Source organism: Alteribacter salitolerans, assembly GCF_016901055.1.
Classification (GTDB): Bacteria; Bacillota; Bacilli; order Bacillales; family Salisediminibacteriaceae; genus Alteribacter; species Alteribacter keqinensis.
The window spans coordinates 458689-514367 of the sequence record NZ_JAFEUX010000002.1 but is presented as its reverse complement, the minus strand read 5'-3'; the positions used below and the strand labels follow the sequence as shown (position 1 = coordinate 514367).

The following is a 55679-nucleotide window of genomic DNA, read 5'->3' as shown; positions in this document are numbered from 1 at the left end:
CTGACTTTTCATAAAGACCCCTCCTGTTGAAAATGAACACTCTTCTATACATAGTTCGGCAGAGGCGAAAAAATCCCCTTTATAAAATAGCCGACAAAGGCATACACGTTTCACCCTCCGGCTTCGTCCTTTGGTCCTATAAACATCGCCCAGATAAATCCAGATGCATGTATTCCTGTTTTACCAGTTCATACACGTCATGAATGAGAGCTTCCATTTCATTTATCGCATCTTCAGGGCTGCCAAGAAGAACGGAGTTAAACCGCTCCACTGCCCTCTCAGGCTTCAGGGCCATTCCCCTAAGTGTTTGGTGCTGCCATTTGAATGCAGGGTGATGAACATACTGCCGGTTCAGTGCAAACAAGATGCCCATCAATTTCGTCTGTACAGACACCATTACGCTAAAAAGCATAAGCCAGTCCTGCCGGTAAAGAAGGGCTTCACGATTATTCCAGCGGCTGCCCAGGTCACTATTTTCCCGGAGCATGGCTTCCCTCAGTTCCGGAGGATAAACCGCTGCTTTTTCTTTCAAGACCGCAATCACACCATCCTCTTCCCTGAGTGTAATCCCATCCCGAACCGTTGCCACCACACACTGCTTATCCAGGCCAGTATCAAACGACAGCGTCACATCCCGGATGAAAGATGATACCGTTTTGGTCAAAAAATTGCTGATCTCCAGCTTAACTCCCTTGGTAATATACGTTTCCGACCATTCTTCATCTTCGTAGGGATAGAAGTCCAGCAGCTGCCCGTCCACGGCTTTGACAGGAGCCATCCGCTCTTCATCCGTCGGACCTTCCTTCCAGAGGACAAATAGTTCAATATCCGAAAATTCATCATGCCAGTTTCGTGCAACAGACCCCCCGAGTAATACTGACTCCACTTTAGGGTTTTTCTTATAGTGTCTCGAGATCTCCTGAGCCCGTAGTCTAAGGTTCTTCATTTCTTTTCCTCCGTCGATCGTTGAATCACTTCTCTGACCGCCGCGACCACCACTTCCGGTTCGTCACGGTGGATATAGTGGCCGCTGTTTTCGGCCATGATGAACCGGCTGTCTGAAGAAATCGTGAGCATCTCATGCTGCAGGGTGTTCCACAGCTTTTGTGCCCCGGCGGAGTAATGATCTTTTTTTCCGGCAGCCAGGACAGTCAGGGAAATGTCCAATTTGACTTCTGTTTTCTTCACCTGGTTCAGGCTCTCCATAAATTCTTCGTAATTTCCTTCGATCACAAACTGCTTTTTGTATGCTATTTGAAACTCCTCCGGCATTACGAAGGCACTGAAAAAGTTCGATCTTTAACTTTTTTCAGTGCCTTCTTAGCAATGAGCGGAACGGTTGCATGTTTTAAAGCCTGTTATGAGTGGGCTTCTCGTAACAGGCGAGCAACCGAGTGGAGCCATTGCCACTTAAATAAAAGCCATTAAAAAAGTTGGTTTGTACTTTTTCAGTGGCCTCCACTACCGGCAGGAAGCGTTCTCGGTAATCAACCGGTGTCGCATCCACGAGGACGAGGCCGCAGACGTTTTCCGGATAGACCGAAGCATACAGACGCGCGTTCACTCCCCCAAAGGAATGGCCCACAAGGATATAGGGAGGCTCTATTCCAGCAGCCTTTAGAAGATCATACAGTTCTTTTACCATCTCACGGCTCGTTCTCGGGTTCTCGCTTTTCCCGCTCCGGCCAAGGCCTGCCCGGTCATACCGGAACACCTCTCCCAGCTCGGAAAGGCGGTCTACCACAGGCTCCCACGTGTCTGAGTCTTCCCCGTACCCTGCCTCCAGCACGATTGTTGGCGTGCCTGTGCCTTCTCCCTGGATTTCTGCAGAAAAGGTGACGCTCCTCACCTGTAGGTTTATTTCCATACTATCTGTCCTTTCCTATCAGGCTGTGTTAAGTCAGAAACCCCAAACACGTTAATCAATGTTCAGGGCTATTGTTTAGTGAATATCGCTGATAAGGTCTTCGATCATCTGTATTTTCTCGTCTTCTGAATATCTGAACTCAGGATCCCAGAAGGCGATATGAAAATCAAAGATGTCGTCGTACCTGCCTCTCGCTGAAAAAACAATATCATTCTCCTCTTCGCTTCTTTCGGCCGTATCTACTGCCTTATAAATCATGTGACCGTTTACTTTCTTCACTTCTTCCTTAAAGGAGCCGGCTGACACTGTAGTAGCAGAGGGATGGATGGAAAGCTGTATTCCTACTTCAAAATTCTCTTCAAGTATTTCACGATAATGAAATGATTGGTCAGATGAAAACGTCGTAACGCTAACGTTTGATTCCTCTTCAAATCTGGGGTCAAAGCAAGGTTTTGGATGGGGAGTATACGTATCCTCATCTTCATTGAGATGGATTTCTGTTTCTTTCCCCTTCCCCCAGCACTCCTCTTGTACGGCTTCTTCTAAACATCCCGCCACTACACCCGTCAGCAACATTACCGTCAGGAAAGCAAACAATCTTTTCAAATGAATCCCTCCCAAAGAGATCTTACTTCTTCTATACGGTAATTTTGGAAAAAAGATTCAACACCAATAAGAGTAATCTCTATATAAAACGAAATCATGCTATGCTTTTTGCACTACGCTGACATTTTCAAATATACCGGAAGCGCATTATTAAAACCCAAGCTTTGACGCCTCCGTACTCATCCCTATGAAAACTTCCATAATATTGTAATAACTCACATAATGTAAGTGTCTGCAAATCCATGCTTTTTTTGACAATATTCCGCGGGAAAAAGAAGGGGTTTATCAGCCCAGAAGAGAAATGTGGTAAATATATCTAATTATACAGGAAAGAAGTGATTAAGTTGGGAAAAGTCATAGGATTTGAGATCAGCTGTCAGGATCCGGAGAAGGCTTCGCATTTCTACAATGAGGTTTTTGGCTGGGAGATCGGGGAACCGGTGTGGGAGTACCGTCCTGTCTCAACAGGAAAAGGAGCCTGAATCGGAGAGCTTCACGGAGGGATCAGCAAAGGTCCAAGTGATTACCCTCACGGCACACGGATTTTAATCGAAGTCGATTCGATTGATGAAACGATGGCCAGAGCAAAGAACTGTGGCGCGCAGGTTGTAAGAGAGAAAATGACGTTTGAGAATTTTTATCTTGCCTATCTGGTGGATCCTGGAGGGATTGGATTTGGAATCAGGGAGAAAAAGTAGAATGATGGAGGAACTGCGGTGAATAAGAATATTTTAGTGTCAGGATACGTCCTGTTTCTGTCGGGACTTGTGTTGTTCGGACTCATGCATGTGGCGATTGCTCTCTACGTCCCTCACTTAGGAGGCTGGGGCGACCCTCCGGGTAAGTTTGTGACAGTATTAAATGACATAATGGGATGGGTGCCTTATGTACTCAGCGTTATTCTCATGATCGCCGGGGCTGGTATTCTTCTGGATCATCTGAATAAAAGGATCGAACAAAAAGAGAATCAGCAATAGTCAGATAAAAACGCATGTGGTTTCACATGCGCCATTCACATTCAATTACTGGTCCAGCATGTAGGTGAAGCCCCCGATTAGCGCACCGATAACAATTGCAGCCCCTGCCACAATCATAAGTGTTTTGCCCTGTTTAGGGTCGTGTTTTTTATACAGGTACCCGAATAAAATGCCCAGTCCTCCGAAAAGGATCGGGACGAGTAGGAGTGCTATTAAGGCATTGATATACCCCACTACCAGCATCCACGTTGGTTTGTTTTTTGTTCCTGCTTCGCTCATCTGCTTCTCCTCCTGTATGTAAGTGATTTTTCAGTACATGTCCATTGCTTCATGTCATTCTTCATTTCACATGAATTCGAGTGTAGTACTGAATCAATTATCCTCCTTATTTCCCTAAATCAGGAAGTCAAAACAAGTTAACAGTTTTTTAATAACACTGTTTTCGTATGAATCTTTAGGAACACCCTGTAAAAAAGACCCCAGGGGCATCGATACCCCTGCGGTGCTTCATCAATTACGGTTTTTGACCCTCGTTCAAATCCAGGTCCAATGTGTCACGTTCTTTTCCACCTACTAACAGCTTCCCGTCTTTAATTTCAAATTCGAGGTCAAACTCAGCATACCCTGAATCCCAACTGTCCACCGCAAGGACTCGGTAGTCACCATCGCTCAACCGGAAGCGGTAAGCCCCTCCTTCGATCCAACTGTCGTACCAGTCTTCTTCATTCGCAGAAGCCACCGATACATAGCCCTCTTGAACCGGGGTATCTCCTTTATAGACGGATCCACTGAGTGTTACGGGCTGGACTATTATTTCCAGGTGCTCGGCAGGCTCACCATCGATCACTAACTGACCGTCTTTAACAGAGAAAGGCTGGTGGGTTCTAAATGATGTTCCGTCTTCCAGGTACACGTTTTGCACTTCAAAGTCCCCATCGGACAGACGTAACGAGAACATGTTGTTTTCGTTCGTATAGGACCAAATGGAGTTATATTCGTCATCAACAGGCGTAATCATTACTTCTCCCGGTACAGACTCTCCGTCTTCAAGAAGGTAGCCTGTCACGGATACCGGCGGAACATGGATCTCAAGTCTGTCTGTTTCTTTTCCATCGACGATTGTCTTTCCATTCACAATGTCGAACGGTACCATCAAAAATGCGGAGGTGCCGTCTTCAAACAAATACACTTCTCTTACACTGTACTTTCCGTCGGATAACCGCATAGAGAAGGTACCGTCATCGTTCAGCCATTTCCACACGTAATCTCCATCTTCTGATACAACGACAATCTCCCCGTCTCCTACAGGGACCCCATCATTCAGAACAATGCCGTGCAAAGAGACCGGCGGTACATCGATATCCAGCATTTTTTGTTTTTCCCCGTTCACATAAAGCTGTCCGTCTTTCATTTCAAAAGAAGTCCGGGCATAAAATTCTTCATGTTCGTCAAGCAGATACACCCACGATACTTCATAGAATCCGTCTTTCAACCGTAACGAAAAGACTCCTTTTTTATCTGTTTTTCCCCCGTACCACGAAAACACCCCGTCCTCTGTTTCCCCTTCCACATTGACATACCCGTTCAGCGCTTTTCCATCATCAAGAAGCCTGCCGGAAAACGTGATGGGAGGCAGGGGAATGTCCAATGTTTCACGTACGGATCCATCATAAATAATCTTTCCGTCTTTAATTTCAAAAGGCAGGTCAACAGAGGTGCTCCGATAACGCTCTTCCACGAAGGTTACCGTGTAGCTGCCATCGGCCAGGCGGTATGAAAAGTCTCCCTTTTTATCCACCGGCACTGAAAAATAATCGTACCAGTGTCCGTCCTCTTCGTGCCTCTCAATCTCCACGTAACCATGTCCGGCCTTTTTCCCATTATCAAACAGTGTGCCTTTCAGGGTCATATCCGGAACGGCAACGTCCAACCGGGAGACCTCTTCCCCGTCAATATAAAGGGCGCCGTCTGCTACGTCAAACAGGTACGTTTCCCACGCATAGTAGGTATCGTGGAACACACTCAGGCTGTAAGTACCGTCTTCCAGGGCTCTTATGTCATATTCACCTTTACGGTTTGTGTACGTGAATTCGATAAATTCATAGCCGTAATCGTAACCGTAGTCTTCATCATAGTCCTCTTCATCGTAACTGTACCCTGCTCCAACCCTTTCGATAATGATCCCTGCTTTTTCCAGAGGGGTTTTACTGTCTTTTACTACACCGCTGTAGCTCCGTTCGGGAATTGCCACCGTCAAGGATGTCTGCTTTTCCCCGTCTACATAGAGGTTGTTTCCCTCTACGGTAAGCATTCGCTCATATTTATAAAGCCCGCCATTGACTGACACACCGAAAATAAAGTATTCCCCGTCCGCAAGAGAGGCAGAAAACTGACCTTTCTTATTCGTCGAGAGTGTCACAATCTCTTCTTCCGTCTCAGAGATCGTTCCAATCAGAAGGTCTCCCTGAAGTCCTGATGTGCCCTCCAACAGCTGGCCGTTCACGTTCTTTTTCCCCTTATAAGCGGGGCCTTTCACCTGATGGTTTTTCGTAAGGCTGCTCTCACGCCCTTTTGAATCACCAATCATGCCTTCCTCGATCGTAAATACCTGTTCAGTCGTATACCAGTGACTGCCGTGATGCAATCCTTTTAATTTGTACTGCCCGTCAGGAAGGTCTGCATAAAGGTTTCCCATCTGATCCGTCATCCGCTGATGAATCACAGATGGATTTGTCTGTGACTGAATGAGCACAGCCGTATGCTTTAAATCCTGCATCCCATCTTTTAGCCGGCCTTCCTCAAACTGCACCCCGGTAAGATCATCATTGGAGAGACCCTCCGCATGTACACCGGCGATCACGCTTCCCATCATCACAAATACAAAAACAAATAATAAACCCTTTTTCATCCAACCATTCATCAACATCTTCCTCCTGATTATTCAACTTGGCAAAGCCGGATAAAAAAGCACGCTCCTCCCCGCAACAACTGAAATAGAAACATCTGGATAATTCTACTAATTTCAAAATTTTCCCTTCCTACTAAAGACTTAAAACCTACAAAATTCTTCATGAAGGTTAAATATTTGTAATTTGAAGGAATTCCGAAGAAAAATAGAGAAATATGGAAATGGAGTCTATTAATGAGGATTGAAGGAGAAAAAACATGGAGATAACCATTACAAAAACAGAAGACAAAGAAGACATTAAACATGTGAATGATCAGCTTTTTTACTATAACCTGGCCCACTTCCCAAAGGATTTAAGAGACCGGTATGAGCAGATCAACCTGGTGCTTAAAGACGAATACGGGAATGTAAAGGGCGGGATTTTAGCAGCCGTGTGCTGGAACTGGCTGGAGATCGATACACTCATTGTGGACACTGAACTGCGAAAATCCGGATACGGGACGCAGCTTTTGCAGGAAATGGAGCAGATCGCTTTGGAGAGAAGCTGTGATTTCATCAAAGTGGATACGCTCAGCTTCCAGGCACTCGGCTTTTATGAAAAACACGGCTACCGCGTGTTTGGAAAGATCGACGGCGTGGGCCGGGACTTTACGCACTATTATTTGAAAAAAGAGCTGTAGAAAAAGGGGCGGTTTTCATTGAAAAAGCCAATGTTTCTTTTATTTGCTCTGCTCCTGTCTGCCTGCTCTGCCAATGTGGTTGAAGTCACCCTTTACGAGATGAACAGCTTCAGCGATGTGAATGAAGATTCCGCCCTGGTGGTTACAGATGATGACGACATCGCCATCTTCACGAAGGCGGTGAACGGGGCTAAAAAACAGAGGGGGGTTGTGGATATGGATGATCCTCATTTTAAGGTGGAGATTGGGGAGGAGGCCTATTTCCTGTGGACGGGTACGGAGCATGGGACGGTTATGAACACGGATGAGACCCATACGATTTACTCACTATCGCCTCGTGCAGCGGGCCAGGTGAACGACTGGATCCGCGTTCACAGGGATTGAGCGGGCTGTCTGCGGGGAGCTCCTCTGTCAGAAGACCTTTCCGTGTGGTAGGATGGGAGGTAGTATTTTTACTGAACAGGAGAGGATTCATTTGGAACCCCGCATCACGCTGGCCCTTTTATCGTTCGCTTTTCTCGTACTGGGCGGACTGCAGTTTTTCTGGCTTAACAAGCAGTATCAAAACATGGACACCGACAACGAGACACAGCACAAACTTGCCCGTAAATCTGTGAACAGAATTAAAATCGGCATTGCTTCCATCGGCTTCGGCACCCTTTTTGCGGCCATGGCGATTTTACTGTAAGGTTACGTCCCCGTCCGCAGGCGGCGGGGGGTGGATATCGACCACATTATAGGGGTTTTTTTTGCGCTTAGCTGTAGCTTTTTACACTTTCACACGGAGTTTTTACGCTTAGAAGCCGCCTTTTTACACTTTGACGTGCGGTTTTTACGCTTAGCCGATGCCTTTTTACACTTAGCTGTGTTTTTACGCTTCGTTTCCCTTCTATCAACCAACAAGGATAAAAATGGGTATTTATGTTAAACTGGTAAATAGAATCCAAGGCCCGGAAAAGACGCTGGCCTGGACAATAAACTCAATTCATTCGGAGGCGGTCATTTATGAAAATAGGCATCCGAAAACCTAGTATCAAGAAGTCTCTCAAGGCCCGCACGACCGGAAGAGCAAAACGGGCCGTGAAGAGCACAGTCTCACCCGGCTACGGCAAAAAGGGCATGGGATGGGTAAAGAGCCCGAAGAAAGCCGCTTACAACAAAGTTTACAAGAAGACGTCGTTCAGTCTTTTTAACCTGTTTAAGAAGTGGAAATAAGAGAGATCCAGATGGAGTGTGTGAATTGGGAAAATTGGCAGTAAAAACGACTGTCTATTCTTTTATACTTTCATTTGCACTGTTACTGGTATTTACAGACCGCTACTCCACAACCCCAGATGCAATGGGGGTATACTCGACATCCGTCCAACCGTATCCGGACTATTTTTTAACGATTGTAAGAAATGCTATGAAGATTTCATTTATTACTGTGCTCGCTGTTCTTGCCGCAAGAGTATATTAAGTGAGGAAAAAAAACTGCTCTGTCTTAAAACAGAGCGGGTTTTTTTCTGTTTGAATCCCGATTTTCCGCGGTTATAACTCTTCTGTATCTGAGCCGTCAACTAGTATCTTTTATTTAAAAACCTCCACATCTTCACCCAGCAGACTGTCCATGTCAAACAGCGATTCATCATAGTCCGGATCCAGGTCGAACTCCAGCACTTCAGCTAACACGTACGGATCACTTCCCTTGGTTTCTTCCCGAACAATATAAAACTCGTTCACCTCAAACCAGTAATCGAGGATCTCCTCCTCGTCAGAAAAGGTGAGGCGGTAAGCTTCAAAGCCGTTGACCTCTTCCACACCGGCCAGCTCTGCGCTGTCCGACTCCATCATCCGGCGAATGTCATCACTTCTTGTATGGATCGGTCCCTCTTCCCTTTCATGAATACTGGCCGTATCCGAGCCTTCTCTGTAAAAGAGCACGCCCCCGCTTTCCGTGTCCGTGACATAGTATTCCGTCGGTTCATTATCCTCCGTAATTTCCCTTCTCTCCATCACCTGACCGTCGCTTTGCTCAAACTGCCAGAACCTAAGCTCTCTCATTTCCGTTTCTTCTACACCGTTTACTTCTTCCCTCCGTTCAAGGGTCTGACGGTAATAAATGTCACCCTTGTTCTCATAGGTGGCCAATGCCTGTTCCAGGATATCCTCCGGGCTGAGATTCTCCGGTTCGGTCTCTTCTCCGCAGGCTGCAAGGAACAGGATCGGGGTAAAAAACAATGCTGTTTTCTTCATCGAAAGTCCCCTTTCCATATGGAATACTTTTCCTTATAAAGAGGAAGTACAAACCCATAAATGTACGGAAACGCTGTCCCTCTGGTAAAATAAAGGTATCTTACTTCTTACAGCGGCATGGCCACGGTGGATACAAAGCTCGGGCAGATAACCATGAACGGCTACGAGGCGAAAGGGCACTTTGTTCTTCCGGCGTCTGATTGGACCGGGGAATACTATGAGCCTCTTCAAGCCAGTCTGGAGAAGATGAAAAGGAAGTACGAACACAACACCGGAGCACAGCAGGTGATCGGAATGATTGAGAGTGAGATTAGCCTGTATGACAAGCACGGTGGGGAATACAGCTACGTTTTTTTTGCGATGGAAAGGAAATGGATTTAATTGAAGGTGTCTCCCGGGCTCGGGAGGCACTTCTTTTGTGTTTCAGGGTAAACGGGGTCTGGTACATAGATATGGGACAGACGGAAAAGTCCGCCTGCCCCCTTGTTTATTCAACCTTCACCTTTACTTTATCAACGGCATTATAGCCGTATCCTTTGCGGTTCCATAACGGACTGGACGGCTGGACCTGCTCCGATGCGTCCGTTGATTTACTCAGAATGGTAAATTCGCCGGGATGAGATGCTTCCCATTCGTAAGACCAGCGTATCCAGTGGTAGCCGTTCTCACCGTCATTATCAAGTTCGGCTTCTGCCCACGAAGTTCCATTATCCACGCTGATATCAACTTTTACTATCTCCTCACTTCCGCTCCAGGCGATACCCTCGATAACATGGATTCCTCTTGAAAGGATATCTCTGTCTGTGGGATGGAGGATCGAACTGTTCACATTCATTGCCGTGACCGGGAAGGCACCTGCGTCACTGTCTTTTTCGGGGTAATATACATAATCTTTTGTTTGAAAAGGACCGGTAAATGGTTTGGCTGAAACCTCGATTTGTTTGATCCATTTTACGGAGGCCATGCCATACCAGCCCGGTACGATCAGCCTCAGGGGAAAGCCGTGTTTAAAAGGTATCGGTCTGTCGTTGTATGCATAGGCAACAAGGGTGTCGGGGTGCATCGCTTTTTCCAGGGGGAGGCTTCTCGTATACGAAACCTCCTGGGCTGAATCATTTCTTTTTCCTCTGTCACAGCCTTCCACCACGACTTCAACCGACCCTTCCTGAATGCCTGCCATCTCAAGAAGTATCCGCAGTTGAACGCCCCGCCAGTTTCCCTGGCTCATTGCTCCTTTTTCCCACTGCTCGCCAAAGACTTTCGGCTCAAACAGGCTGCGTTTATTTCCGGCGCACTCCAATAAGGCAGGTACAGTGACAGAAGGCAGATCGTATAATTCCTTTAAAGAAATCCACATCGGTCTTTCCACGTTACCCCGGATTGGAATCCAGTAGTTGAAAGACAAAAGATTGGGATAGGGAAAATGATTTCTTCTGAAATGATAACGGGCAGATGTGATCCCAGGTTCGATAAAGTGAATCGGACTTTCCTGATTTTCAGGGACAAGCCCGCGGGTCGTGAGGTAAGGCCTTGCAAATGGATAGGGCATAATGACCTCCTGATAAATGAAGTAGCCTATCAAAAGATTATGTAGCGTAAGCCCGTCAGAATACCTCTTCATCCGTGTTGCTTGTGTTTATCAGGTTGGCGTGGCTCCGATTATGGGCGTCTCCCTTCCCTTTATAAGCTATGGCGGGAGCATACTGTTCTTTTATTCTGCCATTCTTGGGCTGACCCTGAATGTCTACAGGAGAAAGGATATCGTGGAGCCGACAATTGGAACGGAAGTTAAGGTGTAGAAAAAGGGATGACTTCCCCGGTTTTTAAGGATCAACGTAAAAAGGCACGGAGATTTCCGTGCCTTTAACTTTGTACTTTTGGCCTGTTTGAGATCGGGTGCTTTTTTTATTGCAGGGGATACGCTCTTTTTGTCGAATAGGAGGTAGAAGGGGGGAATGAGTGACCTTTAATGTAAACCTGCGCGGTAAAAATTCGCAATATTTTTACATGTGCAGATTAGGCCTGCAGGAACCCGTGGGACTCATTTTTTTAACAGAAAGGTTGTGACATAAAATGAATGCGCTTACAAATTTTACGACCCGGATGATGCAGCGGTATCTTCCGGACCCGTTTTTATTCGTGATAGTATTGACCTTCGTTGTTTTCGGACTGGGGCTGATTCTGACACCGAGTACGCCTATGGATATGGTGGCTCACTGGGGCGGGGGATTCTGGGATCTGCTTGAATTTGCCATGCAGATGGTGCTGATCCTCGTCACCGGGTATGTTCTTGCATCGAGTCCGTTCTTTAAGCGGATCCTTCAAAAGCTGGCGGGGCTTGCAAAGTCTCCCGGCCAGGCGATTGTCATCGTCACCCTCGTTTCACTGATGGCAAGCTGGATCAACTGGGGCTTCGGTCTTGTGATCGGGGCGCTGTTTGCAAAGGAGCTGGCCAAAAAGGTCACTACCGTGGACTACCGTCTTCTGATCGCCAGTGCGTACAGCGGATTTATTGTCTGGCACGGGGGACTTGCGGGTTCTGTTCCGCTTACGGTTGCCACAAGCGGGAACTTTACGGAGGATCTGATCGGGCTGATCCCGACAACCGAAACGATCTTTGCCCCCTTTAACCTTGCTATTGTAGCGGCCCTGTTTATTACCGTGCCGATTCTCAACAGGCTGATGATGGATCAGAAAAAAGCGGTAAACGTGGATCCGGCACTTTTGGAAGACGACGAAACAGCCGCGACGGTCGACGGTGACCTGCTTGGTTCCGATGAGCTGACACCGGCGAAACGTCTGGAGCGAAGCCGGCTCGTTTCTCTTGTGACGGGGATCTTGGGAATTATCTTCCTCATTTATTACCTGGTGCAAAACGGATTTGACCTGAACCTGAATATCGTCAACTTCCTGTTTCTCTTCCTCGGTATTCTGCTGCACGGAACACCGCAGAATTTCCTGAACAGTGTGGCCAGCGCCGTTAAAAATGCTGGCGGCATCATTATTCAGTTTCCGTTCTACGCAGGCATCATGGGGATGATGGTGGCATCAGGGCTTGCGGCAGATGTCTCACAGTGGTTTGTGAGCATTTCCAACGAGACCACTTTTCCTCTGTTTGCGTTTATGAGTGCGGGGATTGTAAACTTCTTCGTCCCTTCAGGTGGAGGCCAGTGGGCAGTCCAGGGACCGATTATGCTTACAGCCGGTGGTGAACTCGGCGTCGACGCTGCGAAAACAGCGATGGCCGTTGCGTGGGGAGATGCATGGACGAACATGATTCAGCCGTTCTGGGCGCTTCCAGCACTTGCTATTGCCGGTCTGAAAGCCCGGGACATCATGGGCTTTTGTGTGATCGTTCTTTTCCTGAGCGGCATCATTATCGGCCTCGGGCTTGTATTGCTGTAAATGACGGAGGAGGACTAATTAAGCAATTGAATAGAATAAAAATAACCCAGTCAGCTTTGACTGGGTTATTTTCGGATAAAATTCCTGCGCTTTTTCCACGTCAACAATCCGAAAGACCGGCGTGATCATCCTCTCGCAATCCTCGGCTTGCTTAAGAAAGCGGCGAGAAAGAGGAACACCAGGCCTGCTTTAAAAAACAGTTTCATCCTAAACATCACCTTTCACACAAAGACTTTTTATCACGAGTCCGGGTACGTCTCGCCTTTTTCCAGATCCAGCGTGCGGCCGTTAATGGTAACGGTATGATCATCGAGCCACTCCACGTCCGCTTTGTCCATCCGGTATTCGTTATAGATGGTTTTGTTGAACCAAAGGGGACCGTCATTCTTCCCGATCACCCCAAAGGCCGTCGTTGCTCCCCCGTTTGTGAGGTAAAAATTAATCGTATACTTTTCATCGGGCGAATGCTCGGTCTTCATTAATTCCTCCGATATGAAAAGAAACCGGAGTACCCCCAGGAAAAGAACAATGCACAATAAGGAAGAAAGGGTCACCGTGGTCCAGTTTCTGACTTTTGCCACGTGGTCGGGTTTATAGTTGAAGCCAAATATTCCGAGAACCAGGGAAGCAGCCGCAAAAAGCCAGAGAACAATCGCCGGCGGGGAGATGGTCCACGTGTGATTCGTCATGGCATAAATAAGCTGAAGGGTGAAAAGGAAACAGATCATGCACACGTAAAATCCCCCGAAATGATAGTATCTCGTCATACCTGCAATCCCTTTTTCGTTACGAGAGCACCCCAGCGGGCAAGCCCCTGCACGGCGAAGTAAAAGGAAGCTGAGAGAAAAATCGTCCAGGTCGGGCCAAACGGTTTAAACCAGTAGGCATGCTCCTCGGCAACCAGCCCCTGGGCCAAAAGGACATGACTCAAAAGCAGGGAGAGGTTCACAATTAGAAACAAGCGTAGTGAAACCCTGGCGGAAACAATGCCGATCACGACCGCAACACCGATATGAATCACAAACGGCGCACCGCCGAGCGACAAGGGCAGTTCTCCGTAGAAACGGTTGTAATACTCTATGTAACTGATCAGAAACGGCACATGTAAAAGAGACAAAACAACAAACAGTGTACGCATAAAACCTCCATCATTTTTTGACACTTACAGTCCGGCACAGGTGGAAGATTTGGATAACAACTATTCTATCACTTCCGCTTCTTCCGCTCCCTCGAACAGAATATCGTGATTTTTGTGATGCTCTGTTCATAGGAGAACTCTCTTTGCCCTACAATGTAGCCCCAGCCATCCACGAGAAGTGTGTCCCCCTCAGCCGGCACAAACATAAAGCCGGCGGACTTTACAGGCTCAGGGAAAATCTCCTTTTTTTCTCCAAGATCATAGTATCGTAATTCCGTCATTTATCCTCACCTCTGGTAATGAATACGAGGGAGTCGGAACAAAGGTTTCACACATAGCAGGGGTTTCCCAGTTATTTGGATGAGGATCTGGTTATCTTTACACAAATCCGGCATATATTCATATTCATCCGCATTAAATCCACCCAAAATCCGCATAACTTTACACAAAGCCTCAAAAACAGCCAGCTGCCCTCATCCTCCCGGGAAAAAGTTGATTACAATATGTTAAAATTAACCACAAATACCCGTAAGGGAGAGGATGCCCGTGTTCCTGGAATCATCGAGATTAAAACTGAGAAAAATGACATTAGAGGATACAGAACGTTACCACAGCTGGCGAAATGACCTGGAAGTGATGCGCTCCACCAGCCCCAGCCTTGATACATATACGCTTGAAGAAACGAGAGACTTCATCCAGTTTGTTATTCTTGGAACTCCCAGTTCCAAGAGTTATATTATTGTAGAAAAAGAGTCGGACACCCCGATCGGTGTGACCTCTCTTATCAATATTGATTACAAAAACCGCAATGCCGAGTGCATTATCGACCTGGGAGAAAAACGTTCCTGGGGAAAGGGCTACGGTAAGCCTCCTGATGGAATACGCGTTCCTTAAAATGAACCTGCATCGGCTGTCCCTGAAGGTATATTCCTTCAACACGAAGGCGATCAACCTGTACAATAATCTGGGCTTTTACCAGGAGGGGGTATCGCGCCAGGCGCTTTACAGAAATGGCGCGTGGCATGACGTGATCCATATGGGGATTTTGCAGAATGAATACCGGGCGGACGATACGACCCAACTCTCAGCGTCATGGGGTGAAAAGAAATGACCTTTGGTATCGTGCTCACCGGCGCCTTAGGTGTACTCCTGTTTGTCTGTGGGATAATCAAAAAATCACAAATGACTGCCTTTTTCAGTAGCAACGCAGCGTTACTGGCCGTCCTGTACTTAAGCGGTCTCTCTTTCTGGATGACACTCCTGCCCCTCGTCCCGGCAGTTGCCGTATCTTTATCCTTTCTGGCAAAAAAGAAGGCTGCTCACGGCTGAAAAAAAGACCCCGCAGAGGGTCTTTTTTCAGTATGTCTATTTACTCCCCTTCATCTGCCTTAAGGATGGATTCTGTGTAACTTTGAAAATCCTGCAGGTGATTTTCGAGGATTTTTTGGAGGATCACGAGGTTCAGTTCCTGATAATCGTGGACGGCAATATTTCTAAAGCCGACCATTGCCTTCATCTGATTACTTAATGAAGGAGCAAGAAAACCATCCTTCTCCAGTATGGAAAAAGCGTCTCTGCTCGTCTGGGGAAGACCTAATTTCTTTTCCGAAACCATGTGCATGGCCAGGTCAATACTCGCTTCACAAGCCCTCTGGAGATTAAGCACAATGGAGTCCTGCTTTGTGAAATTCTTCAGATTATCCGGTTTTTGATCGTATTCTTCCTTAATACGTTTTAAGCACCGCTCAATCAGACTGATTTTATTTAACACCACATCACTTCTCATAAACAGTCCCCCTTTCCCTAACCCCCTTTAGAATTACGGCTCTCTCTTCATTCAGCTTTGCGTACATTTTAAGAGCGAGAAGTTCGAATCGGTGCTTTTTATCTTTATCCACACAATAGATCACCTTGCCTGTATGCACAACCTGTGCCTGAAAGACAGTGCTTGCTTTTTTCAAATTTACGAGGTCCACTTCCTGATTAAGAACAGACGCCAGCTTCTGTCCGGTCATAAAGACCTTGTATTCATCCAGGTCCGTAACGTCACTCACATACGCAACGTCAAGGTCACTCCCTTTATGCGCCGTTCCTTTGGCATTGGAGCCGAACAAATAAATAATAAATGGAGATACGTCTTCTTTTAGTATATTAATAACTGTCTCTTCCACAGGTTTGCTCACACTAAAAACCTCCATCCATTTCCTCTTATTCGTTATTTACGTAGTATGGCCTTATTATACTACAGTTCTTTACCCTCTCCGGCCTGCTCCTTCTTCCTTCTGCAGCAGAAAGCATGTCTCTTAGCCTCTCCCTTCAACGGTTCTTTCTCTATGAAATAAACAATTGGAAATTATTGAAAAACCAACCGCTTGGTGGAGATTGTGATCAATCCTGAAGAATAAAGCGGAAAGAAATGATACGGCGAATATTCCTGGGATGCTTCTGAGCTGCAAAACAGGAAAACACAACTGCATTTAAAAAAGGGACGAAGAATGTGCTCTTCGTCCCTTTTATTACTATTTGCTTTTACACAATTTATTGACCTACCAATGGGTAAGTAATGATTTCTTCCTTTGTATCATTGATTAAACGGACTTCCGAAGCATGAAAATCAAGTGCAGCGAGCTGCATCGCTCTCTCAAACACAATCAGATCCGCTTCCGTTACGACTTCTTCCTCCACCGTGTATTGAACTGCAGCAATCCCGTTCTCCATCGATGAGTTGACGATTTCCATTCCCTCTGCAATTACAGAAGAATAAAACGCGTCTTCACGATTTACCGAATGCATCGCCTCCACCGTCTCCGGAAAGGATAAAGGCTCACCCATATCATCCTCCACTTGTTCCTCCAACTCTCCGCCCGCCAGAAACAAAGTCTCCTCTAACTCTTTATCGTAGAATCCATAATAGCCGCGGGTCAGCCCTCTTTCGTTTTGAACACTGACAGGCTCATCAATGCCCCGTTCAGCCACAATGATGTCATTTTCTCCCTCTGGATTAAAAAATAACACTTCTTCAATCCCATACAAATCACTAATGCCAAACAGCGAGTCGTAAAACAAGACCGATTGGGCGGAAGTGGCTGATAATTCATTTCCGTCTTCCTTGAAATGTAAATGAAGTTCCGGCCACTCTACAGCAATATCAGCGTATGAGCTAAGAATGTCTTGTTCAGAAAGATCACCATCGATAAGAGACCTCTCTATACTATCTACATGAGACAGTTGTTGATCTTCATCACGTTTAATTGAAAACGCAGTATAAAATTGAACGATGTCATCAACTTCTGCTTCTATATATTGCGAACCAATCAAGTAAGCAGGAGTCTCTTGCGTTCCAGCATAAGTATCAGAATCATTCTCGTCAGCTTCATCCATAGAATTTTCTTCTGTATTTTCTTTGTTGCCACTCTCATCAGAGTCAGTTAAAGACTCTTCTCCCGTATTATCATTACTGCCATTTTCATCATCATTATCTTCAGTTTCTACTTCTTCATCTTCATCCAGCTCATTCCCATCTGCAGGGCTTGCTTCCGCCGGCTCTGAATCATTCCCGGAATTTTGGCATCCAACGATGAGTAAAGCTGCAGAAATAATTCCACCTATTTCAGTGACTTTCTTCATTCGTAAAGCCTCCTTTTCTATTAATTTGTATACCCTTCCTGAATGAAGTCAAAAGATCAACGTTTTACTCCTATTTTATTTTCTTCTTGAACTGACTCAACACCCCATATATGTATGGTTCATAAAAAAAGACGCCTCTCTATAATGAAAAGCGTCCTTAGTCTCCTGGATTTTCTTTTAACATTGAATACTTTCCATAAGCTTTATAGAAACTTATACCGAAAAAAGTTAGTGAAACAGTTATTATTTTTTGCTTTTCACAAGCTGAATGAGCCATATAAAGCTATCCAAGGTAATATAGTTGACCACTCAATCGTATATACCATAATACCAAAAGCATTGTAACCCATTGAATATAAGATAATATATAGTACTACTAATCCAATTAATCCAGATACATAAAGCAAAATCTCTCCTCCTTATGTTGCTAACCCCACCTTTAGTTTAACAATTTTTTCCGGTTTGCAGGTGTAAAAAAAGAACTGCAATCATTGCAACTCGAGATATTTCTAACGCTCCCCTAAAATGCAATAAGAATAATGCTGAAGAAGTAGTATGTAAATTGAATTTTTCACATCTTCTTTGAGTGATTATTACCTTCATTTCCCCTTTTAAAATTTCCTGTTATCTTTGCCATTATTAATTGTCTATCCTTTTCGTTTTCAGCAGCGTTCATTTTTCTTATAAATTTGTCTGCATCCTTCCCTTTTAGAATTTTCACCTGTTTACCTTCATAATCCAGAAAGACTGTATTGTCTTTATTGACTCGATAATTAAAAGGAGTTTGTCTTAAACGATTTCTTTTATCAATACTGCCCATTGATTTCCCCCTGTTATTTTCTTGTATTTTACTGCACTGTTGGTTGATTTCGAAAAGGGATTCCGTTACTGGACGATTCTCCCCTTGAATAAACTATTTCTCCAATTCTTTAAATAAATCATAAGGTTCTAATTCTAATCCAATTAACTTGACATTCCAGTTAACCCCAACTAACAAACCATCTTGATTCATTCCGTATAGCCAATTATTCATGAATTCTTCTAACGATAAGGATGTAGGCTTATAATGTGACCATTCTTCAGCTGCACATTGCCGTGCATATGCTTCATCTGACCAAAAAAGCATAACCTCTGTATCTTGATATTCGTGGGATTCACACACACACCATCCATCTTCACCCTTTAATCCCCAAACCGTTTTACTTTCTAATACTCTTCTTATAAAGCTTTCATATCTTCTTTTAGAATTTATAGTTAAGTCAAATTCCTTCATTAATAAACCTCCCCAATAAACCTCCCCGTTTGTTTAGCAGCAAGAGCTTATTGAGCTATCGCTCCCGTTAGCATAAGTACAACTCCTCACATACTTAGGGATGTTTCATTTTTTACAAATTATTTATTGGTACGACCCTAGTTTTTTTCTGTAAAACAAATCCTTGAAGGGAACCAATCCATTGGTACTTAGAGACACCCCCATTAAATTTTGATCATATAACGCTTTTTGGAAAGTCCAATACAAGGGAACAGCAATACAGCTTTTACATAATAATGCATCAATCTTAGTAAATACTTCTATTCTTTGTTGTATTTCTTCTTGTTGGAAAGCATTATTCAAAGTTCTTTGTATGGTCACTTTATTTTGTTGGTCAATAAGGTTATTTATGACTCCTGTTTGAGATTCGACCAAATTATAAAGCGATATTTCTTCTGATTCTTCGGTGACAAATTCTGAAAGAACTAGGTCAGCATTTTTAACATTATTTATAAAGGTGGAAAATGGAAAATGCTTGGTCTCAATTGTAATCCCATGTTTTTCACACTCTTTTTGTATCCATTTTACATCCTCTGAATGTGGTGAAAGATCATATGTCATTAGGGTTAATGGTTCTTTTATTTTATAATCATAGGGTTCACGATCATACTCTTCATCCTGAGAAGAAGAATGTTGTTTGATGAAGGAACTGGCAGGTTCATACCTTGGATAACCTAGATTCTTTACCATTTTCATTTTGTTTAGTATTGCTGACAGTTTTCTTCTCATGCCCTCATTCGTTCGTATTTTTTCTTTATTCATATTCCACATGAGATACTTTACAGATAATCTTCTTCTTTCAATATATTCTAGTTCATTATTATCTTTCATGGTTGTAAAAGGAATGTAAAAAATCGAATCCCGATTAATATCATCATTTATTTTAAGATACTTTTCGATAGATGGCAGTATAAAAATATCAATCTCATCAATGTGTGCTCGTTCTTGAAAATAGTCATGATGGACTGAGAGTTTAAGAAAATTTGATTCGTGTTCTTTAATTCTGTAAGGACCTGTCCCTATGGGGAGTTTAGAAAACTCATCAATGGACTTGTTAGCATAATTATTAGGTACAATTGAACATTTCGGTGAAGTTATAAGGAAGAGCCAGTGAAACAAACTCTTGGTAAAAGAAAACTGTACCACGTACTTCCCTATACATTTAATCGTGTCCAAATCTTTTACAATCCATTTAGATGGTGTTTTCTTTAACCTTTCAAAAGAAAACTTAATATCCTCTGCTGCAAGATGTTTTGAATGATGAAACGAAACCCCTTTTCTTAAATAGAATGTATATGTCTTTCCATCAGGATCTATCTCCCAATAATGAGAGAGACACGGTTCTATTTCCTTTTTTTCTTCGTTATATGTAACTAATGTATTAAATATTTGTTTTACTATATGTCTTTCTGTTTGCCTTTCCACTTGTGAGGGGTCTAAAGAATAAAGCGACCGAAAATATGGTATTTTTAAATACTCACTTTCGTCACCGTCATTTGGTGGTAACTTAGGATAAGTACCAAAGAGCTTATTAATAAACGTATTAATCAGTTGATGGCTTTCATTTAATTGGGGATCGTCCTCTAGAATAGAAATGAGTCTTTCAATATCTTCCGTTTTTGGAGAATATTTTTCATACTTCTCAAACATTTCTTCCAGCGATATTAAAAAAGTGATATTGGTTGTATTACCTCTTCCTTTTCCTCTAATAACCTTAATCCATTTTTCATCTTCCATTTTATTTAGGACATGAATAACATTACGCTCCGAACAAGCTAACTCTTTGCTAATTGCATGTCTTGTTACACTCGATTGAACCTCTCTCTTGATTTCTGCAAACGTAATAAAAAGTCTAATATAATATTCAATTAACCTCATTGGCGAACCTCCGATTTAAAAGGTGAAATAACTATTATTAATTTACACTTTTTATTCTCCTTTTATCAAATATAATCAAACATATGTAATCAAAGTATTTAATTTGACCTTTAAATAGCAAAAATGATCGGATGGTGGACATAATGAGTGAAATTAGAAAAGGGCATCTCTTTAATATGCTTTCCGTTTTAATGTTAGCAGTTGGGCCACTATTGTCGAAGTTTGGACTCCTGGAAACTTCGCCTTCTAAAGCTGCCTTAATAAATGTACTAACAATTATAACTGCCTGTGTATTATTAGGATTATTTACGAAAAATTATGTAAAATTTTATTTCGAAAAAAATATTATACTTTTAGCTCTATTTAACTCTTTAGGAATCATCTTTTTATTTCTAAGTATTGAGTTACTTTCACCAGTAGAGATTGGCTTTCTAGGAAGATTCTATACGGTGTTTGCAGTAATTTTATCTATGTTTTTTTTGAAAGAAAAGTTATCCAGAAAGGAATTGTTTTTCATTACTTTTGCTGTTCTTGGAACTTTTCTGTTTGTTGATACAGGTGGTGATTACACTAATAATTTAGTTGGTAGTCTATTTGCTCTTTTATATACATTCTTCTTTGCATTAACAAATATTTTTATTAAAAAAACGCTCTCTAAACAAAAGAGCTCTAACTCGATCATGTTCACTAATAACAGTATTTCATTGCTTATTATCATTATTTACACATTAATCATGGGGGAACTCTTTGATGGGAATTATTCATTTGAAGGAATTGGTTATTTAGTCTTATCAACACTTTTAGGAGGATTCCTTGGGACACTATTATTATACGAAGCATTAAAGTATTTACGATTTTCTATTGCTAATGTTACTAGAGCCTTTAGTCCATTGCTACTTGCAGTTATTTCTTATCCCTTCTTCCCAATTGAGATAACAGTTAGAAATACATTAGGTGCCATAATCTTGATACTCTCCATTCTCTTACTGTCCACAGGAGATAAGAAAGAAAAGGCAAATGAAAAAACCATAGTAACTTCTAATAGTGCAAAATAAAAGACACTTTAAAACAATAATTCTTAAAGGATGACAACCTCCTTGAGACGATTTAGTTTTTGTTAACCCCCCGGTAGTATCATAATGGACGCAACGGCTTCTTTCACTATTCCTCCCCCGCTTGTTTAAGTTTATTACTTCACAACCTCTTGGATGTACTTAATTTGAAAGTGCTCTGTTAATGAGATTATTCTTTCTTCGTATGTCACTGGCAATAGTGTTCAAAAGCAGTCTATAAACCTTCTGTTGCTTTAGCTTCGACCTATTTTTAATAGCTATTTAACTACACCATCACCATTGCGGGCTCAATTTATTGCATGCTGTTATCTAAGTCCGAAAGCAGCATTCCATATATAATGCTATCTGTCCATTCATCCTTATTCCAAAAATCCTGAATGAAATGGGCTTCTTTTCTCATCCCTATACGTTCACACAATTTTTGTGATGATTTATTTCTTGCATCAAGGTTGGCTTGTATACGATGCACATTAAACTCATCAAATAACTTCCTGACTAAACCACCCACTGCTTCTGATGCGTAACCCCTTCCTGAAAATTTGTCAGAAAAGCTATAGCCAATTTCAACAGTATCTTTCATATCTGTATACCACACAGATAAATCACCAATTACTTGAGTTTGGTTTACTACAGCCAAACTTAAAGTTGTATCTTTTGTGAGTACACTGTTTTCTAACTTTTTATTGAATTTTTCCTGCATATTTTCATATGTCCATTTATCATGCAAGAGATATTTACATGTATCCTCGTTATTGTAAATATGGAATACATCTTGCAAGTCGTCACTCCGATACGTCCTAATTGTTAATCTCTCAGTAAAAAATTCCAAAAAAACTCCTCCTTCGATTGCCTGTTAAGCTAAACTCCCCGTTAGTGTAAGAACAACCCTTCACAACCTCTACATTCAACATAAATTTATAATTACCTACCAGGTTTATTAAAATCAACATATTAAATTACATACCAATTAAAACAGCAATTAGAACCCTGATAACCTCTATTGTCATTTCATATGCTAATTCCATTGTAAATATCCAATACTCGTTGATATATAAAAGAGACCAGATTATCTGCGATTTGATCTGATAATTCCAATGTTATTTACTTTTCACCCGTAAACACCACTTCTTTTACAAACAGAAATCAAGTATTCTATACAAAAGATGATCGTGTCACTAAATGAGGAGGTGGAATTGTGCAGTTTTCCGATTCAGATTATACGGTTACGATCGCCGGGGAGACGGTTGCATTCAGGCGAAAGGAATACAATCTCCTCGTCTACCTTCACAGACACGCGGGTCGGACGTTTTCCCGCGACGCCCTCCTCGATGCCGTCTGGCCGATGGAAGCACCGACGGACCGGACAGTGGATGACCATGTATACCGGCTCAGGCAGAAACTGAAGCCCTTCAGCGATACAGTCACGATCCGTACGGTTAAAGGACTCGGCTACTGTCTTGAGCTGAAGGATACTCATTCGGACCCCTTTCCGGAAGAGCTTTCCCTCCAGACCGGCCAGCTGTTTAGCACCTACTATAAATACGGGCAGGGAAAAGCGCTTAAGGAGCTCCTGAACAGCCGGCAGCTTGAATCGGCCTTTACAAAGCAGCACCGGCTGGTGGGGTTCCTGTTAAACAGTGACTTTACGACACTTCTCCAGCAGTCGGATCATGATGAGTTCACGTTCCTCCCTCTTTTTCTTTACAGTCATGTGGAAGAGGATGCGGAGACGGCAATTAAGCTGATCGAGCGTACTCTCGAAAAGAAAGTTGCCCTGAATGAAGTGGAGGCGATGGATCTTCGTTTTTTCACCCTGCCGCTTCTTTATCTGAGGGCCGGAAAACCAGATAAGGGCATGAATCTCATAGAGGAAGGCCTTGAGAAGGCGGACTCGGAGGAGCACAGCTTTTATCCCCTGCTTCGAATCATGAAGGCTGTGATGCTTTTTTATAAAGATGATACGGCTCAGTTTACCGCTGAACTCACCTGCATACGCGACCTGCTAGAAACCCGGCCTTACATGCGGGAAAAAGCAGCACTGACCCTGCTTGAAGGAATCAAAGTAACGGCGGCCGGCAGACCGGAAGAGGGAAAATCACAAATCGATGAATCACTGGAAATGATCCGTCGCTCAGGCCACACCTACTACAACCTGTTTCTGTTTCAGCTTCTTGACCTGCTTCTGCCAAAAGCGGAGTCGTCTCCCGCAACGATCTGTTATTTCCGGAAAAAGAAAGACGAGTACTACGCAGCGGCGCGCCTTAACGAATTAAAAAATGAGATAAAAAAACGAGCGGAATTTTTCCTCTGATACAGCTCTGACATTGACGGTCTACACTTGCTGTAAGGCAGGTGATGACGATGGTTAAGACAAATCCGCCATCCATTTGGACAAATAAAAACTATGTAAAGCTGTTCATTTCGTATTCCATTTCCACCCTTGGTCAGTTTTTTGATATGATCGCCGTTTTCCTCATTTTCAGCTATGTTTGGCAGGCCGAACCGTGGATGATCGCCCTCATCCCGGTCGCCTACGCCCTCCCCCATGCGGCTTTCAGCCAGTTTGCCGGCATTCTCGTGGACCGCTATCAGAAAGTAACGATGATGCTCACGGCTGACCTGGTGACGGCGTGCCTGACCGTGACACTGATCTTCACAGCGAACCCGTGGGCCGCCCTCCTCGTGATTCTCGTGCGGTCCACAGCAACGATTGTCCACTTCCCCGCCCAGCAGGCGATCATACGCCAGGTGGTGGCGCCGGATCACATTTTAAAAGCCGTGACGCTTAACGGTACGGTCAATCAGCTTTCCAAAATCATCGGTCCGTTTCTCGGTGCCTCCCTGGCGGCAGCATTTGCCCCTCAGGTAAGCTTTGCCGTTTATGCGGGAGCTCTCTTGATTTCAGCCGGGATTCTGGTGAGACTCCGCCACCTGGATAGTGCCGGTGCAACGGTTTCCGAAGAGAGCCCTGAGCCGTTCTGGCATACGTGGCGCAGCGGCTGGCAGACCCTTTTCACCTCAAAAGTGATGTTTGTGAGCTTTGCTTTTTCCCTGGCAGCCTTTACGGCGATTCAGCTTGTGGACGCCCAGTTCGGTGTCCTGTTTCGTGACATTTACCCGGCCAGACAGGAAGTTCTCGGCTGGGCTATGGCCGCCTCGGGCCTCGGTGCCGTCGTCATTATTATGGTCATGAACCGGTTCCGGGAACTGAAACGGTACGGCCTGCATCTCGGCACCTCTGTGGCCCTGATCGGGGCTGGTTTTGCAGGCGCAGGGATGCTCACCCCGGGCATCCCCCTTTTCTGGCCTGTGATCGCCTGTTTTGCCATCGGTATGGGAGCCGGGATCTTCAGCGTCATTTACAACTATATTCTGCAAAAAGAGAGCCCGGAGGGTAAAGTAGGGCAGATGTCAGGCCTGTTCAATTCCCTCACAGGCATGATTCTCCTTGCCGCCCCCATTGCCGGCGGGCTCCTCGTTCAATGGTCCAGTGTGTTTGCGGTCTACCAGACAGTCGGGCTGACGGTACTTACGATCGGTGTGTTCGGAATTATTTTTCAGCGGCTTTTATGGGGGAAACCCTCCAATCAGGAGCGCCGGGATCCGGATCATACAGTAGAAATCAGCAGCGGGGCAAAAAAAGAAGAAGCAGGAGTGTCAAGCTGACGGGCTTACTTGTGAGATGGAAAACGGAAAAACAACACTGTATAAACGCATTGAAAGAGGCTGGGACATAAGGAAAGGGTTTAGCTGAAAATCCGAACAATGTACTAACATAGCGGATGAAATATACGTAGACTCCTGCGGAATGAAAAGTAAAGGTGAGACCCCACAGTGCGCAGCACGAGGAGGCTCACCAGCTTTCCGCGGAAAGCGAAGTATATTTCAGGAGCGGTTATCAGCGCCACTATGATTCGTTCGGATTCTTGTTGACGAAAACACTTTTGTCCCAGCTTCCTTTAATATAGTCGCTTGTGATTTTATTGTTTGCGCACCTAAGTAAACCTGTTACTCTAAATGGACAAATTCTGTATCATGACAGCTTTCTACTTGTCTACTCCCAAGTTTCGTCCAGTTTATCCGAATAGAAATCGATGGCTTTTTTATAGCTTAAAATATCAGCGTCCTGGGTTGTATCCAGCAGGCATTTCAGTAACAGCTCCATCGCTTTATGATGTTCATTCAGGTTATATAAAGTCATGGCGTAAAAGGTTTGAAGGGCTTTGTTGCCGGGGAAAAGTCCGATCCCCTTTAAAAACACCGCTTTCGACTTTTCATATTCTCCCAGTGTCCGGTATGTACTTCCCAAGCCAAGCAAGGCTCCTTCCAGCTCCTTCGGGGGCAGCCCAATCTGAATGGCCTTTTCATAAAAAGGGACAGCCTTCGCTTCTTCTCCCAAAAGATCGAAGCTCCAGGCACATTGATAGTTGACCGACGCATCGTCAGGAAACTCACTAACAAGCTTCATAAACAGCTTGTTCGATTCCTTGTGGTGTCCGCTCTTGCGTAACTCAATTGCTTTATCGAACTCTCTTTTCATAACGTTCATCTCCTTTCTAAAAGAAGAAAAACACAAGCCCCAACACCAGGCTGGTCATCAGTAAACCTGCCCAGATGAGCTTCGTGCTCTCCAGCCGGCTTTTCTTTTTTAACAGTAAAACGGTCGTGATCAGGACGACCGGATGAATGCAGAAGACAAAAAAGATAGCTGACAAAAGCCAAAGCGACAAGTCGGGTATGGCAGACATCATGAATAGAATGCATGCGACCATTGCAAGACTGTAAACCGCAAGAATCTTCCAATAATAAGCCGGGAAATAATGCAGCATCATTGAGCCTCCCCCTACTCCTCGAATCAGAACTGAGCTTCTACGATTTCATCAATCACTTCCATCTGGTATTGATGACTCACTTCATGGTCGGCCCTGGTGCCATATTCTTCTTCCAGCAGTGGATACAAGTTCTCACGTATCTCCCTCTGCTCAAAAATAGGCGCTGTAAACTGATAAACATATTCGTCCACACTGTATCCAAGTTCCTCTGCAAGATAAAGCTGTGTATCACGTTCCGGGTTATCCGGAGAAAAGACATCATCTTTTAATGCCGTTGCATCCTTCTCTATAATCTCCTGGAGCCTCTCTTCTTCCACTTGAATTCCATACCTTTCAACAGCGAGATCCTTCCATGTTTCCTCGTACTGAAGCCTTAACTGGCTGTTCTCGTAAACGTCCTCTTTGTCCATTTCTATATCATTCGTTGCATAAATTAAATGATAAAGAACAAACCGGTCCCGGTCTTTTCCCTCAAGCTCCAGTTGAGAGGCTGCACTTACCGCCTCATCGATGTGGGCTTTCCCAATCTCTCCGATCGCCCCTGTCCGATTGACTTCGATCAGCTTCTGCCTCAATTCTTCTTTCTCCTCGGCAGCATTCAGATTCGTACTGCAGGCACTCAAAAACAAAACCGCCATACACAAAAGCAATCCTTTTTTTAACAGCATTTCTACCCCCATCATTTTAGGTGACTTGTCTGCTTATACGGATCAATCCTGGAGAATGTTTCACCTGCATGTCAGGAACAACAACTCTGCGCCTTGTTTACATCCTTTTCCCTGATAAAAATCTGTCCGTCTTTCACCTCGTAATCAATGTTGCTGTATTCCAGCCTTTGTACGGCGGAATCACTGTATTCGCCCCATTGGACGTCATCGTTTTCATCACCGGCGCTGCAGGCTGCCAGGATAACGAAACAAAGAATCACCGCGATTCTTTTCAACCGGCACCCTTCCCCGATGCTTCCTTTTTAAGCCGCTTTCTCACCCTGAATTCAATGCCGAAATAATACACCGCAACGATAAACAGACCGGTGGAAAGCCACAGCGCGATCCCGTTCCATTCCCCGCTGAAGAGCGTCACGTTCACGAGGGTAACCAGATGCATCAAAAAGACAATTGCAAATAAAATCGTGTAAGTTTTCACTAACGTACCTCCTTTACTCCAAACACAAAGTGCACCTGCCTCCTATTGTTTCGGCAGCTTCCGGTCTGGGGCAGGAACCGCCCTCATATAAAGATCACGGCTTTTGTGGCCGTCGGACAGAATCGCCTTCATTTCCTCCCGGCGCTTTTCCCTCGTTTTTTCCTGCTTGGCGCTGTAGACAAACCGGGCCCAGTCTTTTCGGTACCCCGGTGTGAGGGACTGGTAAAACTGAAGAACATCCGGTACCTGCTCGAGATCTTTCTCAATATCAGGAATCTGTTCTATGTAATCATCCACACATTGACTCGCCCTGTTCGCAGACTTCTTTGGTGAGTCGTCTTTGAAGCCCACAACGGTAAACGTTTCATCCAGGCTGACCATGCGGGAAAATGTAATCGTACTCGTGCCAATACGGCCCTTCTCATCAGCTCCGACTCCCTCAAAAAGATCATCCCGGTGGATATACGCAGGATAGCGTTTGTTTCCCTTTTTGGGGTATGCAATGAACAAATAACCGCCCTTTTTTAAATACTGATGCTCGATCACGTCACGGACCATCTTTTGCAGCGATGGCATGTCCAATGTGAAGGCAAAAATAAGGTCATAGGAGCTGCCCGGTGTTAACTCGGTTTCATACGTTTCAAGCCCGTCAAAATATGCTTCCCCATCCGGCAGATGGATGATTGCCGGGGATTTATATTTTTTCAGATTCAGTTTTTCAACAATTGATTTCGCCATCCTTTTCACCTCTCATTTTCATCTCTTGCTCTGTCTCTAGTTTAACATCTTTATCCAGTATCTGGGCGGAGTCTGAGAGCTCCTGCTACCCTGTCTTAAAAAGACCTATGGTTTCGACAAAATCCGGGTGGTGACAGGCACCGAAGACAAGAAGCATTTGGATATTTATGTTAAATTAGAAGAAGATAGATTTTTTTAGGGGGAACTTTAAAGGAGGCAACTGATGAAGATCATTATTTATGTCTACAATGGGATGACAATGCTAGATGCTATTGGTCCATATGAAATTTTAAGACACATGAATGATACTGACGTATTATTTGTTGCAGAAAAACCAGGGAATATAAAGGCGGACTCCGGGTTTATTGACGTTAATGTGAAACATAGTATCGATGATATAAAATCTGCAGATATTCTACTATTACCGGGTTCTACAATCGGTTTTTTGAATGAAATAAAGAAAAAAAACTTAATAGAATGGATAAAAGAAGTAGATAAAAGTACGAAATGGACGACTTCTGTATGCACAGGGTCGATATTACTTGCTTCCACCGGCCTGCTATCAGGGTTAAAAGCAACATCACATTGGAAGCCGATAAATCTATTAAGCGATTTCGGTGCCATACCTACGCGGGAAAGAATAGTGGAACAAGGGAAGTACATAACTGCCGCAGGAGTGTCTGCGGGGATCGATATGGCTTTATATCTATCGAATAAAATTGTCGGAGAAGTGGAAACAAAAGCAATTCAACTCACAATAGAATATGACCCGCAACCACTCTTTCAATCCGGCAATTATTCCAATGCTGATGAAAACATCTTAAAGACGGCGGAAAAAAAGCTAACCAAAGGTGCGAAAAAAGAGCTTGGTCTACTGGGAATGATTAAGAACACAAGAAACATTCTTAACATGATTAAATAGCAGTCAACAATCGTATTCCTCCTCCGGCTGTGAACCAGAGTGACTTCCGGGTCAAATTGGCTGGATTCTTTACCCCTGGAACGGAATGGGAGCAGCCAATCCTCCAACCAGGGTCTTAAGTTTTTCCCTACACTGCTCCCACGAAAAAATGCCTTTTTCCGGTTACACTACATTCATAAACAAAAGTGGAGGAAAGAAAAATGAGATTCAAAGACATTACATTATTTACACACAAATTAACTGAAATGAAAGATTTCTATAAAAAGGTGCTTGAGCTTCACATAAATAGTGAAGACAAAAGCCATTTCTCTGTTCAAATCGGATCCACTACTCTGGTTTTTAAACAGTCAGAGAGCAGTTCGGAGCCGGTGTATCATTTTGCTGTGAATATCCCGGAAAACAAAATGGAAGAAGCAAAATCCTGGATCGCGTCAAAAGTAGAGTTAAATACAGAAAAGGATTCGGATGAAGCCTTTTTTGAAAGCTGGAATGCCCACGCCATCTATTTTGAAGACCGGTCAGGAAACATCGTGGAATTCATCGCCCGCCACAATTTGAACAATGCCGTAGAGCATCGTTTTTCCTCCGGAGATTTCATATGCATCAGTGAACTGGGAATCGTCGTGGAAGACGTTATCCCGTTCGTGAGAAAACTGAATGAATGGGGACTGCCCAACTGGAAAGAGGACAATGAAGGGCTGACGCCTGTCGGAGATGAACATGGTCTTTTTATCACGGTAAAAGAGGGGCGCAGATGGTTTTTCACAAAAAAGGCTGCGGAATTTTATCCATGTGAAGTGACCATTGAAGGGATGGGGCAGTTTTCGGTTGAGAGGAAAGACAGTAAAACCTTTATAACTTCTGTTCAACATGATGGTAAAACAAACCATTAACGTATAAAATATAAGGAAAAAGATGGAGGATCTGCGAACGACAGCTGAAGGGGTGAAGGAATACGAGGAAGCATTCCAAACACTGCAGAATGAATACCATGGTTATATTCTTTTAGTTTCGGGGGGATGGAAATGGAAGTAGAAATGATGTTGTGGATTATTTATGGGTTATTAGTAGTAACAGTCGCCGGATGGATCCTTTTAGGCATCTTTCACCGAAAGTTTGGTATGTACTTTCTCCCGTATTTGATCAGTCTGCTCGGCTTAACACTTTTAATGGTGAGCATTTTTCTCATCGGGGGATGGGAAGGGATGGGTGTCGGCATGATCGCATTTGCAGTTGTTGCCATAGGCCTGTTAGCAGGGCTGACTGTCTACGTGTATTCTTTAGTGAAAAAGAAAAGAACATTCTCCAGCTGAAGGTGAAGAAGAAGTAAAAGCAGTGCTTTGGTTTAGATAAAGGGGGAATCTGTCCTCTATACGTTTTCCCCCTTATTTCATTAAAAACTCTCCTCTGCATCAAGTCCTCGTTACTTTACAGAATTTTATACTTAAATATAAGTTCGCCATTGGGATCTCTTTCATTCATATATTCAAACCCCATGCTTTCGTACAAACGATGCGCTGCTCTATTTTCCTCAATAATACTCAAGTAGATTACGTTCACGCCATATTCTTTGGATACAATATCAATAAGGGTCTTCATCGCCATTCTTCCAAAGCCTTTGCCCGAATATTTTTTCATCAATCATAATCCGGTCAATCCAGGTATCTTTATTGGGACCGAAAGAACCGTACATGGCAAAGCCGACAATTGCACCGTCATAATAGATCGCTACCGGATGCCATTCCTCGCGCTCTTCGGCCTCTTTAAGGCATTCCTCGACTGATTCAATGTATGTCTCCTGCCCGGATTTTAACGTTATATTTCTGACCATACATTCATTTGTCTCATCAATATCTCTAAAATATACGTGACTCATGTTTGGAATCTCCTTTATCATAGCCTTGCTTATCATAAAGAATGTTGTATTCCTTTTTATTAAAATTGAATTCTCCTCTAATGCCCCTTCTGTTCTATTACTCATTCACTTATCATCCAGCGCTTGTTTGCTTAAACAAGGGGCCAGATGCCCGGGACGAACACCATTCTATGCCGTATGCTTCCGGTTTTCCCGGGCAATTGAAGGGCTTGGGAGCTTGATGACGCCTTTGAAGACGAGGACGCCTATGAGGATGACGAAGATGCCTGCCAGCTTTGTGTAGCTGAACGGGATCTGCTCGAGTCCGAACCAGCCGATGGAGTCGGAAAGGAGGGCGGTGCTCAGCTGGGCGGTCAGTACAATAGAGATTGTAAACGTGGGCCCGAGGCGCTTGATGGCTTGGACGAGACAGAACACAACGCCGACGCCGGTGATTCCGGCGAGCCAGTACCACGGCTCGATCCGGGCGAGCTGATACACGTTCAGCTCCCCTGCCATCACGGTGGCAACGAGGGCAAAAAGAAAGCCCATTCCAAGGGCAAGTGCGGTGGTGGTCCACGACCCTGTTTTTTCGTTTACTTTATTGTTAAACACGGTCTGGAGGCTGATGGCCGCCCCGGCACTTGCCGCGAGTATGATTCCAAAGATCATGACTATTCCTTCTTTCTATTCATACAGGACAGGATCAGCAAGCTTCCGGAGGCTTTCCCTGTCCAGAATCGTAATGTATCCCTTCTTCCGTTCGATCCACTTCTCTTTGATCATCGTGTTGATGACCCGGTTCAGGTGGCGGTAGGAGGTGCCGAGGAGGTTGGCTACGTCCACCATGTTTGAGAGCTCCTCAGGGTTGTCTTCGCCTTCCGGGGAAACCGACAGGAGGTAGCTGGCGAGACGGGTTTCCACCGGGTGAAGGAGGTTGAAGTTTGTGAAGTTCGAGTCGGTGTGCAGCTTCTCGGTGATGACCCGGAGCAGAAATTGGAGAAAGGGCACGGATGAAGCGCCGGACTCGTCGATGGCGCGGTACGGCATTTTGAGCACCCGCACCGGGGTGACAGCTTCCACCGTATTAATCACCGCACTTTTTCTCACATACTCCACATCCCCAATGGCCTCGAGTGGCTTCTTGAAGCAGAGGACGAGAATCTTCCCCTCGGCGGAGCTTGTGAAGATCTTAATCTTTCCTTCAACAAGAAGATAGAGGTGGTCAATGGCTTCCCCCTGCTCACAGATCTTCTCGCCCTTTTTATAATCATGAACGGTCATGTGCTCCCGGAGTCTGGCAGGAATGACCGGGTCAAGGTCGAACTTCAGAATGTAGGTATTCATTGCGATTCTCCTTACAGCTGGATGATGATGACGCCTGTGATCATCAGGCTGATGCCGACGATCTGGGGCAGTTTTATCTTCTGTTTTTTTAACCCGAACCATCCCTTTGTGTCAATGAGGAAGGCCATGACGATCTGTGATATGAGGATGACGGCCATGGTAAAGGTGACGCCGACCATGTTGATGGCGGTGACTTCGTTGAAGATGACGAGGAGGCCGAATGAGCCTGCGAACAGGTATGGCCATTTGACGGTTTTCAGCTGAGTTAGGCTGCCATCTTTGACGACGAGCAGGATGGTGAGTGCCAGCAGAAATCCGGTGAATTGTGTGACCGTGATGGCCGGCAGGATGCCGATGTCCCGGCTGATGCCTGCGTTTACCACGCCCTGGAGCGTGATGAACATGCCGCCAAGGATGGCAAAAATGATTCCTTTCATTGTAACATCTCTCCTTCTTGCTCTATTAAAGTACAGATGAGTGCGGTGGGGAAAGGACATATGTCCTTGGAGGAAGAATTAGTAGGGGAAGAGGTTGGGATATCCTGAATCCGCGAATTTTTTTCCTGAACCCTCGTCCACTTATCATGAATTCCGCCCTCCGGCTGCCCGCTCACGGTGAAAAACTCGAAAACTATGAATGTTTTCTACCTGTCTGGTCATACTATCTAGTAAAAGGGGTGATCGATATGGCAGTAACCAGAATGAACGGCAAACGTGTTTCTTATTGTACTGTACTCGGCTCCATGTCCCTTCTGATCAGCGGAAATCACAGTGAAAAAATAGATGTGCTGCAAAAACTGAGAGCGTCTTTTACGACCCGGACCATCGAGAGCGACCCTTCGATTCTATTATGCTTTTCTACCATTTTCAGCGAGCTTAAGCACTCAGATGATGCGGGTGTTAGATATGAGCTGGCGAAAACGATTTTTGCCTTCACGAAGCATACGGGCATTTACTTTGACCTGGCTCAGCTGCGCTGGATCGAGCGGATTGCGGCTTATGAGCCGGATGAAAAGGTCAGCCAGGAGCTGGAGAACATCATCTTCTGGCACGAGAACTTCATGTACTGCGAAATTATGGGCGGCGGGGTGAAGACGTACTTTACCGAAGTAAAAAAGCACTTCCCGAATGCACCGGTGTCTTTTTCGAAAATGTGACCATTGTTAAAGCCATGGAAGTTGATGATAACGGGTTCGGTTTTGGGAAACAATATCTAAAAAACAATGAAAATAACGTGAAACGAAATTAAGATCACATCCATATTAACAATATAAAAAGCACCTGAATTCGTCAGGTGCTTTTTCAAAGCTTATATCTTTCCTTCTTCAACTACCGCACTCGTTAGGTCAGTAAGAATTATGCTAACCTTTGTTACACATCTCTTGATTGGGCATGCCTTTTCTTTTTTTTATGTAATAAACAGCCAATACTATAATGCTCGTAATTCCAAAAGAATAAGTAAAAAGTGTAGTGAAATATTCTTGATACGATCTTGGTGTCCGAACTGCATCACCCATGATCCTTACTCTTTCAGATAACCACGAGGCTGATATTTATATAAAAAATAGAGGGCGCTATCATTTTCATGGAAACAGCATCAACACATTTATTAACAATATCTCTCCCTGCAACAACCCTAAGGGCCAAATCTCCCAACTTTTATGTAGGAGTTTTCATCAAATTAACAATCTTTCAGTTCTGTCCAAACATTTTTTATAGTGGCACGTAGACTTATACCAAGGAGTCATTCCAAATACACTTTTGAACAAGAAAGGAAGTTACTATGCAACGCTTAGCCATGGCATATCAAGGAGATTTGGTAGAAGTAAGAAATCGCCACGGGCAAGTTTTTCGAGGAATTGCAGACGGGGTAAACCAAAGAAGAGGAATGTTCTTCGCACTTCTCCGTTCAGAAGAATCTTTATTCCGTTTTTCTTAATTACCTCCATTTTCCTTTTAAGTCGAAGACGTTTTTTCTAAACAGTCCTCTTTCCGGCAGAGAGAGTCTCAATAGATGAGGCTCCCTCTCTTCTAACCAACCTTATACACTATTATGTTTGCGGGGAATTCTGTTTTTAATAGGAGACACCATTCTGATCTTCAGTATCATATCCCATTTGCTCAATGAGTTGTTTGGCAGCGGATAGGGTTTGTTCCGTTTCCCGCTGCCAATTAATAATGTTTTCGATAAATGATTCAAATCCTTCAGGTGCATTGTCTCTCATTACATGTAACCACCTCGTTACTTCCTTATCTTCTTGAAGACCTTTATTAACACATGAAGTCAGCGTATGAATAATGGACTCATCGAATTCTCCGTTTTGTAGCCGGTAAACAGAACCGACAGCGGTTACACGATGATAAGAAGCTGGTATAAGGTGTCGGTGCAATTCGGGATTTCCCTCTAATCCCGCAGTAGCTGGAATATAAAACAATTGTGTAGTCATGGAACAAACCATTCCTTCACCATACAGACTCTGGTTTAACTGTTCTAATACTGAGGACCACTCTTGACGGTAAGGGTAATAATACATTTTTTTCCACCTTCTTAATAAGAAATTATTATATGCTATGCCGGTAAGTTGGCATTGGCTCCTAAAGTTCCAATCTTAATAACCGACTCATAAGTAGAACAGACCCGTCCATGTACTCATTCACCAAAAAAAACACAAATAACCCAGGGGCTCGTTTAATAACCACTGGGTCTCCGACTGATTTATTCTGGTTCATCAATGTTACTCAAGCTGGCTTCAATTTCACCTCTGATATCCCCTGCATTAGCAGGTCCTTCAAGGTAAACCTCAACACGACCCGACTCGACCTTCAAAAGAGAAATAACAAAACTTATTCAGGTAACGCTGCAGATGTTTCGTTCCCAGACCATGAAAGTTAAAAGTGACCAATCACTTTGGGACCTGCTCGAGTCCGAACCAGCCGATGGAGTCAAAAAGAAGAGCAGTGCTCAGCTGGGCCGTCAGCACGATGGAGATCGTAAACGTGGGCCGGCGAAAACGATTTTTGCCTTCACAAAGCATACGGGCATTTATTTTGACCTGTCCCAGCTGCGCTGGCTTGAACGGATCGCCGCTTATGAGCCCGATGAAAAGGTCAGGCAGGAGCTGGAGAACATCATCTTCTGGCACGAGAACTTCATGTACTGCGAAATTATGGACGACGGGGTGAAGACGTATTTTACGGCAGTGAAGAGGCATTTTCCGAATGCGGAGATGGTTTTTTGAATAGGTGAAAAGCGTGAAAGCCATGGAGGCAAGGGGCTCTCCATGGCTTTTGTTTGGTATGGGGCTTTTATAGGTTCAGCTCTTTGGGAGAATAGTGATTAACTCGATGAACAAACTGGGGAAGTCGATGAATAAACCGCTGTCGGGGGAGGTGCCGCCTTTGGGCAGGCTTTGGCGCTCAGGTGGATCACCTCTTTTTGAGAATACAGCCCAACTCAATGAACAAATACGGGAAGTCGATGAATAAACTGGTGTCGGTTATAAATTCCTCTTTTACAGGAGCTCCTCTACTCCATAGTCAGCTCCAACTGCGAGACAAAAAATTCTTCCCTTTATGAGCGATCACATAATTGACGGGCACTAACACTAACATCGTCATTATCATCGTGCCTATCAGGTTTTCACCATACCAGGAGAAAAGGGGTTGAACGATGAAATAGCTTGTCCAAAACAGGATAGAAAAGAGCATGCAAAATACCAATGTACCTTTGTCCAAATTCTTTAAGAGAACCTTTTTAACACATGATTATCCTATTTTTTGAACGACAGCCCGCTCTCCTCCAGCGCTTTCCTCAGATTCGGAAGTGAGGCCGGCCCCACACCGTGGAGGCGCAGCACCTCTTTTTCCGAGTATAGGGACAGCTCCTCCACTGAACGTATTCCCTCATGTTCCAGCGCACTCCTCGCCGGTGCAGAAAGTGTGGACAGAAAGCCCTCCGCCGGTGCCCGCTCTTTTTCACAAATCGGACAAACCGGACAGTCACTGCTTTTTTGAAAGGTATGCCCCTTTTCGCACGTTTTCGTTACTGACATGATCATCCCTCCTTTCTTATTTTATCCTCCCGCTGCCGGTCAGCTGGTACTGTTCCTGATTGGCAATCTGGAGGAGTTCATAAACATATCCGTACTCCTCGTCTTTCCGGATGGAGCTTGCTGACACCATATACTGCTCACCTTCTTCGATGAGGTTGTAAACCATCGCTTCCTCGATGAAAATCTTGTACCGCTCCCTGTCTGCTTCTTTTTCGTAAGCGTTATAGCCGATGATCCACATTTCAGTATAATCACCGGGTTCAATATGATGGTGTTTTTCTTCAATGATCATGCCGGCCATACCGAATGATTGCATGATTTCCCCGGACTCTCCCACCAGCAGATTAATCCCGTAAAAAAGGACAAAAGCGAGACAGCCAACGATTACCCAATGCCTGAATGCCGGTTTCACCATCATCATCCACTCCAAGTCGGTTTTACTTCCATTTTATTGTAACACTTCCGGCTCTAAAACGCGGCTGGAATAAAAAAGATAAGCAGCTTATGTGCTTATCTTTCTTGAATAAAGTCCTACGGTTTCGACAACGTTCGGGTGGTGACAGTCAAGTCTCCCGGTCTAACACCGGATCCACCGTATAGCAAAACCCCTTATCCACAGCGCCCATAATGTCAACGTGGTTCCCTTCCTGATCCCGGATGGTGGAGCCGTGTTTGACGACGGAATAATAAAAGCGTTCGTCCGCTTTTAACAGGGCGTGCTTCAATTTTGCCCCGTGAAAAAGCTTCACATCGATACCGTTTACTTTTGCGTAAACCATGATGATCCCTCCTTAGGTGTGGGGGTTTTTTAGATACATGACGCATGAGCTGCGCTGCATTTTACACTTACGCTAGCCGTTTTTACGTTTAGCCAACGCTATTTTACACTTACGCCAACCGTTTTTACGGTTAGCCGCCACCTTTCTACACTTCCCCCGGCCTATTTTACGATTAGCACCCGCCGCCCATATAAAAGAAACCTGCAGGAAACAACGCCCCTGCAGGTCTTCACTCACTTCTTCATTATGGACGTCCGGCAAAATCCGGCTTACCCGGCTGTCCGGCGTGGTCCGGTTTACCTGGCTTATCAGGTTTCCCCGGCTTATCCGGCTTACCCGGTTTGCCCGGCTTCCCCGGAGCTGTCCCGTCCTCTTCTTCTTCGTAAAGTTCAATGCTGATTCTTCCTTCAGACGTGTAATCGATTGGCGCGTCCTGGGACGTGAATGTGTCAGCGAAGTCGAGCATCGCGTTCGTCATGAACCCGGCACCCGGCTGAATCACATCACCTTCAAAGCTGTATCCGCTTCCCCCTGTACCGAGGAAGTCAGGAATCGCAAGGGTGTAAGTCTCGTCGTAGTCGATCGGCTCCCCGCCAACCTCCATCTCGATATCCACAAGGTTCCCTTCTTCATCCGTCAGCACCGTATAGTGCAGCCCCGACGTCTGCAGGTCGATCTGGTTGCTTCGGTTATAGGAATACTCCAACACATCCTTAATCGCGGCACCTGTCATTTCAATTTCCATTACTTCGTTCGCAAACGGCTCGACGGTGTAAATGTCGCCGGCCGTAATCTCGCCCGGCTCGATGTTGGCGCGGATTCCGCCATTGTTCGTCACGGCAATATCTGCATCAATGTACTCACGCATGGCGTCCGTCCAGAAGTTTCCGAGAGGGGCATCCATTTCATAGCGCTCATCACGGCTCATCCCGGTATTTGTGTACCCGATCACCTGGGAAAGAAGCTCGTCCATTTCTGCATTGTACGCATCAATCATCTCCTGAATGTGGGGAACCGTTTCCGTCAGTTCAGCCACATCCTGCAGGTGGCCGTCGACGCTCACGACTTCCTTCGTGTCACGGTCCACTTCAAGGGTCACATTACCGACGAAGCGGTTGTTCGATCCGGCCTGGGCGATCGGTGTACCGGCAACGACACTCGGCTCGTCCAAAACCGTGTGCGTGTGACCGCCGACGATTAAGTCAAAGTGATCCGGGAACGCTTCAGCCAGCTGTTGGTCATCCCCGTAGCCGATGTGTGTGAGCCCGATCAGGACGTCCACTTCATCTTTCAAATACGCATATTCTTCAACGGTTTCCTCATACCCGTGAAACTCAAGGCCCACAATCCCGGCAGGAGCTGTCGCAGGAGGTGCCTGGGTCAACGCAAGAATCCCTACCGTAAAGTCACCCAGGTCTTCAATGATGTAAGGGTCCGGCTGCTCGATCGGGAACTCCGGATCCACCACTTCCATGTTTGCACTCAGCCATGGAAAGTTCGATAATGCTTCATTACTGATAAACGCTTCCTGCCCGTAGTCAAACTCGTGATTTCCAATCACCATGGCATCCACGTTCATTTCATTCAAAAGATGAACCAGGGGCTCCCCCTCCTGCAGGTCAACCACCGGGTTTCCGCTGAAAATATCCCCCGCATCCAAGTAGAGGGAATGCTCCGCCGCCTCACGCTCTGCGTTAATGTAGGCCGCTGATTTTCCCAGATCATTAATCGTCGAATGAATATCATTCGTGTGGAGAATCTTCAGCTCGTGATTCCCTTCCTCTGCCTGCACACCGCCGTCCTGTACGGATAGAAACGGCGCCATCACCAAGCCCCCGACGAGGGCCGCAGTCAACAAACGTTTTTTTACCATCTTCACTGCCTCCTATGTAAATGTAATCTGATATTCTAGCAGACTGAATATCTACTTATTACTATACTGGAAAAATATGAATCTATCGTTTTCCTAATGTTAAGAATGTTTACAATACCATTTCAGGCAAGAAGCGCTCTTTGCTCCCTGCCTGATTTGAATAAAGTCCTACGAATTCGACAAAATCCGGGTGGTGACAGGCACCATTAATTCGCGTGTGGTGGCGGTCCCGGCTGTCCCGCATGCGGAGGTGGGCCCGGCTGTCCTGCGTGTGGCGGACGGTTGCCCGGACGGCCGTCCTCATCCTCGTCACCGCCGTCCTCAACGTGCTCTGCCGGATGGATTTGGAAAAGACCGGTTGTATCATTTACTGTCTCTACGAAAGAAACGAACGGAGTCGTATCTGCAAGGAGCTCTCCCTGAAGATCACTTTCGAAAACAACCTGGGCGTCTGTTTCAAACGGCACAAGAGACCAGTTGTTTGTCACTTCGACTTCAAGAGGACCATCGTGGTCACGGATGTAGTCGATGATCACTTCACGGTTTTCGTCAGTAGAAGCAAGAACCGTTTCCACGCCGTCAATGTGGGCTCCCCCGCCCCCGGCACGGTAGTTGTTTGTTGCTACAAGGAACTCGTCCTCTTCCGTTACGTCTTCGCCTTCATACGTGAGTCCGACAATACGCTCGCCCACAGGCTGCGTCACGTCGATCTGGTATTCCACCCCTTCGATTGTATCGAAGTCAAAGCTGGCAAAATCAGTGTTTATCACGTACTGACGATCGCTTGAGTCAGGGTCGATCTGAAGGAAGTTCTCAGCCGAACGCTCAAGCCAGTTGTGAAGCTCGGTTCCGTTTACTTTTACTACGTGAAGGGTGTTCGGGTACACGTAAATGTCGTTCACATCACGGATGGCAATGCTGCCTTCCTCTACATTCGTGTATGCGCCTCCGCGTCCTGCGCGGAACGGTGCGGCCGCGCTGAGCATGGCCATGTCTTCATATTCTGTGCCTGCAAAGTTCTGCTCCATATAGTCAAGCTGAGCGTCGTTTACAAGCTGAACCACTTCGTTGTCCATGACGCGTGAAAAGAACGTGTTCAAATCCGTTGCTGTATCGCCAACAGGACTGTTGACGTATTCAATGGTCGCTTCGTGAGTTTCTTCCACAAGGCTCACCATGTCAGGGTGAGGCTCGTAGGCTGCAGTTTCTCTCGCTTCACTGTCAAAGCCCGCCACTTCCCACTCACCGTCAGTGTTTGTTAAATCAAACTCGATCACGCCGAGGTGACTGCCCCATGCGCCAGGCATCACAGTCGGTACGCCGTTGACAGTTCCTGCTTCAACGTCGATGCCGTCAATGCCGGAGTAGGCGTCGGTGCCCGGGAATACGTTGTGCTGGTGGCCGAGGATCATGGCGTCGATGCCTTCAACCTGGGAAAGCTGGTAGCCGGCGTTTTCGCTTGCGTCCTCAGCCGGGTTGATTCCGGAGTGGGCAACGGCGACAACAATGTCCGCTCCTTCTTCTTTCATCTGCGGCACGTAAGTTTCCGCTGATTCCATGATTTCGTTCACGTAGACGTTGCCGTCAAGGTGTACGCGGTCCCACGTCATGATTTGCGGCGGTACGAAGCCGATCACGCCGACGTTTAACGTTTCTCCGTTGATCTCTTTTTCAATGATCGTGTAAGGATCGTAGCGGAGGTCTTCCGTTCCGTCGTTATAGACGTTGGCGCTGAGCCATGGGAAGTCGGCTTTTGCGATCGTTTCGTCCAGGTAATCGAGTCCGAAGTTAAATTCATGATTTCCAAGAGTGGCAGCGTCATAGCCCATCATGTTCATGGCGTCCATGATTACGTGGGGCTCGTCGGCACCAACCGGATCCACAAGGGCAAGCATGTCCCCGAAGATGCTTCCCTGAATGATATCCCCGTTGTCCAATAGAAGGGTGTTTTCATGTTCACTGCGGATTTCCTCTACCAGTGTATGTACTTTTGTGAGTCCGTACGTATCGTCCTCTCTGTCGTTCATGTAATCATATGGCATCATATAAGCATGAATGTCCGTCGTGCCCATGATCACAAGCTTTTCTGTGTCCTCAGCATCTGCCTGAGCGGCCGGTGCTGCGGTTGAAAATAAAAGGCCTGTCATCAGACCACCTAAAACCCATTTGTTCCTTAGGATGTTCTTCAACTCTCTCACTCTCCCGTTTGTTATGTAATCGCTTTCAATCATACCAATGGCGAGAATTGTCGTAAAGGTCTGACAACTATTTCCCTACTTTACGCTTATTTTTTGTTAGAAATGTCACGGTTAACCAGTCAAAGGACAGGGGTCTTTCGTTCATATTTGGTTCATATTTTGTGATAAAACTTTTACATTTACACCAAATAGGCCCATCCACATACATGTCCGTACTTCCAATAAAGTACCACTAACATTTTACGGAAAGATTTGTTAGAGTAGTAAGGTAGCGGAGTTCGTAACCATCCTCCGCTCTATAAATCAAAACTAGGAGTGAACCAAGTTGAAAAAAGCGATTGTTGTGTTCAGCGGAGGTCAGGACAGCACCACATGTCTTCTCTGGGCACTGAAAAACTTCGATGACGTCGCTGCCCTGTCTTTTGACTACGGCCAGCGCCATAAAAAAGAGCTCGATTACGCAAAGCAGATCGCCGACGAGCTCGATGTGCCCCATCACGTGATGGACGTAAGCATGCTCGGCCGGATTACGGCCAACGCCCTCACCCGTGATGACATCGAGATTGAAGAAGGGGAAAAATACCCGACTACCTTCGTGGACGGACGGAACCACCTATTCCTGCTCATGGCCGGCATCTTCGGCAAGCAGATCGACGCGAAGCATATCATCACCGGTGTGTGTGAAACGGACTTCTCCGGCTACCCGGACTGCCGGGATTCGTTCGTGAAATCCATGAACGTGACGCTCAACCTGAGCATGGACGAGAACTTCGTGATCCATACGCCGCTCATGTTTTTGGATAAAAAAGAAACGTGGAAGCTCGCCGATGACCTGGGCGGCCTCGACTTTGTCCGCTACAACACGCTCACATGCTACAACGGCATCGTCGGCGACGGCTGCGGCGAATGTCCGGCCTGCAAGCTCCGCGCCCGCGGGCTCCGTGAGTACCTGGCGGAAAAGGACGGTGGCCACGTTGAATAAAACTGACAAGCTGATCCTGCTCGCCGGGATCTTCTTTACTGCCCTTTTCGTTTCAAACGTGATCAGCGTCAAGCTGTTTACGATCGGCTCCGCCGTTTTGACCGCGGGACTGCTCACGTACCCCCTCACGTTTTTGATCACCGATTCGATCAGTGAAGTGTACGGGAAAAATACAGCGAAGCGCGTTGTGATCATCGGACTTCTCACAAACCTGATGATGATCGGCTTTTTCTACATGGCCATCGCCCTTCCTGCCGCCGACTTCTGGCCGATGCAGGCGGAGTTTGAAATGATCCTCGGCGCCGTTCCGAGAATCGTTGCCGCATCACTCCTCGCGTACTTCGTGAGCCAGCTGTTTGACGTGCACTTTTTCCACAAGCTCAAGCAGATGACGAGCGGCCGGCACCTGTGGCTGAGAAACAACGGAAGCACCTTTGCGAGCCAGCTTCTCGACTCGACGATCTTCGTGGTCGTGGCCTTTTACGGCACCATGCCCGTGAGCGCCCTCCTCGCCATGATCGGCGTGCAGTATCTGGTGAAGGTGGCGATCGCCGCCCTCGACACCCCGTTCATCTATTTAATGGTGAAATGGCTGAGAAAAGATGATGCAAACGACAACGGAAACAACAAGGAGGAAGAAACCTATGCAGTATGACCGCGAAAAAGAAGTGGAACAACTCGGCAGCAATAAAACCGAATACCGGATGGACTACGATCCGTCCGTCCTGGAGGCGTTCGAGAACGTCCACCAGTACCGTGATTATTTTGTGAAATTCAACTGTCCGGAGTTCACAAGCCTGTGCCCGAAAACCGGCCAGCCGGACTTCGCCACCGTCTACATCAGCTACATTCCCGACAAAAAGATGGTCGAGTCCAAGTCCCTGAAGCTGTACCTCTTCAGCTTCCGCAACCACGGCGACTTCCACGAAGACTGCATGAACAAGATCGTGAACGACCTTGTCGAGCTGATGGATCCCCGCTACATCGAAGTCTGGGGCAAATTCACCCCCCGCGGCGGCATCTCCATCGATCCCTACGTGAACTACGGGAAGCCCGGCACGAAGTGGGAAGCATTTGCCGAGAAGCGTCTCGTGCAGCATGATTTGTATCCGGAGACGATTGATAACAGGTAGGTTTGTTTTGTGCCGCCATGCGTGTGTTGATGCGGATCACTTGTGGGAGAATATCGGAACACATTAGAAATCGCATAAATTACTCACATTAAACAGGCTGGGACCAAAGTGTTTTAGTTAAACGAAAACCCGAACGATTAATATGCTGTGCAATAAAACCGCTCCTGAAATATACTCCGCTTTCCGCGGGAAGCTGGTGAGCCTCCGTGTGCTATCGCACTCCGGGGTCTCACCTTTGCTTTTCCTCCCGCAGGAGTCTACGTATATTTCATCCGCTAGGCCAGCGCATTGTTCGGATTTTCAGCTAAACACTTTCTTTATGTCCCAGTCTTTTTACTGTTTGCTTCTTTTACTAACGCACGCCGCCAGGTGAAATGTATTTATTCCCCTCATCCCAGTTATGTGCCGTAAAAGTTCAGTTATCTTCTTACTTTTTCAGAACGGGAATCCAAATGTCACACTTTACGGAAGGTGAAGATAAATCTTTATTTTTGATCAACAATAGTTCAGGTCCTTTTGTTACTTGATAGTTTGAGGAGGGGAACCACTCAGCATAAATCCTTCCCCAGGTTTCCTGAAGTGTGTCAGGGAACGGGCCTGTTGATTCGAAAACCGCCCAGGTTAAAGCAGGTACTTCAAGCTTCACAAACTGTTCAGGATTCTCTTTGTTTGTCGCCACTCCTATATACTGGTCCAGCTCTCCCTTTTCTTCCATACGCCCTTCAGAGAAGTTTGCGGAAGCCTGGATCATTCCTTCTGGCTCAACGTTGGAGAGGTTTTGCAACTGCTCTATTTTTTCCTTCGTCAGGGATTGCCACATCGCGGCTATTTCTGGATTTTCCCCTTCAAAAACAATGGGAACCCGTTTCATAATACCCACAATGTTAAAAGCTTCTTTTGGTTCAATCCGGTAATTCATTTCATGTCCTCCTTTAACTGATAATTGGAAGGTCATGGATGGATAGGCTTTTACTAACTGACCATGGCTTCTTGCTTCTGTAGGTGTAACACCATGTAAATGGATAAACGCTCTCGTAAACGAGTCTGCAGAGCTGTATCCATACTTTATTGCAATATCAATTACTTTTACGCTGCTGTTTTGAAGCTCAGCTGCTGCCAGACTGAGCCGTCTCCGGCGTATATATTCCGATAACGTCACTCCGGCGAGGAAGGAAAACATTCGTTTAAAATGATACTCGGAACAATGAGCCAGCCTTGCCACCTCTTTGAAATCAATGTCGTTCGTAAGGTTTTCCTCAATATACTCCATTGCAGTATTCATGCCCTTAAGCAAATCCATTTAGTGACCTCCTTTCATCACCAGAATAACAGGAGTACTGTTCAGTCATCCGACATTTGGTGCACCGTTATGCAGGATTCAGTATTATGTTTCATAAAGCAAGTTTTTTTATTAGCTTGGAAAATGAATAAATCAAGAAAAGCAGATTTCTTTCCTTTGCCTAATGGTTACAACTATCGCTTCCTGTTTGTTCAATAAGATTGTCCTGCCATTTCTTTTAATGTATTAAAAGCATTTTGCGTAACCAGTTGCTTTTGTTCTTCGTCAGCACCTGTTATTTCAAACATATTATAAATATCACTATACTTTTTAATTAATAAAATATCTGAGTATACCTTAATGCTATCCTTCTCAACAATAGTTAACGGTCTAATTTGTTCATAGCCTTTTAAAACTGAATTATATACCTTTTTTGTAAAACTTAATCTAATAACTGCTAAGTCGTGAATCCTATATCCGAACGCACTATGGTCAAAATCAAATAGAGAGAAACCGTCTTTATTACTAAAAAAGAAGTTTGACGGATTGGGGTCTCCGTGAACAATTCCATAAGAATCGACATCCATTGGTATATCATTAATACTGTCAATTAGTGTCTTCGAATGAACGCTAAAAAAAGAAAGCTTTCCAAAGTCAAACTGACGAGTATACTTCTCGATAGTATGTAATGGTTCCTCTACAAGTCTTCGAACGTCTAGTGAATAACGCGAATACTGACTTGTAAAATTATTAGTACATAAATGGAGTTTTGCTATTATTCCACCTAGTTTTATTGATTGATTTATGTCTAGATTTTCGTTAATTGGACTCCCCTTTGCATATGGAAACAATGCCAAGTATCGAGTTTCATTATTATTTAATTTTAGAAGAGAAAGATTTTGATTATTATTGTTTTTTATAGGTGATATTACTGGTATCTTTTTTGAATTTAAGTATTCAAGAAATTCTAATTCAAAGTGAATGTCGTTGAGAGAACTTATATAGCTTTTATTATTAATGTACACTCGCAATATAAACTGTTTAGAACCAGAAACAACAATATAGTGGTCATTGAAACTTCTTCGTATAAACGTACACCTTATTGGTTCAGGTAAGTTATAGAAATGAGTAAGTAATGCTGCTAAAGTCGTTTCTTCAATAATTGAGTTCGAAGCCTCCATTAAATACCTCCAAGTACTTCTATAAGTGCTTTAGAAACCGTTCGGGCTGGTTTAAAAAATCTCTTGTGAGGGACACATGTTCAATTTCATCATACTTTTTAGGTTTCATTTCTCCATCTTCAATATAATAAATATCGGCCTCAGGTATCGCCATTAATATTGGAGAATGGGTGGCAATGATAAATTGTCCATTATCTTTCACCATTTCATTAATCAGTGAAATCAAAGATAGTTGTTTCAGTGGCGATAAGGGGGCTTCAGGCTCATCCAAAAGATATAAACCATTCGGCTTAAACCGCGCTTTAAATAAATCTAAAAAACTTTCACCATGTGAGCGAACATCCAACCCATCTCCATAAAGATGCTCTAAATCGTTAAGTGTTCTTGCATAAGGTAATACTTCTAAACTGTGTTGTTTCTTTTGTCTAATATGCCTTATTGCTTCCGTGGATTCTTCTTTAATTTCTTTTATGCGGTTAGTAAAGTTAATAAAATCATTCGCTCTAAAAAAGAACCCTTTATTAGTCCTTAATTTCCAGGTAAGTTTCATCTTCTGTCCTAATTTTCTTGCCTTGTCAAGTGAAGTGTCCGTTTCTATGTTTTCACCGCCAATGAGAATACTGCCAATATTCGTTGCAATAGCTTCCAGGAGAGTTGACTTTCCTGTTCCATTATCTCCTACAAGTATTGTTACTGGCTTATTAAAATGTAGTTCTTTTACATTTCTTATTAAAGGAAGATTAAAAGGATAATCTTTGTCTTTGTTACCCGGCTGTATATAAATCGTTTTTAAGTGAACCACTTTAACACCTCTTCCTCAAATAGCTGATACTATTTCTTGAGCGGTTTTCCCCGTTTGCTGGAAAGAGAAGCAGTAAATTCTTGTGCTAAAAAATCCGACAGCTGCTGTCTTTTTAGTTTATATCGCCTAAATAAACCGGCAATTGTTCGTTCTTAGCATACTTGACTATATATTTCCTAATCTCTTTTGGGTATAGACGATATTCCTGTAAGTCCTTCATATGTACCCATTCTACTCCCACTTGATGGCTGTCAGGATTAGCAGGTTGTTCTAAAGCATTCTTTCCGGTTATGCGTTTGCAGTCAAAATAATATTCAACTTGGTGAACGTTAAAATCCGCAGAAGCATACTCATGATTTTTCCCTATATACTCACGAAGATGAAGCAGTTCCCCTACCTCAATCTGCTCCCCTGTTTCCTCAATACACTCTCTGATTAAGGTTTTATGAAGGGTTTCGCCATGTTCCTGTCCGCCACCGGGAAAAAGATAAAAATATCCGTCACGATCCCGGTTCTTCGTTAACAGAACCTTATCGCCTGAAATGATGACAGCTTTAGCTGAATTCCTTATATTCATTAACAATCCCCTTATTTATCCCTGTATTTTACTAAAGAATATATTTACTAGATTTATTTATCCTCCACAGGAGCAACGACAACTTCCTGTGTTAATCTTTGTTAATTATCTCTTGATTGGACGTACCTTTTAACTGTAAATTCTAATCTTTTTCCACTATTTATACCCGTTTGTTCAATATCATCTCCATTTTTCTACTCTTCGTTGTCATCCCGATTGATTTATAAAATTCAATGGCAGATGTATTTTCCTCGGACACTCCCAAATCAATACTGTCAACTTTGAGGCTTCTTCCAAAATCAAAAACGTAATTAATCAGTTTTTTTCCGACACCTTTCTTTCTATGTGTTTCAGCAACACATACACTCTTTATAAATAATACTTTCCTCTCTTTAACAAAAGTATTTTCAGTTATTTCTTCTTCTTTTGTCACTGCAACGCCGACTATTTCATTGTTTATTGCAGCCACAAAAATATGCTGTTTACTATCTAATAACTGGCTTTCAAAAAACTCCTGTTCGACTGGAGTGGCATTCTCTTTGTACAAATCCAGCCTAACGGAAACGTGGAATTCGTGAACCTCCCTGAATAAAGGCAACAATAACTCGTAATCGCTTTCCTCGGCGTTTCGAAGAAGTATATTCATATTTTTTTACCTCTCACTAAGTTTCTAATGATATGCTGTCAATGCTCACACTTGCAGGAAATGCCACCTTAAATGAATCTCCCCTACAATAAAAAAAGCCATCTCTTTTTCTTTGAATTAGCTCCAGCGATGCCGCCAATCAAGCCTGCCATCAGTGCAATTGCAATTGCAGCCCAAGTCCCAAAACTCATATAATGCTCCCTTTCAATAAATTTCACATTCAATTATCCTATCCATTAGCACCACAACAGGAGCAACAGCTTATTTCACTATTGCTCCCCTTTACTTTAAAAAGCTATATTATTTTTGAATATTTTCATAGAAGACAATTTTATTTCCGAACGGGTCCCCAATTCTAACCTCCAGCGTATTCCAATCCGTAGTTTCAAGGCCCGGGCGTGCGTATTTGTATTCCTTTTCCACAAGCTTGGAATGAAGCATCTTCACATTTTCTACTTCAATTCTAATGGACGATCCAGGTGTTGAATCTCCAAAATGTTCAGAAAGGTGAAGGATACAATTGCCTTGGGAAATTTGCATATACAAAGGAAAGTTTTCCTCAAACCGATGCTCCCAATCCAACTCGAATTCCAAAAATGTTATATAAAATTCTTTGGCTTTCTCCTCATCAAAAATCCGGAATATTGGTATCGGGCTTTTTATCTTTATTTTAGATTTGCTCACTATAACACCACTTTGTCTTATCGTTATTTTTGGATTTACTTAATGAAAACTGCTCCGTTAATACAATTATTGAAGGATTCTCACCTTTAGTTTAACATCTTTTCCCAGTATTCGATCATTAAAAAAAGCTGCATGCGTAGCTTCCTGGATCTTCTACTATTCAACCTGCTTGTTCAAGTAGTAAAGTGTTATCCTCCCCGAAGTGACACATTATTACTTTAATGAATATACCTTTAACTCAGAATGTCTATAGAAACTCGTATGACCATGATCAAAAATTACATCCCATTTCCCACGAAAAAAAGAATTTCAAAAGGTAAAAAAAAGGTGGCTAAGAGGAAGGTAATTCCTTTTATGCCACCAAGGATAGTATTAGACGAGTGATTTTAACTTCTGATGCAATAGCGTTCTTCTTTTTTCAATAAACTCTTCAAAATTGGTGAATTCCAAAATAATACTTGGAATATAATGCTTTGCCATATAATCATTTCTAGCGGCAGTATCTTTATATGTTTCATCGAGCCATTTTTCTAATTCTTTGTCTGATTTTTCGATATTAGGAATTCCTTCTAACAACTGAAGGTTAACGATTGAATTTACGTTTTCACTGTAAAACTCAATCTTAGCTTGATGAACTCCTTTTTTAGATAAGTTTCTTTTTGTAAATAAACTTTTAGCGAAAATATGGTCTAAATGAAACTTATTTCTAAAGTCTAAATTTGGATAAAGTAATGCTAAAATAGAAAACGTGTGCTTTTGACCATATTGATACGATAGTAAATTATCAATCTCATCATCATTGAACGTAAATGATTTAGTTCCTCCTTTAAATTCATCAATGATTTTTTGTAGTGGAAACTCATTATAATTAGCGTGAATAATTCTTCTTAAAGGTCGTAATACATTATCTGGTTGTCCACTAAAAACCCGCTTTAATAAACCTAGAACCAACCATTTCTTTACAAGATTTCGGTCATTTTGGTAATTCTGTGACTGAATATAGTTATGTGGAGTACCTTTTTTCAATAAATAATAAGCTATAGGGATAATGGCATTACTTGAAGTTAAAGTATCTTGATTATATCCAAAACTAGAAACCAAGTTAACAGCTAATCTAATCGCTTCTTTTACTCTATCCCAATTATGCTCAATTTTTTGCATGGTCTCAGCATTAAAGTTATCCACCTTAAAGGCAATGTCTTTAAAATCACAAAGAACCAAGCATGCCTTTAACACAAAGTCTTTATCAAACTTAAAACCGTTTCCAATTTGATTTATTTCATCAACAAACTTTGTGATTTCCTGTCTTGCATCTTTGTTTCTCCATTGTGCTGTTGCAATTGATAAAAGTAAATCGGAATAGCTTAAAGTCGTGCCACCGCTGTTAACGCGAATAAAAATATTTAGGACTTTATCCAATTTTTGTTCTTCTTCTAAGAAATAATTGATATTCGGCGTTTCATTAATGGCTTGATATAGTCTATGTAAAGTTTCACTTGCAAATAAAGCTTTGTCTTGTTCAATTGCACTTAATCCATTCTTAATAAGATATTGATGAATCTCAAATGGATTTGTGATATTAAGTATATCTGATACTTTGAACCAATGCACACCTTCAAATTCCTTGTTCGCTTCATCGTCAGTTAAGAATCTGAAATTATATATAGTATCAAATTCTTCAGATGGTCCTAACAAATCAACATATAGCTTTTGAACCGGGTATGCGAGAGGATTCTCTCGTCTCATTCTTGGTAGTTTATAAGCATATGTCCCTTTTAATGCAATATACATCGAAGTTAAACGCTGCTGACCATCTAATATTGCAATAAGGTCCTCTTCACCATTAATGCTTGCCAATGGATTATGTCTATTATTCTTTTCATGGTAGTTCCTGATGAACTCAAAAAATTGGAAATCTCTACTCTTTTCCTTTTTTACATCCCAAAATAAGAACGACCCCACTGGGTATCCCTGCATCAAAGAATCAAATAACCTTTCGATTTGGTCGGTTCCCCATACAAATTCACGCTGAATAGCTGGTAATAAATACTTCTTCTTATGAATATTCTCGATTGCTTTCTTTATTGTTATCGGTGTTTGAAAAGCCATAATTTCCCCTGCCCCTACCATTTATTATCCAATATATATAAGAATCAATTAACTACTAACCTACAGTCATTACCTATAAAAGCATTATTTCATGACTTCGCAAGTAAATATTACCCTTTTGAGAAGCATGTCTTCTTTTAAGGAAAGCATTTGTTCTATTCTACTATCAAGTACAGCCATTAAACCACTTCAATCCATAAGAATCATTATTCTTCTTTTGGTCGAGTGAGCAATTACTGCTGTCTCTGAATAATACTTTTCCGATTTTCCGCTAAGAAATCAATAAAATCTGAAACTATATTTCTTTTAACATCTCCTCAGTTTAATCTCCCTAAGATGTTTGGTTCTCTTACACTGTTAATAAATAGCTTAGTAAATCTCTTTTATACCAATACACACAGGTTAACGCCTCTTTTAAAGCATTTATAGCTGCTGGTGATATTACCTTTTTAGCCATTGTATCCTCATCCGTTTACAAAAATGATTTTTCTTAACTTTACCATAAATCTATTCTTTGCGAGTCTAAAGAAAGTCTCCACCCCACACGGACTGTCCTCCCACCACGCACATATCTACCACTTTTCCCAGCCAGCCCCCTCCACACAAAAAAAGCAGCCCCCACACAGACTGTCCTCCCACCATGCACATATCTACCATCTTTTCCAGTTTATCTACCAACTTTCTATATTTATCTACCATCTTCCCCCGTCCTCCACCCCAAAAAAAGAAGCCCCGCCCTCCAGCGAGACTCCTCCCTTATAACACTCAACCCGACAAGCAAACCCTCTAAAATCCACAAGCCAGGCATCCTGCCAAAATTCAAAACTTCCTATTAAACTACTCTTCTCTCAAACAACTGCCAATCGAACATTCAACCGATCAAACAATCCTCCAACCTACTGTGCATCCACCGCCGCTCTCACATCAATCACGCCATTACCATAATAGAAGTGCTCACCGAGCGGCACCGCCGTTTCATTTAACACCGCACGCACATCATCATTGGACAATGACGGATTCGCCGCCAGCAAGAGCGCCGCCGCACCGGCCACGTGAGGCGCTGCCATGGACGTACCGCTCAACGCCGCATAGCTGTTATCCAGGTACGTGCTGTCAATCGCCACACCCGGCGCCATCACATCAAGCTCATTCCCCACACTGGAGAAGGACGCGCGGTCGTTGTTCTGATCCACCGCACCAACGGCGATCGCGTTATCGTACTTCGCCGGATAGCCAATCGTATTCCATCCAGGAATCAGCGAGCCCTCATTCCCGGCCGCCGCCACGACCGTCACACCTTCACCGTGAGCGTAATTGACCGCCTGCTCCAGCGTCGTCGATCCGACCGGCGCACCAAGACTCATGTTGATCACATCGATATCATTTTCAACCGCCCATTCAATACCCTGAACGATCCCCGCATGAGACCCGCTGCCGTCAGCGCCGAGCACCTTCACCGCATACAAGTCCACATCCGGACTCACACCGAGCACTCCGACCTCATTGTCAAGAGCCGCAATCGTACCCGCCACGTGCGTTCCGTGCCCGTTTTCATCCTGGTACTCAGGCTCGCCATCAACAAAGCTCACCCCGCCGGCAACATTCAAATCCTCATGATCCTGAATACCTGTATCAAGCACCGCCACACTTACACCGGCACCTGTGTTCCCGTCATTTTGCTGCACATCCAGGGCGCCAATCTGCTCAATACCATAAGGAACCTCCTGCGCATATGCCTGAACCTCTACGTTTTCTTCAACAAACGCCACATTCGGATTATTCTCCAGACCCGCTACCGCCTGTTCGGGTAAAGAAACATGGATGATATCTGCAAAACCAAACTCATGCTCCACGTCCCCGCCAAGTGCGGTCACTGTGTTTGAAGCATTCACGGCACTTGCCGCTGCCCCGGGCTCAAAGCCGACGAGATACTCCTTTGTTTCCCCTGAACTCTCTGCGCTTCCAAAACCGCCGGCACCTCCGAATACGAGTGTTGCGGCCAGCGCCGCACCTGCTATCTTTTTAAATGCTTTCATCTTGTCGCTCTCCCTTCCCACTTGCTGAATTTGAAAAAGTTGTAATTTGAACTTTAACAGGGAAAAGGGGAGAAATTCAACAAATACTCAAAATTTACAGACAATTAACCGTTTATCTGACATTTTTTTCATATGACACAGTGCTATTTTCACAACCGATCCGGGTGAAAATAGGCTGTACCCCAACGATCGTTCAGGGTCAAAATGCCACCAATATTCTGCCATTATGGCATGAAATGTTAAAATAAACCTAAGATCACCAAAAAAGGGGGACCTATTTTGCCCAAAAAAATAAACGTCAAAGCCAAGCTCATCCTCATGGCCACAGGCGCAGTGATCGGCGCTGTTTTCGGCATCATCGCCTGCGACCGGGAGTGGCTTGGGTAAAAACAAAAAGAGCAGCCGCAGCTGCCCCCTCATTACTTCCGCCAGAATGTGGAACATTCTGCTTTATCCTCAATATTAAACGCGATCATCTTCTCCAGCAGGGAGAAATCAAACGGCCTGTCCCACCGGAACCGGACCAGCTCCTTCGTATGATCGTAGCCGGCCTTGGCAATGTCATCGGAAAACTGAAGAATCCCTGCCTGCTCAGGGGCAACGGCCATATGATGCTTGGCGATGCTGAAGCCGATAATATAGGTGCCGTGGTCCGTAAACATCGGCTGGTTCCAGGCGATTTTCGGCGTCAAACCCGGGAATGTCTCCTGTACCCAGGCCAGCACCTCTTCCATCCGCTCCCGGTGCTCCGGGTTGTCAATCTGCTTTACAAATTCTTCAAATGTGTCCATGCCAAACTCTCCTTAGTTATGCTTCAGACGCTCCAGCGCGCCGACAGCCTTTTTGTAATACTGGACGCTCTTGGAGTAGTGCTGCTTTTTCTCGTAAAGGGCAGCGAGGTACTTGCCGTATTTATAAATGAACTCGTGGCGGGGATTTTCTTCAAAGAAGGGAATGATCTCGTCTTTGAGTACTTTTTCAAATTCCTCGGTGTCTGCATCCCCGGCAACATGCTCGTAGTACTTCAGATGGTATTCATACTGGCGGACGAGGAAGCTTCCCGCTTTGCTTTTGTGCTCGTCGAGAATTTCGAATCCGTGCTCGATCCAGCTTTTCATTTCACTGAAAAGCCGCATTTTCGCAAACTGTTCAAGGATTGCGACGATGGTAATGAGGCGGTCTGTTCCCTGACGGAGCCGGTAGCTCATCTGAAAGTGATGAATCGCTTCCATTGAGCGGTTCATGGCCCCGAAGGTCTCCCCCTTGGCCTGAAGGACTTTTGATTCGAGTTTTTTATCCCCGATGTTTTTGGCCAGTTTCATGGCAAGCTCAAACTGCTTCTCCGCCTTGCTGTACTTTCCGAGCACCTTGAAGCATAAGCCAAGGAGAAGCCGGCAGTCCCCGCTCCGGTGGTACTCATAGTTCGCGTCATACACCTTCACCGCTTCGTCCAAATGGTGCATGCTCGAATTGATGTCCTCCACCCGGTAGGACGTGAGCCCGAGCATGTAGTAGAGATCCACCACATCCTTGTGGGGAAAATTCGACGTATCAAGTAGGGCGTCGGCTTCCTTCAGGTGTTCAAGGGACTTGTGAAACTCCTGGTTCATGTACGCATACACACTCTTCATTTTAAGAAAATGAAACAACAGCTCCGGGTCCTCCACATCATTAATGAACGACTCGTTTTTATTCAAAAGCACCTGGGCGCTGGCCCCTTCCCCCTGCAAAAAACGCAGACGGGAAAGAATCACCTCAAACAGCACGATCAGGTTCGGGTTCTGGACAAAGTTGAGCTGCTCCTGGAGGCTCCCGCTCAGCTCGGCGGCTTCTGCCAGCTCCCGGTCAATCACTTTCTCATTGAGCTTGTAAATCCGTTCTTTTAACTGGCTTTCATTGTGAACAGACTTCACTTCCTCCCGGATGTCAAGACGATCCATCAGCCTCTCAAGCAAGTCAGCACTCACATCGATCTGGTCGTTCTCAATCTTGCTGTAGTACGAGACCGAACATATTCCTTTGCATACTTCGTCCTGCTTCTTTCTCTGCTTTAAACGATGGTACTTTAATACTTTCCCGTTCATCCGGTTCCACTCCTAACGCGACTCCGCCTGCAGATAGTATGTATCGAAAGACCCTCTACTTTTATCATATACGAATGCTGATAAGATGGGAAACCTTATCAATCTACTTTTATTTGGGAAAATACAGGGTCCAGACAGCTGCTAAAGCCTGTGAACCACCTGTAATTTTCCTCAAATCAAGAAAGTACCCAGATAATTACCGGTAATTTTATCATAAATCGACCTATTAAACACCCCCTCACTGAAGGGGGTGTCGATTCGTGTCATATGATTGTGCTGCTCATTGTGGCGGGCTGTTCGTATAAACGACCTCACCGTCGCTATTGTAGGCAATGAAGTCTGCCTTGAACATGGCATCATTGTCTGACCGGACAAGGGCAAACCGCTCCTGGTCCGATCCCTTCGTGAGGATCTCAAGCTCAGTCAGGACCGCATCTCCATGCTCCAGCTGGATGGTGCTGATGTCCTGGTCAAAGACCCTGACGAGAACCATGTTCATATCGCCCTCCTCATGGTACGGGGAGCCGAAAAACGACAGAAAGAACGGGTAGTTCTTTTTTGCCGGTTCAAACGTGTAATCAATCCTGCTCGTCCACCTGAACCAGCTTTTCTCCATATACACTTCCCGCTCCACCCCGTCTGCCGTTTCAAAGAACGCCACGGCCTTCGTGTCGTCCACCAGTTCAATGTGCTGCATATCCCTTACGTGCCACTCCTCC

Annotated in this window: 68 protein-coding genes and 3 pseudogenes (2 of these 71 only partly in view); 22 read left to right on the top strand and 49 right to left on the bottom strand. The window is 44.5% G+C overall.

Going from position 1 to position 55679, the window contains the following annotated elements; genetic code table 11:
- From JSY36_RS05735 to JSY36_RS05715, 5 genes are all read right to left on the bottom strand, one after another.
- Positions 1–12 carry the beginning of an alpha/beta hydrolase gene (locus JSY36_RS05735; RefSeq protein WP_122900996.1) on the bottom strand. The gene continues 930 nt to the left of window position 1, outside the view, so 12 of the gene's 942 nt are visible here — the first part of the coding sequence; the start codon lies at positions 10–12; its stop codon lies beyond the left edge, outside the window.
- A gap of 124 nt (positions 13–136) precedes the next feature.
- A complete protein-coding gene (locus tag JSY36_RS05730; protein ID WP_205165625.1) occupies positions 137–946 on the bottom strand; it encodes a DUF4037 domain-containing protein in 810 nt (269 codons plus the stop codon).
- Positions 943–1272, bottom strand: a complete 330-nt coding sequence (locus tag JSY36_RS05725; RefSeq protein ID WP_205165624.1) for a hypothetical protein — start codon at positions 1270–1272, stop codon at positions 943–945. Before JSY36_RS05725 ends, JSY36_RS05730 begins: the two co-directional genes overlap by 4 nt.
- A gap of 76 nt (positions 1273–1348) precedes the next feature.
- Entirely contained in the window at positions 1349–1867 is a 519-nt protein-coding gene (locus JSY36_RS05720; RefSeq protein WP_205165623.1) for an alpha/beta fold hydrolase, read from the bottom strand.
- A gap of 75 nt (positions 1868–1942) precedes the next feature.
- The gene (locus tag JSY36_RS05715) at positions 1943–2473 is read right to left on the bottom strand and encodes a hypothetical protein (protein WP_205165622.1); all 531 of its coding nucleotides are present in this window, start codon (positions 2471–2473) and stop codon (positions 1943–1945) included.
- A gap of 344 nt (positions 2474–2817) precedes the next feature.
- Here JSY36_RS05715 and JSY36_RS20815 point away from each other — a divergent pair, with 344 nt between their 5' ends.
- Together JSY36_RS20815 and JSY36_RS05705 are read left to right on the top strand one after the other, a co-directional pair.
- A complete protein-coding gene (locus JSY36_RS20815; protein ID WP_336511448.1) occupies positions 2818–2955 on the top strand; it encodes a VOC family protein in 138 nt (45 codons plus the stop codon).
- A 234-nt stretch (positions 2956–3189) separates the two neighbouring features.
- Positions 3190–3450: a hypothetical protein gene (locus JSY36_RS05705; RefSeq protein ID WP_205165621.1), complete on the top strand. Its 261-nt coding sequence runs from the start codon at positions 3190–3192 to the stop codon at positions 3448–3450.
- 45 nt (positions 3451–3495) lie between these two features.
- Here the strand turns inward: JSY36_RS05705 and JSY36_RS05700 are convergent, their stop codons facing one another.
- Positions 3496–3729, bottom strand: coding sequence for a hypothetical protein (locus tag JSY36_RS05700; protein WP_205165620.1), 234 nt, complete (start codon positions 3727–3729; stop codon positions 3496–3498).
- Positions 3730–3964: 235 nt separating this feature from the next.
- On the bottom strand, positions 3965–6370 hold the full coding sequence (locus JSY36_RS05695; protein WP_205165619.1) for a carboxypeptidase-like regulatory domain-containing protein: 2406 nt from the start codon (positions 6368–6370) through the stop codon (positions 3965–3967).
- 245 nt (positions 6371–6615) lie between these two features.
- Here JSY36_RS05695 and JSY36_RS05690 point away from each other — a divergent pair, with 245 nt between their 5' ends.
- The 5 genes from JSY36_RS05690 (at position 6616) to JSY36_RS05670 (ending at position 8497) form a co-directional block, all read left to right on the top strand.
- Complete coding sequence (locus tag JSY36_RS05690; protein WP_205165618.1) at positions 6616–7038, top strand: GNAT family N-acetyltransferase; 423 nt, start codon at positions 6616–6618, stop codon at positions 7036–7038.
- 18 nt (positions 7039–7056) lie between these two features.
- Positions 7057–7422: a YhfM domain-containing protein gene (locus JSY36_RS05685; RefSeq protein ID WP_205165617.1), complete on the top strand. Its 366-nt coding sequence runs from the start codon at positions 7057–7059 to the stop codon at positions 7420–7422.
- Between the two features lie 91 nt (positions 7423–7513).
- Positions 7514–7726 (top strand): hypothetical protein, encoded by a 213-nt coding sequence (locus tag JSY36_RS05680; protein WP_122900978.1) that lies wholly within the window; start codon positions 7514–7516, stop codon positions 7724–7726.
- A 317-nt stretch (positions 7727–8043) separates the two neighbouring features.
- Positions 8044–8253 carry a hypothetical protein gene (locus JSY36_RS05675; protein ID WP_122900976.1) on the top strand — a complete coding sequence of 70 codons (210 nt, stop codon included), beginning with the start codon at positions 8044–8046 and terminating at the stop codon, positions 8251–8253.
- Positions 8254–8278: 25 nt separating this feature from the next.
- The gene (locus tag JSY36_RS05670; protein ID WP_122900974.1) at positions 8279–8497 is read left to right on the top strand and encodes a hypothetical protein; all 219 of its coding nucleotides are present in this window, start codon (positions 8279–8281) and stop codon (positions 8495–8497) included.
- Positions 8498–8607: 110 nt separating this feature from the next.
- Here JSY36_RS05670 and JSY36_RS05665 read toward each other — a convergent pair whose 3' ends face one another.
- The gene (locus JSY36_RS05665; RefSeq protein WP_205165616.1) at positions 8608–9273 is read right to left on the bottom strand and encodes a hypothetical protein; all 666 of its coding nucleotides are present in this window, start codon (positions 9271–9273) and stop codon (positions 8608–8610) included.
- Between the two features lie 126 nt (positions 9274–9399).
- Between JSY36_RS05665 and JSY36_RS05660 the strand changes: the two genes are divergently transcribed.
- The gene (locus tag JSY36_RS05660; RefSeq protein ID WP_205165615.1) at positions 9400–9654 is read left to right on the top strand and encodes a hypothetical protein; all 255 of its coding nucleotides are present in this window, start codon (positions 9400–9402) and stop codon (positions 9652–9654) included.
- 106 nt (positions 9655–9760) lie between these two features.
- On the opposite strand, the gene JSY36_RS05655 is transcribed toward JSY36_RS05660, so the two are convergent.
- Positions 9761–10822: a sulfite oxidase gene (locus tag JSY36_RS05655; RefSeq protein WP_205165614.1), complete on the bottom strand. Its 1062-nt coding sequence runs from the start codon at positions 10820–10822 to the stop codon at positions 9761–9763.
- Between the two features lie 28 nt (positions 10823–10850).
- Between JSY36_RS05655 and JSY36_RS05650 the strand changes: the two genes are divergently transcribed.
- Positions 10851–11072, top strand: a complete 222-nt coding sequence (locus tag JSY36_RS05650) for an FtsW/RodA/SpoVE family cell cycle protein (RefSeq protein ID WP_336511451.1) — start codon at positions 10851–10853, stop codon at positions 11070–11072.
- A gap of 274 nt (positions 11073–11346) precedes the next feature.
- Positions 11347–12678 (top strand): short-chain fatty acid transporter, encoded by a 1332-nt coding sequence (locus tag JSY36_RS05645; protein ID WP_205165613.1) that lies wholly within the window; start codon positions 11347–11349, stop codon positions 12676–12678.
- Between the two features lie 239 nt (positions 12679–12917).
- Here JSY36_RS05645 and JSY36_RS05640 read toward each other — a convergent pair whose 3' ends face one another.
- The 3 genes from JSY36_RS05640 to JSY36_RS05630 all read right to left on the bottom strand — a co-directional run bounded on the left by JSY36_RS05640 (position 12918) and on the right by JSY36_RS05630 (position 14097).
- Positions 12918–13445: a DUF5412 family protein gene (locus JSY36_RS05640; protein WP_236784571.1), complete on the bottom strand. Its 528-nt coding sequence runs from the start codon at positions 13443–13445 to the stop codon at positions 12918–12920.
- On the bottom strand, positions 13442–13816 hold the full coding sequence (locus tag JSY36_RS05635; protein WP_205165612.1) for a hypothetical protein: 375 nt from the start codon (positions 13814–13816) through the stop codon (positions 13442–13444). Before JSY36_RS05635 ends, JSY36_RS05640 begins: the two co-directional genes overlap by 4 nt.
- A 68-nt stretch (positions 13817–13884) precedes the next feature.
- Positions 13885–14097, bottom strand: a complete 213-nt coding sequence (locus JSY36_RS05630) for a hypothetical protein (protein ID WP_205165611.1) — start codon at positions 14095–14097, stop codon at positions 13885–13887.
- Between the two features lie 259 nt (positions 14098–14356).
- Here JSY36_RS05630 and JSY36_RS05625 point away from each other — a divergent pair.
- Together JSY36_RS05625 and JSY36_RS05620 are read left to right on the top strand one after the other, a co-directional pair.
- Positions 14357–14927, top strand: a pseudogene (locus JSY36_RS05625) (GNAT family N-acetyltransferase).
- On the top strand, positions 14924–15145 hold the full coding sequence (locus JSY36_RS05620) for a hypothetical protein (protein WP_205165610.1): 222 nt from the start codon (positions 14924–14926) through the stop codon (positions 15143–15145). Before JSY36_RS05625 ends, JSY36_RS05620 begins: the two are co-directional and overlap by 4 nt.
- A 40-nt stretch (positions 15146–15185) precedes the next feature.
- Here JSY36_RS05620 and hepT read toward each other — a convergent pair whose 3' ends face one another.
- The 6 genes from hepT to JSY36_RS05590 all read right to left on the bottom strand — a co-directional run bounded on the left by hepT (position 15186) and on the right by JSY36_RS05590 (position 20633).
- On the bottom strand, positions 15186–15602 hold the full coding sequence (hepT, locus tag JSY36_RS05615) for a type VII toxin-antitoxin system HepT family RNase toxin (RefSeq protein ID WP_205165609.1): 417 nt from the start codon (positions 15600–15602) through the stop codon (positions 15186–15188).
- Entirely contained in the window at positions 15592–15999 is a 408-nt protein-coding gene (mntA, locus tag JSY36_RS05610; protein ID WP_205165608.1) for a type VII toxin-antitoxin system MntA family adenylyltransferase antitoxin, read from the bottom strand. The genes hepT and mntA overlap by 11 nt, the downstream gene beginning before the upstream one ends.
- 355 nt (positions 16000–16354) lie before the next feature.
- On the bottom strand, positions 16355–17443 hold the full coding sequence (locus JSY36_RS05605) for a hypothetical protein (protein ID WP_205165607.1): 1089 nt from the start codon (positions 17441–17443) through the stop codon (positions 16355–16357).
- A 571-nt stretch (positions 17444–18014) separates the two neighbouring features.
- Positions 18015–18263: a hypothetical protein gene (locus JSY36_RS05600; RefSeq protein WP_205165606.1), complete on the bottom strand. Its 249-nt coding sequence runs from the start codon at positions 18261–18263 to the stop codon at positions 18015–18017.
- Positions 18264–18356: 93 nt separating this feature from the next.
- A complete protein-coding gene (locus tag JSY36_RS05595; RefSeq protein ID WP_205165605.1) occupies positions 18357–18716 on the bottom strand; it encodes a DUF2750 domain-containing protein in 360 nt (119 codons plus the stop codon).
- 123 nt (positions 18717–18839) lie between these two features.
- Positions 18840–20633, bottom strand: a complete 1794-nt coding sequence (locus tag JSY36_RS05590) for an ABC transporter substrate-binding protein (RefSeq protein ID WP_205165604.1) — start codon at positions 20631–20633, stop codon at positions 18840–18842.
- A 143-nt stretch (positions 20634–20776) separates the two neighbouring features.
- Between JSY36_RS05590 and JSY36_RS05585 the strand changes: the two genes are divergently transcribed.
- On the top strand, positions 20777–21688 hold the full coding sequence (locus JSY36_RS05585; RefSeq protein ID WP_205165603.1) for a DMT family transporter: 912 nt from the start codon (positions 20777–20779) through the stop codon (positions 21686–21688).
- Between the two features lie 310 nt (positions 21689–21998).
- Here JSY36_RS05585 and JSY36_RS05580 read toward each other — a convergent pair whose 3' ends face one another.
- Positions 21999–22535, bottom strand: a complete 537-nt coding sequence (locus JSY36_RS05580) for a GNAT family N-acetyltransferase (protein ID WP_205165602.1) — start codon at positions 22533–22535, stop codon at positions 21999–22001.
- A 366-nt stretch (positions 22536–22901) separates the two neighbouring features.
- Here JSY36_RS05580 and JSY36_RS05575 point away from each other — a divergent pair, with 366 nt between their 5' ends.
- Entirely contained in the window at positions 22902–24017 is a 1116-nt protein-coding gene (locus tag JSY36_RS05575; protein WP_205165601.1) for a winged helix-turn-helix domain-containing protein, read from the top strand.
- Between the two features lie 50 nt (positions 24018–24067).
- Positions 24068–25372: an MFS transporter gene (locus JSY36_RS05570; protein WP_205165600.1), complete on the top strand. Its 1305-nt coding sequence runs from the start codon at positions 24068–24070 to the stop codon at positions 25370–25372.
- Positions 25373–25760: 388 nt separating this feature from the next.
- On the opposite strand, the gene JSY36_RS05565 is transcribed toward JSY36_RS05570, so the two are convergent.
- The 6 genes from JSY36_RS05565 to JSY36_RS05540 all read right to left on the bottom strand — a co-directional run bounded on the left by JSY36_RS05565 (position 25761) and on the right by JSY36_RS05540 (position 28422).
- A complete protein-coding gene (locus tag JSY36_RS05565) occupies positions 25761–26246 on the bottom strand; it encodes a tetratricopeptide repeat protein (RefSeq protein WP_205165599.1) in 486 nt (161 codons plus the stop codon).
- Positions 26247–26262: 16 nt separating this feature from the next.
- A complete protein-coding gene (locus JSY36_RS05560; RefSeq protein WP_205165598.1) occupies positions 26263–26538 on the bottom strand; it encodes a hypothetical protein in 276 nt (91 codons plus the stop codon).
- A 23-nt stretch (positions 26539–26561) separates the two neighbouring features.
- Entirely contained in the window at positions 26562–27206 is a 645-nt protein-coding gene (locus tag JSY36_RS05555; protein WP_205165597.1) for a hypothetical protein, read from the bottom strand.
- Positions 27207–27277: 71 nt separating this feature from the next.
- Complete coding sequence (locus JSY36_RS05550) at positions 27278–27481, bottom strand: hypothetical protein (RefSeq protein WP_205165596.1); 204 nt, start codon at positions 27479–27481, stop codon at positions 27278–27280.
- The gene (locus JSY36_RS05545) at positions 27478–27684 is read right to left on the bottom strand and encodes a hypothetical protein (RefSeq protein WP_205165595.1); all 207 of its coding nucleotides are present in this window, start codon (positions 27682–27684) and stop codon (positions 27478–27480) included. The genes JSY36_RS05550 and JSY36_RS05545 overlap by 4 nt, the downstream gene beginning before the upstream one ends.
- Positions 27685–27726: 42 nt before the next feature.
- Positions 27727–28422 carry a YdeI/OmpD-associated family protein gene (locus JSY36_RS05540; protein WP_205165594.1) on the bottom strand — a complete coding sequence of 232 codons (696 nt, stop codon included), beginning with the start codon at positions 28420–28422 and terminating at the stop codon, positions 27727–27729.
- Positions 28423–28645: 223 nt separating this feature from the next.
- On the opposite strand from JSY36_RS05540, the gene JSY36_RS05535 reads away from it, so the two are divergent.
- The 3 genes from JSY36_RS05535 to JSY36_RS05525 all read left to right on the top strand — a co-directional run bounded on the left by JSY36_RS05535 (position 28646) and on the right by JSY36_RS05525 (position 30657).
- Entirely contained in the window at positions 28646–29344 is a 699-nt protein-coding gene (locus JSY36_RS05535) for a DJ-1/PfpI family protein (RefSeq protein ID WP_205165593.1), read from the top strand.
- Between the two features lie 200 nt (positions 29345–29544).
- Positions 29545–30237, top strand: a complete 693-nt coding sequence (locus JSY36_RS05530) for a VOC family protein (protein WP_205165592.1) — start codon at positions 29545–29547, stop codon at positions 30235–30237.
- Positions 30238–30369: 132 nt separating this feature from the next.
- Complete coding sequence (locus tag JSY36_RS05525) at positions 30370–30657, top strand: YesK family protein (protein ID WP_205165591.1); 288 nt, start codon at positions 30370–30372, stop codon at positions 30655–30657.
- 115 nt (positions 30658–30772) lie between these two features.
- On the opposite strand, the pseudogene JSY36_RS05520 reads toward JSY36_RS05525, so the two are convergent.
- The 4 genes and pseudogenes from JSY36_RS05520 to JSY36_RS05505 form a co-directional block, all read right to left on the bottom strand.
- A pseudogene (locus JSY36_RS05520) lies at positions 30773–31220 on the bottom strand (GNAT family N-acetyltransferase).
- A gap of 168 nt (positions 31221–31388) precedes the next feature.
- Complete coding sequence (locus JSY36_RS05515; RefSeq protein ID WP_205165590.1) at positions 31389–31871, bottom strand: DMT family transporter; 483 nt, start codon at positions 31869–31871, stop codon at positions 31389–31391.
- Positions 31872–31886: 15 nt separating this feature from the next.
- Positions 31887–32546 (bottom strand): Crp/Fnr family transcriptional regulator, encoded by a 660-nt coding sequence (locus tag JSY36_RS05510; RefSeq protein WP_205165589.1) that lies wholly within the window; start codon positions 32544–32546, stop codon positions 31887–31889.
- Between the two features lie 11 nt (positions 32547–32557).
- A complete protein-coding gene (locus tag JSY36_RS05505) occupies positions 32558–32983 on the bottom strand; it encodes a DMT family transporter (RefSeq protein WP_205165588.1) in 426 nt (141 codons plus the stop codon).
- Positions 32984–33231: 248 nt separating this feature from the next.
- On the opposite strand from JSY36_RS05505, the gene JSY36_RS05500 reads away from it, so the two are divergent.
- On the top strand, positions 33232–33702 hold the full coding sequence (locus JSY36_RS05500) for a hypothetical protein (RefSeq protein WP_205165587.1): 471 nt from the start codon (positions 33232–33234) through the stop codon (positions 33700–33702).
- 918 nt (positions 33703–34620) lie between these two features.
- Here the strand turns inward: JSY36_RS05500 and JSY36_RS05495 are convergent.
- The 7 genes and pseudogenes from JSY36_RS05495 to JSY36_RS05465 all read right to left on the bottom strand — a co-directional run bounded on the left by JSY36_RS05495 (position 34621) and on the right by JSY36_RS05465 (position 41438).
- Positions 34621–35079: a hypothetical protein gene (locus tag JSY36_RS05495; protein ID WP_122900928.1), complete on the bottom strand. Its 459-nt coding sequence runs from the start codon at positions 35077–35079 to the stop codon at positions 34621–34623.
- A gap of 375 nt (positions 35080–35454) precedes the next feature.
- A pseudogene (locus JSY36_RS20415) lies at positions 35455–35547 on the bottom strand (DMT family transporter); the annotation flags it as partial.
- A 768-nt stretch (positions 35548–36315) separates the two neighbouring features.
- A complete protein-coding gene (locus JSY36_RS05485; RefSeq protein WP_419466027.1) occupies positions 36316–36597 on the bottom strand; it encodes an RNA polymerase alpha subunit C-terminal domain-containing protein in 282 nt (93 codons plus the stop codon).
- Positions 36598–36613: 16 nt separating this feature from the next.
- On the bottom strand, positions 36614–37018 hold the full coding sequence (locus JSY36_RS05480; RefSeq protein WP_205165584.1) for a hypothetical protein: 405 nt from the start codon (positions 37016–37018) through the stop codon (positions 36614–36616).
- A 142-nt stretch (positions 37019–37160) separates the two neighbouring features.
- Entirely contained in the window at positions 37161–37376 is a 216-nt protein-coding gene (locus JSY36_RS05475) for a hypothetical protein (protein ID WP_236784568.1), read from the bottom strand.
- Between the two features lie 244 nt (positions 37377–37620).
- Complete coding sequence (locus JSY36_RS05470; RefSeq protein WP_205165583.1) at positions 37621–39249, bottom strand: bifunctional metallophosphatase/5'-nucleotidase; 1629 nt, start codon at positions 39247–39249, stop codon at positions 37621–37623.
- Between the two features lie 206 nt (positions 39250–39455).
- Entirely contained in the window at positions 39456–41438 is a 1983-nt protein-coding gene (locus tag JSY36_RS05465) for a bifunctional 2',3'-cyclic-nucleotide 2'-phosphodiesterase/3'-nucleotidase (RefSeq protein ID WP_205165582.1), read from the bottom strand.
- 334 nt (positions 41439–41772) lie between these two features.
- Between JSY36_RS05465 and queC the strand changes: the two genes are divergently transcribed.
- Genes queC through queF form a run of 3 tightly spaced genes read left to right on the top strand, consistent with a single transcriptional unit; the run spans position 41773 to position 43562 of the window.
- A complete protein-coding gene (gene queC, locus JSY36_RS05460; protein WP_205165581.1) occupies positions 41773–42429 on the top strand; it encodes a 7-cyano-7-deazaguanine synthase QueC in 657 nt (218 codons plus the stop codon).
- On the top strand, positions 42389–43084 hold the full coding sequence (locus JSY36_RS05455; RefSeq protein ID WP_336511447.1) for a queuosine precursor transporter: 696 nt from the start codon (positions 42389–42391) through the stop codon (positions 43082–43084). The genes queC and JSY36_RS05455 overlap by 41 nt, the downstream gene beginning before the upstream one ends.
- Positions 43085–43133: 49 nt before the next feature.
- Positions 43134–43562: a preQ(1) synthase gene (queF, locus tag JSY36_RS05450; protein WP_419466029.1), complete on the top strand. Its 429-nt coding sequence runs from the start codon at positions 43134–43136 to the stop codon at positions 43560–43562.
- A 427-nt stretch (positions 43563–43989) separates the two neighbouring features.
- Here the strand turns inward: queF and JSY36_RS05445 are convergent, their stop codons facing one another.
- The 13 genes from JSY36_RS05445 to JSY36_RS05390 form a co-directional block, all read right to left on the bottom strand.
- Positions 43990–44862: an AraC family transcriptional regulator gene (locus tag JSY36_RS05445; RefSeq protein WP_122900904.1), complete on the bottom strand. Its 873-nt coding sequence runs from the start codon at positions 44860–44862 to the stop codon at positions 43990–43992.
- Between the two features lie 191 nt (positions 44863–45053).
- Positions 45054–46022, bottom strand: a complete 969-nt coding sequence (locus tag JSY36_RS05440; RefSeq protein WP_205165580.1) for a phosphotransferase — start codon at positions 46020–46022, stop codon at positions 45054–45056.
- 19 nt (positions 46023–46041) lie between these two features.
- A complete protein-coding gene (locus JSY36_RS20630) occupies positions 46042–46824 on the bottom strand; it encodes an AAA family ATPase (protein WP_205165579.1) in 783 nt (260 codons plus the stop codon).
- A 112-nt stretch (positions 46825–46936) separates the two neighbouring features.
- Positions 46937–47401: an NUDIX domain-containing protein gene (locus tag JSY36_RS05430; protein ID WP_205165578.1), complete on the bottom strand. Its 465-nt coding sequence runs from the start codon at positions 47399–47401 to the stop codon at positions 46937–46939.
- A 160-nt stretch (positions 47402–47561) separates the two neighbouring features.
- Positions 47562–48047 carry a GNAT family N-acetyltransferase gene (locus JSY36_RS05425; RefSeq protein ID WP_205165577.1) on the bottom strand — a complete coding sequence of 162 codons (486 nt, stop codon included), beginning with the start codon at positions 48045–48047 and terminating at the stop codon, positions 47562–47564.
- Between the two features lie 83 nt (positions 48048–48130).
- On the bottom strand, positions 48131–48265 hold the full coding sequence (locus tag JSY36_RS20625; protein ID WP_272873253.1) for a hypothetical protein: 135 nt from the start codon (positions 48263–48265) through the stop codon (positions 48131–48133).
- Positions 48266–48347: 82 nt separating this feature from the next.
- On the bottom strand, positions 48348–48731 hold the full coding sequence (locus JSY36_RS05420; RefSeq protein ID WP_205165576.1) for a glyoxalase superfamily protein: 384 nt from the start codon (positions 48729–48731) through the stop codon (positions 48348–48350).
- Between the two features lie 372 nt (positions 48732–49103).
- Complete coding sequence (locus JSY36_RS05415; RefSeq protein WP_205165575.1) at positions 49104–50840, bottom strand: GmrSD restriction endonuclease domain-containing protein; 1737 nt, start codon at positions 50838–50840, stop codon at positions 49104–49106.
- A gap of 522 nt (positions 50841–51362) precedes the next feature.
- The gene (locus JSY36_RS05410; protein ID WP_205165574.1) at positions 51363–51539 is read right to left on the bottom strand and encodes a hypothetical protein; all 177 of its coding nucleotides are present in this window, start codon (positions 51537–51539) and stop codon (positions 51363–51365) included.
- A 197-nt stretch (positions 51540–51736) separates the two neighbouring features.
- Positions 51737–52876, bottom strand: a complete 1140-nt coding sequence (locus tag JSY36_RS05405; RefSeq protein ID WP_205165573.1) for a S8 family peptidase — start codon at positions 52874–52876, stop codon at positions 51737–51739.
- 419 nt (positions 52877–53295) lie between these two features.
- The gene (locus tag JSY36_RS05400; RefSeq protein ID WP_205165572.1) at positions 53296–53667 is read right to left on the bottom strand and encodes an iron chaperone; all 372 of its coding nucleotides are present in this window, start codon (positions 53665–53667) and stop codon (positions 53296–53298) included.
- 12 nt (positions 53668–53679) lie between these two features.
- Positions 53680–54960, bottom strand: a complete 1281-nt coding sequence (locus JSY36_RS05395; protein ID WP_205165571.1) for a helix-turn-helix domain-containing protein — start codon at positions 54958–54960, stop codon at positions 53680–53682.
- Between the two features lie 280 nt (positions 54961–55240).
- Positions 55241–55679, bottom strand: the 3' portion of a protein-coding gene (locus tag JSY36_RS05390) for a hypothetical protein (protein ID WP_205165570.1). Its footprint extends 116 nt past the window's final position; the window shows 439 of its 555 coding nt (coding positions 117–555); its start codon lies beyond the right edge, outside the window; it ends in the stop codon at positions 55241–55243.

What these genes read in the sequence shown, in the direction of transcription:
- JSY36_RS05730 (WP_205165625.1), bottom strand. Translation starts at nt 946, where the DNA reads ATGAAGAACCTTAGACTACGGGCTCAGGAGATCTCGAGACACTATAAG.
- JSY36_RS05725 (WP_205165624.1), bottom strand. Translation starts at nt 1,272, where the DNA reads ATGCCGGAGGAGTTTCAAATAGCATACAAAAAGCAGTTTGTGATCGAA.
- JSY36_RS05720 (WP_205165623.1), bottom strand. Translation starts at nt 1,867, where the DNA reads ATGGAAATAAACCTACAGGTGAGGAGCGTCACCTTTTCTGCAGAAATC.
- JSY36_RS05700 (WP_205165620.1), bottom strand. Translation starts at nt 3,729, where the DNA reads ATGAGCGAAGCAGGAACAAAAAACAAACCAACGTGGATGCTGGTAGTG.
- JSY36_RS05695 (WP_205165619.1), bottom strand. Translation starts at nt 6,370, where the DNA reads ATGAATGGTTGGATGAAAAAGGGTTTATTATTTGTTTTTGTATTTGTG.
- JSY36_RS05690 (WP_205165618.1), top strand. Translation starts at nt 6,616, where the DNA reads ATGGAGATAACCATTACAAAAACAGAAGACAAAGAAGACATTAAACAT.
- JSY36_RS05675 (WP_122900976.1), top strand. Translation starts at nt 8,044, where the DNA reads ATGAAAATAGGCATCCGAAAACCTAGTATCAAGAAGTCTCTCAAGGCC.
- JSY36_RS05665 (WP_205165616.1), bottom strand. Translation starts at nt 9,273, where the DNA reads ATGAAGAAAACAGCATTGTTTTTTACCCCGATCCTGTTCCTTGCAGCC.
- JSY36_RS05655 (WP_205165614.1), bottom strand. Translation starts at nt 10,822, where the DNA reads ATGCCCTATCCATTTGCAAGGCCTTACCTCACGACCCGCGGGCTTGTC.
- JSY36_RS05645 (WP_205165613.1), top strand. Translation starts at nt 11,347, where the DNA reads ATGAATGCGCTTACAAATTTTACGACCCGGATGATGCAGCGGTATCTT.
- JSY36_RS05640 (WP_236784571.1), bottom strand. Translation starts at nt 13,445, where the DNA reads ATGACGAGATACTATCATTTCGGGGGATTTTACGTGTGCATGATCTGT.
- JSY36_RS05635 (WP_205165612.1), bottom strand. Translation starts at nt 13,816, where the DNA reads ATGCGTACACTGTTTGTTGTTTTGTCTCTTTTACATGTGCCGTTTCTG.
- JSY36_RS05630 (WP_205165611.1), bottom strand. Translation starts at nt 14,097, where the DNA reads ATGACGGAATTACGATACTATGATCTTGGAGAAAAAAAGGAGATTTTC.
- JSY36_RS05620 (WP_205165610.1), top strand. Translation starts at nt 14,924, where the DNA reads ATGACCTTTGGTATCGTGCTCACCGGCGCCTTAGGTGTACTCCTGTTT.
- hepT (WP_205165609.1), bottom strand. Translation starts at nt 15,602, where the DNA reads ATGAGAAGTGATGTGGTGTTAAATAAAATCAGTCTGATTGAGCGGTGC.
- JSY36_RS05605 (WP_205165607.1), bottom strand. Translation starts at nt 17,443, where the DNA reads ATGAAGAAAGTCACTGAAATAGGTGGAATTATTTCTGCAGCTTTACTC.
- JSY36_RS05600 (WP_205165606.1), bottom strand. Translation starts at nt 18,263, where the DNA reads ATGGGCAGTATTGATAAAAGAAATCGTTTAAGACAAACTCCTTTTAAT.
- JSY36_RS05595 (WP_205165605.1), bottom strand. Translation starts at nt 18,716, where the DNA reads ATGAAGGAATTTGACTTAACTATAAATTCTAAAAGAAGATATGAAAGC.
- JSY36_RS05590 (WP_205165604.1), bottom strand. Translation starts at nt 20,633, where the DNA reads ATGAGGTTAATTGAATATTATATTAGACTTTTTATTACGTTTGCAGAA.
- JSY36_RS05585 (WP_205165603.1), top strand. Translation starts at nt 20,777, where the DNA reads ATGAGTGAAATTAGAAAAGGGCATCTCTTTAATATGCTTTCCGTTTTA.
- JSY36_RS05570 (WP_205165600.1), top strand. Translation starts at nt 24,068, where the DNA reads ATGGTTAAGACAAATCCGCCATCCATTTGGACAAATAAAAACTATGTA.
- JSY36_RS05565 (WP_205165599.1), bottom strand. Translation starts at nt 26,246, where the DNA reads ATGAAAAGAGAGTTCGATAAAGCAATTGAGTTACGCAAGAGCGGACAC.
- JSY36_RS05560 (WP_205165598.1), bottom strand. Translation starts at nt 26,538, where the DNA reads ATGATGCTGCATTATTTCCCGGCTTATTATTGGAAGATTCTTGCGGTT.
- JSY36_RS05555 (WP_205165597.1), bottom strand. Translation starts at nt 27,206, where the DNA reads ATGCTGTTAAAAAAAGGATTGCTTTTGTGTATGGCGGTTTTGTTTTTG.
- JSY36_RS05540 (WP_205165594.1), bottom strand. Translation starts at nt 28,422, where the DNA reads ATGGCGAAATCAATTGTTGAAAAACTGAATCTGAAAAAATATAAATCC.
- JSY36_RS05535 (WP_205165593.1), top strand. Translation starts at nt 28,646, where the DNA reads ATGAAGATCATTATTTATGTCTACAATGGGATGACAATGCTAGATGCT.
- JSY36_RS05530 (WP_205165592.1), top strand. Translation starts at nt 29,545, where the DNA reads ATGAGATTCAAAGACATTACATTATTTACACACAAATTAACTGAAATG.
- JSY36_RS05525 (WP_205165591.1), top strand. Translation starts at nt 30,370, where the DNA reads ATGGAAGTAGAAATGATGTTGTGGATTATTTATGGGTTATTAGTAGTA.
- JSY36_RS05515 (WP_205165590.1), bottom strand. Translation starts at nt 31,871, where the DNA reads ATGATCTTTGGAATCATACTCGCGGCAAGTGCCGGGGCGGCCATCAGC.
- JSY36_RS05510 (WP_205165589.1), bottom strand. Translation starts at nt 32,546, where the DNA reads ATGAATACCTACATTCTGAAGTTCGACCTTGACCCGGTCATTCCTGCC.
- JSY36_RS05505 (WP_205165588.1), bottom strand. Translation starts at nt 32,983, where the DNA reads ATGAAAGGAATCATTTTTGCCATCCTTGGCGGCATGTTCATCACGCTC.
- JSY36_RS05500 (WP_205165587.1), top strand. Translation starts at nt 33,232, where the DNA reads ATGGCAGTAACCAGAATGAACGGCAAACGTGTTTCTTATTGTACTGTA.
- JSY36_RS05495 (WP_122900928.1), bottom strand. Translation starts at nt 35,079, where the DNA reads ATGTATTATTACCCTTACCGTCAAGAGTGGTCCTCAGTATTAGAACAG.
- JSY36_RS05485 (WP_419466027.1), bottom strand. Translation starts at nt 36,597, where the DNA reads ATGTCAGTAACGAAAACGTGCGAAAAGGGGCATACCTTTCAAAAAAGC.
- JSY36_RS05480 (WP_205165584.1), bottom strand. Translation starts at nt 37,018, where the DNA reads ATGATGATGGTGAAACCGGCATTCAGGCATTGGGTAATCGTTGGCTGT.
- JSY36_RS05475 (WP_236784568.1), bottom strand. Translation starts at nt 37,376, where the DNA reads ATGGTTTACGCAAAAGTAAACGGTATCGATGTGAAGCTTTTTCACGGG.
- JSY36_RS05470 (WP_205165583.1), bottom strand. Translation starts at nt 39,249, where the DNA reads ATGGTAAAAAAACGTTTGTTGACTGCGGCCCTCGTCGGGGGCTTGGTG.
- queF (WP_419466029.1), top strand. Translation starts at nt 43,134, where the DNA reads ATGGACTACGATCCGTCCGTCCTGGAGGCGTTCGAGAACGTCCACCAG.
- JSY36_RS05445 (WP_122900904.1), bottom strand. Translation starts at nt 44,862, where the DNA reads ATGGATTTGCTTAAGGGCATGAATACTGCAATGGAGTATATTGAGGAA.
- JSY36_RS05440 (WP_205165580.1), bottom strand. Translation starts at nt 46,022, where the DNA reads ATGGAGGCTTCGAACTCAATTATTGAAGAAACGACTTTAGCAGCATTA.
- JSY36_RS05430 (WP_205165578.1), bottom strand. Translation starts at nt 47,401, where the DNA reads ATGAATATAAGGAATTCAGCTAAAGCTGTCATCATTTCAGGCGATAAG.
- JSY36_RS05425 (WP_205165577.1), bottom strand. Translation starts at nt 48,047, where the DNA reads ATGAATATACTTCTTCGAAACGCCGAGGAAAGCGATTACGAGTTATTG.
- JSY36_RS05415 (WP_205165575.1), bottom strand. Translation starts at nt 50,840, where the DNA reads ATGGCTTTTCAAACACCGATAACAATAAAGAAAGCAATCGAGAATATT.
- JSY36_RS05410 (WP_205165574.1), bottom strand. Translation starts at nt 51,539, where the DNA reads ATGGTAGATAAATATAGAAAGTTGGTAGATAAACTGGAAAAGATGGTA.
- JSY36_RS05405 (WP_205165573.1), bottom strand. Translation starts at nt 52,876, where the DNA reads ATGAAAGCATTTAAAAAGATAGCAGGTGCGGCGCTGGCCGCAACACTC.
- JSY36_RS05400 (WP_205165572.1), bottom strand. Translation starts at nt 53,667, where the DNA reads ATGGACACATTTGAAGAATTTGTAAAGCAGATTGACAACCCGGAGCAC.
- JSY36_RS05395 (WP_205165571.1), bottom strand. Translation starts at nt 54,960, where the DNA reads ATGAACGGGAAAGTATTAAAGTACCATCGTTTAAAGCAGAGAAAGAAG.